The 57671-nt window shown below is 34.9% G+C and carries 45 protein-coding genes; 20 read left to right on the top strand and 25 right to left on the bottom strand.

Annotation, left to right across the window (positions count from 1 at the left end; translation table 11 throughout):
• The first annotated feature begins 113 nt into the window (after nucleotides 1–113).
• From HNS38_RS06185 to HNS38_RS06175, 3 genes are all read left to right on the top strand, one after another.
• Complete coding sequence (locus HNS38_RS06185; RefSeq protein ID WP_172277078.1) at nucleotides 114–884, top strand: glycyl-radical enzyme activating protein; 771 nt, start codon at nucleotides 114–116, stop codon at nucleotides 882–884.
• 34 nt (nucleotides 885–918) lie between these two features.
• Nucleotides 919–3285, top strand: a complete 2367-nt coding sequence (gene hypD, locus HNS38_RS06180) for a trans-4-hydroxy-L-proline dehydratase (RefSeq protein ID WP_216663649.1) — start codon at nucleotides 919–921, stop codon at nucleotides 3283–3285.
• 387 nt (nucleotides 3286–3672) lie between these two features.
• Nucleotides 3673–4353, top strand: coding sequence for a hypothetical protein (locus HNS38_RS06175; RefSeq protein WP_172277081.1), 681 nt, complete (start codon nucleotides 3673–3675; stop codon nucleotides 4351–4353).
• 3 nt (nucleotides 4354–4356) lie between these two features.
• Here the strand turns inward: HNS38_RS06175 and HNS38_RS06170 are convergent, their stop codons facing one another.
• Complete coding sequence (locus HNS38_RS06170; RefSeq protein WP_371742907.1) at nucleotides 4357–4827, bottom strand: accessory gene regulator B family protein; 471 nt, start codon at nucleotides 4825–4827, stop codon at nucleotides 4357–4359.
• A gap of 160 nt (nucleotides 4828–4987) precedes the next feature.
• On the opposite strand from HNS38_RS06170, the gene HNS38_RS06165 reads away from it, so the two are divergent.
• The 3 genes from HNS38_RS06165 (at nucleotide 4988) to HNS38_RS06155 (ending at nucleotide 7326) form a co-directional block, all read left to right on the top strand.
• Nucleotides 4988–5806: an ion transporter gene (locus HNS38_RS06165; RefSeq protein WP_172277087.1), complete on the top strand. Its 819-nt coding sequence runs from the start codon at nucleotides 4988–4990 to the stop codon at nucleotides 5804–5806.
• Nucleotides 5807–6247: 441 nt separating this feature from the next.
• A complete protein-coding gene (gene aqpZ / locus HNS38_RS06160) occupies nucleotides 6248–6943 on the top strand; it encodes an aquaporin Z (protein WP_371742908.1) in 696 nt (231 codons plus the stop codon).
• Nucleotides 6944–7068: 125 nt separating this feature from the next.
• Nucleotides 7069–7326 carry a DUF1543 domain-containing protein gene (locus HNS38_RS06155; protein ID WP_172346153.1) on the top strand — a complete coding sequence of 86 codons (258 nt, stop codon included), beginning with the start codon at nucleotides 7069–7071 and terminating at the stop codon, nucleotides 7324–7326.
• Here HNS38_RS06155 and HNS38_RS06150 read toward each other — a convergent pair.
• The 13 genes from HNS38_RS06150 to HNS38_RS06090 all read right to left on the bottom strand — a co-directional run bounded on the left by HNS38_RS06150 (nucleotide 7321) and on the right by HNS38_RS06090 (nucleotide 21911).
• Complete coding sequence (locus tag HNS38_RS06150) at nucleotides 7321–8355, bottom strand: DUF481 domain-containing protein (protein ID WP_172277096.1); 1035 nt, start codon at nucleotides 8353–8355, stop codon at nucleotides 7321–7323. The two genes, HNS38_RS06155 and HNS38_RS06150, sit on opposite strands and share 6 nt — an antisense overlap.
• An 80-nt stretch (nucleotides 8356–8435) precedes the next feature.
• Complete coding sequence (locus HNS38_RS06145; RefSeq protein ID WP_172277099.1) at nucleotides 8436–9362, bottom strand: cytochrome c; 927 nt, start codon at nucleotides 9360–9362, stop codon at nucleotides 8436–8438.
• A 4-nt stretch (nucleotides 9363–9366) separates the two neighbouring features.
• Nucleotides 9367–10713 carry an NrfD/PsrC family molybdoenzyme membrane anchor subunit gene (nrfD, locus tag HNS38_RS06140; RefSeq protein WP_172346152.1) on the bottom strand — a complete coding sequence of 449 codons (1347 nt, stop codon included), beginning with the start codon at nucleotides 10711–10713 and terminating at the stop codon, nucleotides 9367–9369.
• Between the two features lie 36 nt (nucleotides 10714–10749).
• On the bottom strand, nucleotides 10750–11736 hold the full coding sequence (locus HNS38_RS06135; RefSeq protein ID WP_172277105.1) for a 4Fe-4S dicluster domain-containing protein: 987 nt from the start codon (nucleotides 11734–11736) through the stop codon (nucleotides 10750–10752).
• Between the two features lie 329 nt (nucleotides 11737–12065).
• A complete protein-coding gene (locus HNS38_RS06130) occupies nucleotides 12066–12701 on the bottom strand; it encodes a 7-carboxy-7-deazaguanine synthase QueE (protein WP_172277108.1) in 636 nt (211 codons plus the stop codon).
• Nucleotides 12701–13936 carry a T9SS type A sorting domain-containing protein gene (locus HNS38_RS06125; protein ID WP_172346151.1) on the bottom strand — a complete coding sequence of 412 codons (1236 nt, stop codon included), beginning with the start codon at nucleotides 13934–13936 and terminating at the stop codon, nucleotides 12701–12703. The genes HNS38_RS06130 and HNS38_RS06125 overlap by 1 nt, the downstream gene beginning before the upstream one ends.
• A gap of 35 nt (nucleotides 13937–13971) precedes the next feature.
• Nucleotides 13972–14853, bottom strand: a complete 882-nt coding sequence (gene folD, locus HNS38_RS06120; protein ID WP_172277114.1) for a bifunctional methylenetetrahydrofolate dehydrogenase/methenyltetrahydrofolate cyclohydrolase FolD — start codon at nucleotides 14851–14853, stop codon at nucleotides 13972–13974.
• 2 nt (nucleotides 14854–14855) lie between these two features.
• Nucleotides 14856–16190 (bottom strand): signal recognition particle protein, encoded by a 1335-nt coding sequence (gene ffh / locus HNS38_RS06115; RefSeq protein ID WP_172277117.1) that lies wholly within the window; start codon nucleotides 16188–16190, stop codon nucleotides 14856–14858.
• 362 nt (nucleotides 16191–16552) lie between these two features.
• The gene (locus tag HNS38_RS06110; RefSeq protein ID WP_172346150.1) at nucleotides 16553–18253 is read right to left on the bottom strand and encodes a M23 family metallopeptidase; all 1701 of its coding nucleotides are present in this window, start codon (nucleotides 18251–18253) and stop codon (nucleotides 16553–16555) included.
• A 371-nt stretch (nucleotides 18254–18624) separates the two neighbouring features.
• Nucleotides 18625–19677 carry an ABC transporter permease gene (locus tag HNS38_RS06105; RefSeq protein WP_172277123.1) on the bottom strand — a complete coding sequence of 351 codons (1053 nt, stop codon included), beginning with the start codon at nucleotides 19675–19677 and terminating at the stop codon, nucleotides 18625–18627.
• Nucleotides 19677–20777 (bottom strand): BT_3928 family protein, encoded by a 1101-nt coding sequence (locus tag HNS38_RS06100; RefSeq protein ID WP_172277126.1) that lies wholly within the window; start codon nucleotides 20775–20777, stop codon nucleotides 19677–19679. Before HNS38_RS06100 ends, HNS38_RS06105 begins: the two co-directional genes overlap by 1 nt.
• A 160-nt stretch (nucleotides 20778–20937) precedes the next feature.
• Complete coding sequence (locus HNS38_RS06095) at nucleotides 20938–21342, bottom strand: hypothetical protein (protein ID WP_172277129.1); 405 nt, start codon at nucleotides 21340–21342, stop codon at nucleotides 20938–20940.
• Between the two features lie 26 nt (nucleotides 21343–21368).
• Nucleotides 21369–21911 (bottom strand): DUF1599 domain-containing protein, encoded by a 543-nt coding sequence (locus tag HNS38_RS06090; RefSeq protein ID WP_172277132.1) that lies wholly within the window; start codon nucleotides 21909–21911, stop codon nucleotides 21369–21371.
• Nucleotides 21912–21949: 38 nt separating this feature from the next.
• Between HNS38_RS06090 and folP the strand changes: the two genes are divergently transcribed.
• Nucleotides 21950–22813 (top strand): dihydropteroate synthase, encoded by an 864-nt coding sequence (folP, locus tag HNS38_RS06085; RefSeq protein ID WP_172277135.1) that lies wholly within the window; start codon nucleotides 21950–21952, stop codon nucleotides 22811–22813.
• An 89-nt stretch (nucleotides 22814–22902) separates the two neighbouring features.
• The gene (cdaA, locus tag HNS38_RS06080) at nucleotides 22903–23700 is read left to right on the top strand and encodes a diadenylate cyclase CdaA (protein ID WP_172277138.1); all 798 of its coding nucleotides are present in this window, start codon (nucleotides 22903–22905) and stop codon (nucleotides 23698–23700) included.
• A gap of 111 nt (nucleotides 23701–23811) precedes the next feature.
• Here the strand turns inward: cdaA and HNS38_RS06075 are convergent, their stop codons facing one another.
• The 7 genes from HNS38_RS06075 to HNS38_RS06045 all read right to left on the bottom strand — a co-directional run bounded on the left by HNS38_RS06075 (nucleotide 23812) and on the right by HNS38_RS06045 (nucleotide 33851).
• Nucleotides 23812–24387, bottom strand: a complete 576-nt coding sequence (locus HNS38_RS06075; RefSeq protein WP_172277141.1) for a hypothetical protein — start codon at nucleotides 24385–24387, stop codon at nucleotides 23812–23814.
• Between the two features lie 57 nt (nucleotides 24388–24444).
• The gene (gene aroA / locus HNS38_RS06070) at nucleotides 24445–25692 is read right to left on the bottom strand and encodes a 3-phosphoshikimate 1-carboxyvinyltransferase (protein WP_172277144.1); all 1248 of its coding nucleotides are present in this window, start codon (nucleotides 25690–25692) and stop codon (nucleotides 24445–24447) included.
• 1 nt (nucleotide 25693) lies between these two features.
• Entirely contained in the window at nucleotides 25694–26767 is a 1074-nt protein-coding gene (aroB, locus tag HNS38_RS06065) for a 3-dehydroquinate synthase (protein WP_172277147.1), read from the bottom strand.
• Nucleotides 26768–26770: 3 nt separating this feature from the next.
• Entirely contained in the window at nucleotides 26771–29569 is a 2799-nt protein-coding gene (locus HNS38_RS06060) for a PD-(D/E)XK nuclease family protein (protein WP_172277150.1), read from the bottom strand.
• The gene (locus tag HNS38_RS06055; protein ID WP_172277153.1) at nucleotides 29566–30288 is read right to left on the bottom strand and encodes a nucleotidyltransferase family protein; all 723 of its coding nucleotides are present in this window, start codon (nucleotides 30286–30288) and stop codon (nucleotides 29566–29568) included. Before HNS38_RS06055 ends, HNS38_RS06060 begins: the two co-directional genes overlap by 4 nt.
• Before the next feature lie 109 nt (nucleotides 30289–30397).
• Nucleotides 30398–31843 carry a chromosomal replication initiator protein DnaA gene (gene dnaA, locus HNS38_RS06050; protein ID WP_172277156.1) on the bottom strand — a complete coding sequence of 482 codons (1446 nt, stop codon included), beginning with the start codon at nucleotides 31841–31843 and terminating at the stop codon, nucleotides 30398–30400.
• Between the two features lie 628 nt (nucleotides 31844–32471).
• Nucleotides 32472–33851, bottom strand: a complete 1380-nt coding sequence (locus HNS38_RS06045; protein WP_172277159.1) for a C1 family peptidase — start codon at nucleotides 33849–33851, stop codon at nucleotides 32472–32474.
• 201 nt (nucleotides 33852–34052) lie between these two features.
• Between HNS38_RS06045 and secA the strand changes: the two genes are divergently transcribed.
• The 3 genes from secA (at nucleotide 34053) to HNS38_RS06030 (ending at nucleotide 41968) form a co-directional block, all read left to right on the top strand.
• Nucleotides 34053–37331: a preprotein translocase subunit SecA gene (gene secA, locus HNS38_RS06040; RefSeq protein WP_172277162.1), complete on the top strand. Its 3279-nt coding sequence runs from the start codon at nucleotides 34053–34055 to the stop codon at nucleotides 37329–37331.
• A gap of 105 nt (nucleotides 37332–37436) precedes the next feature.
• Complete coding sequence (locus HNS38_RS06035) at nucleotides 37437–39674, top strand: patatin-like phospholipase family protein (protein WP_172277165.1); 2238 nt, start codon at nucleotides 37437–37439, stop codon at nucleotides 39672–39674.
• Nucleotides 39675–39754: 80 nt separating this feature from the next.
• Nucleotides 39755–41968, top strand: coding sequence for a patatin-like phospholipase family protein (locus HNS38_RS06030; RefSeq protein WP_172346149.1), 2214 nt, complete (start codon nucleotides 39755–39757; stop codon nucleotides 41966–41968).
• 119 nt (nucleotides 41969–42087) lie between these two features.
• Here HNS38_RS06030 and HNS38_RS06025 read toward each other — a convergent pair whose 3' ends face one another.
• Nucleotides 42088–42369 (bottom strand): hypothetical protein, encoded by a 282-nt coding sequence (locus tag HNS38_RS06025; protein ID WP_172277171.1) that lies wholly within the window; start codon nucleotides 42367–42369, stop codon nucleotides 42088–42090.
• A gap of 204 nt (nucleotides 42370–42573) precedes the next feature.
• Here HNS38_RS06025 and HNS38_RS06020 point away from each other — a divergent pair, with 204 nt between their 5' ends.
• The 4 genes from HNS38_RS06020 to HNS38_RS06005 all read left to right on the top strand — a co-directional run bounded on the left by HNS38_RS06020 (nucleotide 42574) and on the right by HNS38_RS06005 (nucleotide 46563).
• Nucleotides 42574–43863 (top strand): sensor histidine kinase KdpD, encoded by a 1290-nt coding sequence (locus HNS38_RS06020; protein WP_172277174.1) that lies wholly within the window; start codon nucleotides 42574–42576, stop codon nucleotides 43861–43863.
• 5 nt (nucleotides 43864–43868) lie between these two features.
• Entirely contained in the window at nucleotides 43869–44570 is a 702-nt protein-coding gene (locus tag HNS38_RS06015) for a response regulator transcription factor (protein ID WP_172346148.1), read from the top strand.
• Nucleotide 44571: 1 nt separating this feature from the next.
• Nucleotides 44572–44958, top strand: a complete 387-nt coding sequence (locus HNS38_RS06010) for a DUF302 domain-containing protein (protein ID WP_172277180.1) — start codon at nucleotides 44572–44574, stop codon at nucleotides 44956–44958.
• Nucleotides 44959–45021: 63 nt separating this feature from the next.
• Nucleotides 45022–46563, top strand: coding sequence for an OstA-like protein (locus HNS38_RS06005; protein ID WP_172277183.1), 1542 nt, complete (start codon nucleotides 45022–45024; stop codon nucleotides 46561–46563).
• A 31-nt stretch (nucleotides 46564–46594) separates the two neighbouring features.
• Here HNS38_RS06005 and HNS38_RS06000 read toward each other — a convergent pair whose 3' ends face one another.
• Nucleotides 46595–47542 carry an MlaD family protein gene (locus tag HNS38_RS06000; protein ID WP_172277186.1) on the bottom strand — a complete coding sequence of 316 codons (948 nt, stop codon included), beginning with the start codon at nucleotides 47540–47542 and terminating at the stop codon, nucleotides 46595–46597.
• A gap of 83 nt (nucleotides 47543–47625) precedes the next feature.
• Complete coding sequence (locus HNS38_RS05995; RefSeq protein WP_172277189.1) at nucleotides 47626–48912, bottom strand: N-acetylmuramoyl-L-alanine amidase; 1287 nt, start codon at nucleotides 48910–48912, stop codon at nucleotides 47626–47628.
• Between the two features lie 282 nt (nucleotides 48913–49194).
• On the opposite strand from HNS38_RS05995, the gene HNS38_RS05990 reads away from it, so the two are divergent.
• The 3 genes from HNS38_RS05990 (at nucleotide 49195) to HNS38_RS05980 (ending at nucleotide 54317) form a co-directional block, all read left to right on the top strand.
• Complete coding sequence (locus HNS38_RS05990) at nucleotides 49195–51681, top strand: putative LPS assembly protein LptD (RefSeq protein ID WP_172346147.1); 2487 nt, start codon at nucleotides 49195–49197, stop codon at nucleotides 51679–51681.
• An 87-nt stretch (nucleotides 51682–51768) separates the two neighbouring features.
• Entirely contained in the window at nucleotides 51769–52146 is a 378-nt protein-coding gene (locus tag HNS38_RS05985; RefSeq protein ID WP_172346146.1) for a RidA family protein, read from the top strand.
• Between the two features lie 8 nt (nucleotides 52147–52154).
• On the top strand, nucleotides 52155–54317 hold the full coding sequence (locus tag HNS38_RS05980; protein WP_172346145.1) for a S46 family peptidase: 2163 nt from the start codon (nucleotides 52155–52157) through the stop codon (nucleotides 54315–54317).
• A 72-nt stretch (nucleotides 54318–54389) separates the two neighbouring features.
• On the opposite strand, the gene HNS38_RS05975 is transcribed toward HNS38_RS05980, so the two are convergent.
• Nucleotides 54390–55274: a YitT family protein gene (locus HNS38_RS05975; RefSeq protein ID WP_172277201.1), complete on the bottom strand. Its 885-nt coding sequence runs from the start codon at nucleotides 55272–55274 to the stop codon at nucleotides 54390–54392.
• Nucleotides 55275–55754: 480 nt separating this feature from the next.
• Between HNS38_RS05975 and HNS38_RS05970 the strand changes: the two genes are divergently transcribed.
• Nucleotides 55755–56678, top strand: coding sequence for a type IX secretion system membrane protein PorP/SprF (locus HNS38_RS05970; protein ID WP_172277204.1), 924 nt, complete (start codon nucleotides 55755–55757; stop codon nucleotides 56676–56678).
• A gap of 58 nt (nucleotides 56679–56736) precedes the next feature.
• Nucleotides 56737–57671 (top strand): SUMF1/EgtB/PvdO family nonheme iron enzyme (locus HNS38_RS05965; protein ID WP_172346144.1); only part of this gene is annotated, 935 nt, incomplete at its 3' end.

The raw sequence follows: 57671 nt of genomic DNA, 5'->3' as shown, positions 1-57671 counted from the left end.
TTACGATTTTTCTCAAATATTTTTAATTCAATATCGGCATCATACCACTACAGAGGTCACTAAAAACCTTTTGAAAATGGTATCATTTCATTAATCATTAAATTTATTTGATCATGCGAGGTATTGTTTTTGATATCAAGCGTTTTGCCATTCACGATGGCCCTGGAATTAGAACCAGTATATTTTTCAAAGGATGCCCTTTGACTTGTTGGTGGTGTCATAATCCAGAGAGCTGCGCTACAGGAGTTCAGAAATTAGACTTTGAATTCAAAGGAAGTTCAACATTAGGTTGGGAAACCACAGCAGAACAACTTCTAGTGGAGGTTGAAAAGGACAGCGCTTTCTTTGATGAATCTGGTGGAGGGGTGACTTTTACAGGTGGCGAACCCATGATACAAGCCAAGTTCTTAAATGAAACAGCTGCTTTATTTAAATCTAAAGAATTGCATTTAACATTAGACACCACAGGATATGCAGCCGAGAAAAAGTTTCAAGAATCAGCAGACTTAATGGATTTGATTTTATTCGATTTGAAGCACATGAACGAGAAAGCTCATTTTGAATTTACTGGTGTTAGTAATAAGCCCATTCTTAGAAACCTCAATTATTTAGTGGAAAGTGGCAAAGAAGTGCATATCCGGTTTCCCATGATGCCAGGCTTGAATGATGAGGAAAAGAATTTAATTGAAATGATGCAATATCTTCAAAGAAATACCGCTATCAAAAGAATCCATCTTTTGCCCTATCATAAAATAGCATCGGGAAAATATGAGAAGCTGGGAATGAAAAATAGGATGGCTGGAATTGAAGAACCAAGTAATGCTAGAGTTGATTTGGTGAAGGATTATTTTGAAATTGGTGGTTTTGAAGTCCTGATTGGTTAAAAATAAGCATTTTAAAAAAAGAAAAAACACATAGATGATAACAGATAGAATTAAAAAATTAAGAGATTTAAGTTTAAGCACTCGTCCCTCCATTTCGGAAGAAAGAGGCGTGTTGATGACCGAATTTTACCAAAGTAAAGAAGCCAAAGGATTGTCTGTTCCTATGCTCAGAGCCAAGGCTTTTCATTATTTGATGTCCAATAAAACCATTTATATTGGAGATGGTGAAATGATAGTTGGTGAGCGTGGTCCAGCGCCACAGCAAACACCCACTTATCCTGAGGTTTGTATTCATTCCATTCAAGATTTAGAAATTGTGGATGAAAGACCAAAGGTAAGTTTTAAGGTGAGCGATGAAACCAAAGAGGTTTTCAGAAAAGATTTAATTCCATTTTGGACTGGTAGAAGCCAAAGAGATAGAATCTTTTCTGTGCTTCCACAAGAATGGGTAGATGCTTATTATGCGGGCATTTATACTGAGTTTCTAGAGCAAAGAGCTCCAGGACATACCGTTCTAGGTGATGTTATCTATCGTCAAGGGTTTAAGGATATTAGAGCAAGAATAGAAAAAGAAATAGAGGGAGTTGATTATTATAATGATCCTCGTGCAGTGGAGCGATTAGAGGAGCTTAAAGCTATGAAGCTAAGCTTGGACGCGGTTTCTGTTTTTGCGCAAAGACATGTGGACAAGTTAAGGGTTTTACGAGAAGCTGAGCAAGACGAGAAACGTCAGCAAGAGTTGGACAAGATGATAAGTGTGAGCTCCAATGTGCCAGAAAACAAGCCTAATGACATTTGGGAGGCATTGCAGTATTATTGGTATGTGCACCAAGGAGTGATAACGGAGCTAAACCCTTGGGACTCCTTTAACCCAGGTCGACTCGACCAACATCTGATGCCATTTTATCAGAAAGCACTAGACCAAAACGATTATACGGATGCTGAAATGCGTGAGCTCCTCCAAGCTTTTTGGGTGAAGTTCAATAACCATCCATCACCACCAAAAACTGGAATTACGGCAAAAGAGAGCAATACTTTTACTGATTTTGCTTTAATTAATGTGGGAGGAGTTAAAGCTGATGGGAGCGATGCTGTAAATGATATGAGTTATATCATACTCGATATTATTGAAGAGATGCGAATCTTACAACCTAGTTCTATGGTTCAGTTGAGCAAGAAAAATCCGGATCGTTTTATCAAGCGAGCATTAAAAGTGGTGAAAACAGGTTTTGGACAGCCCAGTATTTTTAATACCGATGCTATTATTCAAGAACTCATGAACCAAGGTAAAAGTATAGTGGATGCCAGAAATGGCGGTGCCAGTGGTTGTGTGGAAACTGGAGCATTTGGAACCGAAGCCTATATGTTGACAGGCTATTTCAACTTGGCCAAGATTTTAGAACTAACCTTAAATAATGGTTTTGACCCAAGAACAAAGCAGCAATTAGGCCCACAAACTGGGAATGCTGCAGAATTCAAAAGCTTTGAAGCTTTAATGGAAGCATGGAAAACCCAAGTCAATTATTTTGCAGATTTAAAGATTAAAGGAAATAACATCATAGAAATCATGTGGGCAAAGCATATGCCAGCTCCATTTTTATCGGTTTTTATCGATGATTGTATTGCCAATGGAATGGATTATAATGCTGGAGGAGCCAGATATAATACCAGTTATGTTCAAGGTGTTGGAATGGCTAGTATTACAGATTCTTTGAGTGCCATCAAGCATCATGTTTTTGAGGATTCAACTTTAACAATGGGTGACTTTTTAGCCGTATTGAAAAGCGATTTTGAAGAAGCAGAAGAATTTAGGAACAAGCTAATTAATGAAACGCCTAAATACGGAAATGATGATGACCGTGCCGATGATATTATGCGCGAGGTATTTGAGGTATTCCATGGAGCCATAGATGGAAGGCCATCACCAAGAGGTGCGAAATATAGAATCAACCTCTTGCCAACCACTTCTCATGTGTACTTTGGAAGTGTGATAGGAGCGTTACCCGATGGACGAAAAGCCAATAAGCCATTATCTGAAGGCATTTCTCCATTCCAAGGAGCAGATAGAAATGGACCCACTTCGGTGATTAAGTCAGCCTCTAAAATTGATCATTTAAGAACAGGTGGAACTTTATTGAATCAGAAATTTACTCCAGCTTTCTTAGATAATGATTTGGGAATAGAACAAGTAAAAAACTTGGTGAGGACCTATTTTAAAATGGATGGGCATCATATTCAATTTAATGTGGTGACTGCTGAAACCCTTCGTAAAGCGAAAAAAGACCCAGAAGCCAATCGCGATTTAATTGTTCGGGTAGCAGGTTATAGCGACTATTTTATTGAGCTAACCGAGGAATTACAAGATGAAATTATTCGTCGTACAGAGCACGATGAGTTTTAAAGACAAATACCGTAAGTATTTAAATTGACACCTTTAAACACAGAAGGTGATTGACCTGAGCCCAAGATTTTTTTCTTGGGCTTTTTTTACAAAAAACTAACAATCAGGGCATTTCAAAATAGTTTAACTTGCACACAGTTAAAATACAAACCAAAACAATACTGTCCAAAAGAAGTTCTATATTAAAAAAGATTCTTCACCTCATTTCATTACGTTCAGAATGACAGGGTGTTAGGATTTGACAGGAAGGAAGAAGGGCTTTGCTTTTGGCATTGAAAAAAGCAAAGCCCTTCTTCCTTATGAGTTGCCAAAATACCTGTCATTCCGATGCATAGCGAGGAATCTTAATAATTATTCGGACGCTATTGAAACCAAAACTAAAGTCATATGAGATCACTATTAAATATTTTCACGCTTTTCACCATTTTACTCTTTTTAAACTCTTGTGGAAATTCAAATCTGCAAGCCCAACAAGATGTAGTAGAGGATTCTACTGAATTGGCATCCTCAGAAAATATAGAAGTAGAAGTTATTGAAGAGAGTATATTTATTGAAGATATAGGAGAACGAGAACCAACAGATGACGAGATTAGAGAATTTGGTATCATCTCAAATATTGAAGATGGAATTTACCCCATGTTTATAGTAACCATTGAATTTCCAGAGCGAGAATTTCAAATGGATTTTAATCTAAACATGGAATATGCCAATATTGATCCAAAATCTATAGATCTGCTTATTGGTAAATATGCTAGTTTCTATTATACAAGTGAATTAGAGAATCGCCTGATAGATATGCATTTTCAAGGCAAATCCTTAATGGGAGACTATGCTCCAGAGGTGAGTGATAATTGGAAAAAAGTAAATGGAGTTTTGAGTGGAGCTGAAAGTCCTACCATAAGTGATTTGCCTGGAAGTATAAGCATCACCGATAAATCAGGTGAGGTTTTTGAGTTTGAATATTATGTAGATGAAATGATGGTGAAAGCCAATGGCCAAGAGGTAAATGCATTTTATACCTTACGAGGTGTGGAAGATATCACTTATTTGCGAGTGTCTGAGTATTAGGTCTTAGTGATTGAAAAATGGATGTTCCCATATTACTACGTCCGGATTGATAGTTCTTACACTTCGATGAAATTCGCCATCAAAAGAAGAGAAAAACCAGCAAGATTTTACTTTTTCTTCTTCGTTTTTGTATTTTAAAATCCAATATCTACTACCGTTAACTTTTGATCTACTCTTTTTTATGCTGATGATATTAGTGAAGTGAATGGCTTTTTCCTTTTTATCATGAATAATAAAAAAATACTCATCATCGTGTTTTAGTTTTCTCGCTCTCTTAAATAATAGAAAAAAGCCAATAGAACTGAAGAGAAGAACAAAGGTCCAGCCATCTTTAAAATCTCCAACAAGAATTCCAAATATAAATACCAATATGAAAGGGATGAAAAGATATCTCATCCAGGTATAGCCATAGCTGATGATTTTTTTCTCATTCATAAAATACGTTTTTACAATATTAGGGTTTTTGTAGAAAATTTGCTTTCATTGTTTTGTTAATGAACTTGTAATCAGCCGCTATTTTTATTAAATGATAAGTTGTTAAGTTGGTTAATAAATTGAATATTCCTGAAATAAAATAAACGGTTATAACTTCTATATTCGTTGGAGCTATTGGAAATACAAAAAATTCCTATTTATGAAACATAAGCTTTATAAAATTCTTGAAAAAGGCGCCCATGGAAAGCGTCTTAATTTGTTTTTCGATTATTTTATCATGTCACTGATAATATTGAGTGTCATATCTATAGTTCTAGAATCGATTTCTGAAGTAAACATGGAATACGGGAATTATCTAAGGGCTTTTAACCTTTTCTCTATAGTTGTATTTACCATAGAATATTTATTGAGGCTTTATGTTTCTGATTTAATGTATCCTTCAAATAGTAGACTAAAATCGGCTCTTAAATTCATATTCTCTCCCTACGGACTCATTGACTTATTATCCATTTTACCATTTTACCTTCCCTTGATTTTCAAAATTGATTTGAGATTTTTACGGACTTTAAGGCTAATGCGATTTTTAAGAATCCTCAAAATAAATAGATACGATCATTCTTTTAAACTGATCTGGGATGTGATTAAAGAAAAGAAATCAGAACTTGGCGTTACAGGTTTTGTTACCTTTTTAACCCTTCTTGTGGCTTCTTTTCTAATGTATTATGTGGAGGGCGAAAAGCAACCAGAACTATTTCCAAATGTTTTAGAATCGTTTTGGTGGGCCATAAGTACATTGACAACTGTTGGGTATGGTGACGTGTACCCTATAACTGCCATGGGGAAGGTGATTAGTGGAGTAATTGCTTTAATGGGTATTGGGATAGTTGCCCTTCCTACTGGTATTGTAAGTGCTGGTTTTATTAGTAAAGTTCAAGAGAGAAAAAGACCTGCAAATTACAATACTTATCATTGCCCTCATTGTGGAGAAGAGCTTCCTCATAGCCATTTTAAGAATTAATTCTTTAGTTTGTCGATTAATTTGAGGTATCTATAAGCATATTCTATGCTTCAATTGCTTGTGTATTTTTTGCTTTTATTCGACCTCGAATAGTACTATATTTTCAGATAATTAGTATTCTAGAGGTTTGTATTGTTCTAGGTTAACATACTCTTTAGGTTTAAGCATAAAAATGACATGTACTTTAATAAAGAGAAAATCCATCTACGGATTCCGTTAATTTCCACAAATTTTTATTATAAACCATGGTTAGCTTTGTTATCCATGGTTTATCATCCGTGTTAATTACTATCAGTGAGCTCTCTGTGCTTCAGTTCGTGATAATGCGCGGACAAAATAAAAGTATGCTTTTATCCAGTGTGTATTGTAAGGTTGGTTTTTAATGTTCTAATAATTCTCTTATATTTGGATTCTTTAAATCAATGTTATTCATCTAAAATAATTTTTATGAAAAAATTAGTAGCAGAATTTATAGGAACCCTTTGGTTGGTTCTTGGTGGTTGTGGAAGCGCTGTATTGGCAGCAGGTTTTCCTGAATTAGGAATTGGTTTTGCTGGTGTTGCACTAGCTTTTGGACTTACGGTAGTGACAATGGCTTACGCGATTGGTCATATTTCAGGATGTCATTTGAATCCTGCAGTTTCTATTGGTTTATGGGCCGGAGGACGATTCGATAAGAAAGAATTATTACCTTATATTGCAGCTCAAGTTTTAGGTGGGATCGCAGGTGCTGGAATACTCTATTTAATTGTGAGTGGAAAACCTGGTTTTGAGTTAGGTGGCTTTGCCGCAAATGGATATGGTGAGCATTCTCCAGGTGGATTTTCAATGGCATCAGCTTTAATTACTGAAATTGTAATGACCTTTATGTTCTTGATTATCATTTTAGGAGCTACACATTCTAAAGCACCTAAATATTTAGCGGGACTCGCTATTGGCTTGGGTTTAACATTGATTCACTTGATCAGTATTCCGGTTACTAATACTTCCGTAAACCCTGCACGTTCAACTAGTCAAGCTATTTTTGTAGGCGATTGGGCTATAGATCAACTATGGCTATTTTGGCTTGCGCCTATCATAGGAGCCCTATTGGCTGGATTGGTTTATAAATTCCTTTCTCCTGAAGAAAAAGCATAATACGAGAATACAATTAATAATATGAAGCTTGAGAAATTCTCAGGCTTTTTTTATACACCTTTTTTATAAAAGATATTTATTAGGAATATTTAATTTAGCATTACTAATTGACTAAAATTAACATCATGGAAAAGCATTTATATGCCATATTATTAGGCGGGAAATTAAGAGCAAATCATTTAATGGAAGATCACCATTTGGTATTTGTTATTGCTGAAAATGAACCTAAAGCTAGAAAGTTAGCTAAGCATAAATGGCAAGCGGAGGAGGTTCATGTGGATGGAACTCAAAGAATAGATCAGGTAGATGGTTTCAAAATAAAATTGGAAAAGCAAGAGGGTGAAACGAGTAAATTGAGCACCAACTCTAAGTATTCTTTATAATTCCCAACCTAGGCCAACAGTATAAACATAGTCTTCTGGAGTAGCATCTGAAATAGGTTTATTGTCTATATTATAATCAAAAGTTCCTCTGATATAAAAGTCTCGAGGTAATTCGTATTTGGCACTGACCTTGCTGATCATTCTTACTCGTCCTCTTTCTGAAAAACTTGGATAAACAGTAATGTTGGTAAACATGCTTAAATCCCCCATATCAAACATGTTATATTCTAATTTCAAGGTTCCTTCTATACTATTTAAATCAGCAGGGTTATCTGGATTATCAACAAAGTTCTCTAGCGTATATGCGATACCAAATGAATAGTTGAAATAAACTTTATTCGTATGAATAAGATATTGACCAATGCTTAAATTATAGGTGCTTCTCAGATCAAGCTGTTGTTCAGTATTACTATAATAATTGGCTATTGCAGAAGAAAAGAAATCGTTTTTCATGAAGTATTTGAAGTCTAACATACCTGTTGTTCTTTTCGTACTTGGTGCATTATCTTGAACATTTCGAATCACGTTAAAGCTACTAGCAATACCCCATTTAATTCTATAATAGTCAGCATGAATATTACTGTTCAACTGATGTAGATTATTGGTTTTGGTGAAGGAGTATCCAAAATCCAATGACAGGTTCATGATATCAAATATTTTTCCATCGTCTACTTGTTTTAAATAAACAACATCCTCGATTTCTGTGCTTATCATTCCATTCACATAGTCCGTAATTCTAATACTATGATTGGTGGTGTCTTTTTGTATTTTACCAAATAGTCGTTCGCCAGAATTTAAGGTGACTCTAAAATTTCTAGTAGAAATAACTTGGCTAATCTCCAGCCATTCTATTTGGAAATCCTTTTCGCTATAGCTGGTTTTAAATATTAAGACTCCGCGCTCCATTTGCTTTATCTCGCCATATAATCTAGTTTGGTCCTTAGTGATTAAGGTGTCGCTTTGTGCATAAGAGAGTAATGGTAAAATTAGGCATAGGAGTAGAAGAATATAAATTATGTGATGTTTCATTTTAAATGTTTTGTATAGCAAAAATATAAAAACCGAGTCAATAAATCGACTCGGTTTTATCTATTGTCAGAACAGAAATTTTAGTTTCCGATTTTCTTTATTTTAAATAGATTCATAACTACTTTTCCCATTACTCCCCATGCAATTAAAACCATAGAAAGATAGGTGACCAATAACCAAATTGGGAAATTTCCTCGATTGGCCCATAGGGCACGAGTTTCACTAAAGTGACTTGGATGAGTAGCAATAAGTTTTAATTCAGCAGATTGATTTAATTCACCAAATTTTTCTTGGTCTACTACATAGACTACTAGTTCTCCTATACCTTTTTCACCACTTGGTAAATCGGCAGGATAAATAGCTTTAATAACACCCTCCTCATTGGTTATAGCACCAGCTTCCATAATCGGAAGATTATTGAAATAACGCTTGATTCCTATGAAGATTTCAGCATCGACGACTGGAGCTTTTGCGCCATTGAAGGTACCCATTAAAATGGCGCTTACTTCGCTATTGGCCTCGTCTACTTTTACTTCAAGGAAATATGGAGCACCTACTTCTGTATCATTAGATTTTGGAGTTTCAACTACTTGAGCACTTGCTGTAGGCTTAAAGTTAGCATCAAAAGAGCGGATATAATTGACCACATCACCTCTTTGTTGCTCAGAAAGAATAGCACCATAGGCTGGCATTGTAGCACGACCATCAGTTATTTTATGGAAAATGCTACCTTCAGTATTGGCATCATGGAAAGCTTGTTCACCAAAATCAGTAGGTTTAGGAATCAATGGCAAACCATTGTTTTTACCCACATCGCCGTGGCAAGATTTACAATTAGCTAAAAATACTACTTTCCCAGCTTTAACGCTTTTGTCAGAATAAGCAATTGGATTGCTGTCTTTTCGCTTGGCATCGCTTACTTTCCAATCGCTTTGAGCCATTAGGCTAAATGGCATCATTAGGACTAAAACAGCCAAAATATTTATTGTTATCGTTTTTGTCTTCATAGCACTAATCATATTTTTCAAATTCTTCAGTAATTCCTTTTTCTTCGGCTAATTCCCACATTGGAATGACAGGGAAAATCTTAAGAAGAATGGTAATGATCATTAGAGCCATTGCAAAAGCTCCAGCTGTAACTGCCACTTCAATCCAAGTAGGCATGTATTTATGGAATTCATCAGGCACATTTTGGATAGGCAAATGTGGATGAAGTAAAGTAGGAACAACAATGATAATTCTTTTTAGAAATGCTCCAATAAGAACAATGACTGCAATAAATGTTAAGTTATTTGGCTTTCTCCAATGTTTAAATATCATAAAGAAAATGGGTAATCCCATTCCAATGATTTGAACCACCCAAAATAAGCCAGCATAGGCTCCTTGGAAAAGAGTATGCAAATGAACGGCTTCACCAGTCTTCATTTTATAAGCAGGAACTAAGAATTCATTAATATTGAAATAAGCATACAATAAAGAAACCAATACTAATAATCTACCCATCATATCAAAATGATGATCCGTAAAATAGTCTTGAAGTTTGTAATTAGAACGAAGAATATACATCACAATAATGACGGCTGCTGTTCCTGCTACAAAAGCTCCAGCTACGAAATAAGGACCAAAAACAGTAGTGTCCCAGCCAATTCGCAAAGTAGATGCAAATAGCCAAGATGTTACCGTATGAATAGCCATAGCTACTGGTATGATGATGATACTTAGCATTCTAATACTCTTATGAAGAATTTTATATTGCTCTGGAGTACCAATCCAACCTAAACTAAGGATATTATACAATTGATATTGCCAAACAGGCATATCCTTCATTTTCTTTTTGATAAAAGCTAAATCAGGAATTAAAGGTAAAATAAAGAGGAGGGTGCTAATAGCTACATAAGTTGTAATTACTGTAACATCCCAAACAATAGGAGATTGTAGTCTTCCGTGAAGGAATAGATTTAAAAACCTATCCGGACGACCCATATCTGTGATAATAACCAAACCGGCTACCATTACAAATCCTAAAGCAATAATTTCGGAAACTCTAGTGATAGGCTTTACCCATTTTTGCCCTGCTAATCCTAAAACTGCACTCACTAGCATTCCAACCAAACTCACAGCAACAAAGAATACAAAATTGGAAATGTACAATCCCCAACTCACATAATCGCGCATGGCTGTTACACCTAATCCTTCAGTAAGCTGAATATAATAGGCATAGCCAAAGACCACCATTACCAATCCCAAGAATCCCATCCAAGGTAAAAATCCCTTATGGTTCTTCATGGGTCTGATAGCATCTTCAGCATACTTATCAACCAATTTCTTGGCTTGTTCTTTTGATAAAGATTCAGACATATCTTTTATTTTTTTATTGATTTTTCAAATGATTTTTTAAACGTGATGTTCGTCTTCCAAAGTGGTTTTACCATTATATTCGAATGGAAACATTCTGTTTTTTGGTGGTAAATAATACACGTTTGGTTTAGTTCCTAATTCTGGGAGTAGCGTATATCCTGCATTTTTACGAATCAATTCGCTAAAACGAGTGGTTTCTCCTGAGGTACCATTGGTAACAGCATCCTCATTTAAATCACCAAAATAATAAACTCCATTGGGACATGCGGAAACACAATAAGGAAGTTTTCCTTCTCTTAAGCGGTCGGCACTAAATAAACATTTTGAAATAGTTCCTTTTTTTTGTGGAACATTAAGCTCGACATTATAAAGCAAATCTTCATCCTCTTCGTGATTCTTAGGCTCAAACCAGTTGAAAACCCTTGCAGAATAAGGACAAGCTGCTATACAGAAACGGCAACCTATACATCTTTCATTATCAATTAAAACAATTCCATCTTGGCGTTTAAAAGTAGCATCAACAGGACAAACCTTAGTGCATGGAGGGTTGTCACAATGGAAACAAGGCTTGGGCATGAAATATGGCTCTGTATGCTCCGATTCTTGCATACGCAATACATTGATGTGATGTTGCTCTTCACGCAAATGGTGTGCATTTTGGCAAGAAGCCATACATGCTCTTACGTTTCTACAACGAGCTAAGTCTATCACCATCACCCAATGCTTACCTGGGATTCCTTCGCGACCTTGTTCTTGTAAAGCTGATGTATATTGATCCTTTTGAACAGGACTTAGTTCACTGGCTTTAATTTCTGCCAACTGACCATCTTCAGTCAGCACTTTAATCTTTTTTTCGGAATCCGATAAAGCAGACTCAGCTTCGCCACCATGTCCTTCTTTACCATCTTGAGCGGCAAAGCCAGCATATCCCGCTGCTCCGGCTGCCACCGCACCAATCCCAATTAAAGAGCCGATTTTCAGGAAATCTCTCCTTGATTTGGGGTTTGAATTATTATCTGACATATGTTATAATTTGATTTTGTTTTTCTTCTGTGAAAATAGGAAAAAAATTAACAAAAATTTTAAATTTCCCATAATTACTGTAAAATGAATTTTCTAAACTCCTAAAAGCCTTGTGATTATTTCTTTTTCTTGAACAGTTTTACAACTCTAAATGACATAAAAACCAACGATTAGGAATAAAGATATAACTTAAAGAAATTTGTTGGCCAAAAGTACTAAGTCCTATCCTAATTTCAAAAGAAATAGGTAATAAAATACCGAAATTCAGTAGCTTATTACCTATTTTTTAATGTATAGCAATATGTTGTTTGCTAGGTATTTACATCGGATTATGGAATTTTCATGTATTTGTGGCTTTGAATAGAGATATTCCATTGAGGATTCTTCATTACATATTCTGTTATCGCATGCATCATTTGATCTGCTTTACTCCATTCTGGTTGAAGGAATAAAAGGCAATCTGAGTTTACGAGTTTAGCATTGGCTTCGGCCCAAGCAAAGTCTTCTTCGGTTTCAATAACTACTTTTAATTCACTGGCTCTGGAGTAAACAGACTCCACCGGTGGTGATTTTTTCTTTGGTGAAACGCATATCCATTCCCATTCACCAGAATAGGGGTGAGCGCCACTACTTTCTAAATAGCGTGTCACATTATTTTTTTTCAATTCTGCACATAGGTAGTCCAAGTTGTTCATTAACGGTTCACCACCAGTAACCACAACTGCCTTTGCGGGCTGAGCAGCAGCATTTTTTACAATATCATCAGTAAGGGTAGGAGGATGCATCTTTCGATTCCAACTCTCTTTCACATCACACCATTTACAGCCCACGTCACAACCTCCAATTCTGATAAAGTAAGCGGCTTGTCCTGTATTGGCTCCCTCTCCTTGTATGGTATAAAATTCTTCCATTAATGGAAGCATTTTTCCCTCATCTAACAATATATCCTCTTGTTCTTTTGTCATTATTCTGTAATCATTAGTTTTTGGAAACCAATGTTTTTTCCTTCTTTCACTCGGACAAAGAAAATCCCTTGTCCCAACTCAGAAGTATTAATTTTAACACTGACTCCTTTTTGAAATTGGTTTTCTACGAAACTAAATTGGCTTACTTTCTGCCAGCTTAAATTATAGATTTCCACATCGAAATTAGGTTTCTTTAATCCTTTGATACTGACTATAACTTTTCCTTCTGAAGGATTGGGCTTTAGGATGATTTCAAAGGGTTTAAATAATGGTGAGTTTATACGAGATGCGTTTATGATTTGTATTAAGTCGAGTTGATAAAGTCGTGGAGGAATAAATGAATCCTCACAAGTCATTAATAAATGGTCTTTATCTTTAAAGCAAATAGATTCTGTTTGAGCTCCTTGTATATGAGCAAAGTCCACTCGTTTCTTGTTTCCACCAAAAAACTCATCATTCTTAAAGTCCCAAATCACCCAAACAAAAGGAACGAAATTCTCATAACCTACGAGGGCCAAAATATTTTCCTCTTCAAAATAGTCGGCACCTGTTAATAATCCTCTCACATTAAACTGGTCGTGGATTTCTAGTAAATAGTGACCAGCTTGTTTAGGGATTTTATAGCAACTGGTTTGTTGGTTTACCCAGTTTTTTGTAAAAATATAGAGAAAGTTACCCATTGAGGCTACTGATTCACAATCGTAATTATTGCTTCTGTTTTGCTTATTAAAGTTGATCTGATCTTGATAGGCAAATGTAATTTTTTCAGTATTAACTTCAGTATTACCCTCCTCAGGGATTTCTGATTTTAAAATTTTATAGATGGTAAGATCGTCTCTGGTGCCATAGTTATTTCCAAAATCACCAATATAAATAAAATTTTCATCCTGAGTGATATCTTCATAATCGAAATTAATAGCTCCTCTGAGCAATATTTTTTGCGTGACTTCACCCGTAGATTCATCTAAACGATAAATAGCAGGTTCTCCTCCAGAGTCATTATGGGTCCAGGGAGCATTTCTGAACCAAATTAATCCGCTGGTTTCTGATACTTCCGAAGCCAATTCTTCGATGATTATTTCTGGCTCCATGAGCACAGGATCATATAAACACGATCCATCATTTTCTTGCGCCATGGAGTTATAATTATTGGCATTGGGATCCGTACAACCTAATTGAGCCCAAGAATAACTTATTGGGAAGATAAACGCAATAATCAAAAGAAGATTCTTCATAAGTGTGGGATTTATGATAAGAACGGAAGTAAAAACTATCTGTAAACTTCTTTCTTAGAAGCTTTAAGAGTGTTTTCTAAAAGTGCAGCAATGGTCATGAGACCAACACCACCAGGAACAGGAGTAATTAGGCTTGCTTTTTTGCTCACCTCATCAAATTTCACATCCCCCACTATTTTATATCCTTTTTCTGAATTGTCATTTTTTCTGTGAATCCCAACATCAATAATTACGGCATCTTTTTTTACCATATCCTCTGTTAAGAATTCTGGTTGGCCAATAGCGGCAATAATGATATCCGCTTGGGCAGTTATTTCTTTCAGGTTTTTGGTTCTGCTATGGCATAGGGTAACAGTGGCATCGCCAGGATTACTTTTTCTACTTAACATGATAGAAATAGGAGTTCCTACGATATTAGATCTACCTAAAACAACTACATTTTTACCAGATGTTTCGATTTTATATTCTTCAATCATCATCATGATACCATAGGGAGTAGCAGGTAGATAAGTTGGTGCACCAGTCACCATTTTGCCAATATTGATAGGATGAAAACCATCTACATCTTTTGAGGGATCTATTTTGTTGATGACTCTATCCACGTCAATATGATCTGGAAGCGGAAGTTGAACAATAAATCCATCCACATCAGGATCATTATTCAAAAAGTCGATGATTTCGATCAGCTCAGCTTCAGTAGTTTTCTCAGAATATTTATAAAGTGAAGAAGTGATACCAACCGAACGACAAGCTTTTTCCTTACTTTTTACATAAAACTCGCTTGCTGGATCTGCACCCACTAAAACGGCTGCTAAATGAGGAGCTTTCTCATCGTTATCAATCATTTTAGCTACCTGAGCAGCTATTTTATCTTTAATTTTCTTAGAGGTGACTTTTCCGTCGATTAACTTGCTCATGATTATCTTCTTCTCATTTTATTCATCATATTCATCATGTTTTTGCCACCACCACCGCTCATCATTTTCATCATTTTGCTGGTTTCGGCAAATTGTTTAAGAAGTTGATTTACTTCTCTCACTTCTGTACCTGCTCCCAATGCAATCCTTCTTCTGCGACTTCCATCTATGATTTTCGGATTCTCTCTTTCTGCAGGGGTCATGGAATATATAATAGCTTCTATGCCTTTGAAAGCATCATCGTCAATATCTACATTCTTTAAGGCTTTTCCCATACCTGGAATCATACCCATCAAGTCTTTTACATTACCCATTTTCTTAATTTGCTTGATTTGATTCAAGAAATCATTGAAATTGAATTGATTTTTAGCAATTTTCTTTTGAAGTTTTTTAGCTTCTTCTTCATCAAATTGCTCTTGGGCTCTTTCTACAAGAGAAACAATATCACCCATACCTAAAATCCTATCGGCCATTCGGCTAGGATGGAATACATCAAGAGCGTCCATTTTTTCTCCAATACCCACAAACTTGATGGGCTTAGTAACTACCGAACGGATAGTTAGCGCAGCACCACCACGAGTATCACCATCTAATTTGGTAAGGATAACCCCATCAAAGTTTAATTGATCGTTAAAGGCTTTGGCGGTGTTTACAGCATCTTGACCAGTCATGGAATCTACCACAAACAAAGTATCGTGAGGTTTAATGGCTTTTTTGATTTCGGAAATTTCCTTCATCATTTGCTCATCTATAGCCAAACGACCAGCAGTATCCACAAGAACCACATTATAGCTACTCTCGTGCGCTCGTTTTACCGCGTTACGCGCAATATCTACGGGGTTTTTATTGTCTTCTTCAGTATAAACATCAACTCCAATTTCGCCACCAAGTACTTTTAATTGCTCAATCGCAGCAGGACGATAAACATCACATGCCACCATTAAAGGTTTCTTTCCTTTTTTGGTTTTAAGGTAATGAGCTAATTTAGCAGTATGTGTTGTTTTACCAGAGCCTTGAAGTCCGGCCATTAAAATTACAGCAGGATTATTATCTATATTTAGTTCTGTTGCAGTACCGCCCATTAATTCGGCCAACTCATCGTGTACTATTTTTACCATTAATTGCTTAGGAGATACGGCATTTAGAACATCGAGTCCTAAGGCTTTATCCTTTACATTAGCAGTAAAAGTTTTAGCGATTTTATAGCTCACATCGGCCTCTAATAAGGCTTTTCTGATTTCTTTAATAGTCTCGGCCACATTAATCTCAGAGATTTTGCCTTGGCCTTTAAGTATTTTGAACGAACGTTCTAGTCTATCATTTAATCCTTCAAACATATTCTTTTGGAATTTTAGGGCTGCAAAAATAGTAATTTTCTATGAAAATTCCTTGTTAAAATGATGCTTGGTTTTTGTTATTGAAATTAAACGATATGCCTTTATGATATTGGTATAAAAGGGACTTTTGATTGGATTTAGAAAAGTGAAAGTATAAAAAAAAGGTGCGATAACCAGTCGCACCTCAAACACAAACCATAATTAACCAAAGAAATATTATTCACTAATATTTCTTATGCAAATATAAGTGCTCTTTTAGAACTAATATTAAACGATTATTAAATGTTGGAGAAAAATGTGCAAATGGAATGATTCAATGACTAAGCGCAGTGGTTTTACTTAACAAAAGGGTGGGTATGAAACTAAAAATGAAGTATTTTTTCAGAAATATTACCTACGCCATCCTTGATAATGATTTTGAAGACATTTTTTTCTTGAATATTATTCAGATGGCAAGTCAAACGAGACTTCTTTGGATCATAACTCATCAAAATCCAGGAACCGTTGAACCAAGCATTATAATCAGAAATTCCACTTTCTTGATCTGTAATAGTAAAAGAAAGGCTTTTGGGTGTTTTGTTATTTTCTAATTTTGTTCTCACTTTTATAGAGGGCGCAATGGTGTCAACTAAAATGAGGTATTCGCCAAAATCTCTGGTTTTATAACTCAAGTCATTAGTGTTTTCCCATGAAGAAGAATAAGCGCTGATACTTTTTTTATAATATTCACCAATATAAATATTATTTTTTAGGTCCTCTTCGATTTCAATATTCTTCAACTTCACGTGAATATGCTCTTGTAAACCAGCACCTACTTTACCAATATGATATTTCTTTCCATTGATCGATTTGTCGCTTTCTTCAATGGAGGAGCTAAAGCTCAAAGTATCATATAAACTTCTACTCGGGAAATAGACCTTTATATTTTCGTCCTCATAATTATTTTCACCCAAAGGATAGTATAAATTGCCACTGCTTAATGACTCATTATTCTCAATAGTCTTTGAAAAAACGGTGAAATTGAGGATGGCTTTATTGTCATGTATGTCTTTTACAATGTATTTTATCTGATGGTATTGATTATCGTTAAAAGAGAAAACCCCCTTATTTACAATCTTGTCATAAATAGGAAGTTTGTTATTGGGGCTCTGATAAGTTCTTTGATAACTCCTTCCTTTCTTTTTATAGAAATCAAAATCAATGAGTGTGTTGATATATCTGGTGCTAGCAAAATTTAGTCTTTCCACATTGTGTGAATATACGAGATTAGAATCCACGAAAATTTCTATCTCATAAACTCCATTTTTATTTTGAGTATCATTTTGTTTGTCAATGGTGTTGATACCTAGATAAAAGTCTCCAGCAATTTCTAAGGTATCCTTTTCTTTCAGTAAATAATCACTTCCCCAACCTTTTAGAGTGAAAGTTTGAGCATTTTGTTTTCCCTCGATTTTAGCCTGTTCTTCTGCTGGGTATATTCTTATCGAACTTATGGTAGGGGTAATGAAGTCTTTAACTTTGAATCCGAAAAGTAATGGGTTGATGATTTCTTGATTGGCCGTTTCACGAATTTCAAAATGAAGATGAGGTCCTCCAGAACCACCTGTATTTCCACTTAAGGCAATAATGTCTCCTTTTTTAACTGGAAATTGCCCAGCTTTTACATATAAGTCTACACTAAAACTTTGGTTTTTGTATTGTTGCTGTTCAACGTATTTGGCAGCATCTCCTTTGAGTTCTTTCAGGTGACCATAAACGGTGGTGTATCCGTTTGGATGATCGATATAAACAGCATTTCCATAACCCCAAGGCGAAATTTTAATACGACTTACCCAGCCATCAGCTGCTGCGTAAATATTCTTTCCTTCTACTCCTCCAGTTTTAATGTCTATTCCGCCATGAAAGTGATTGGAGCGTAATTCCCCAAATGTTCCAGAAAGATAAATTCTACCTTCTACAGGTGAACGAAAATAATCTTGTGGATATTTTGACTTAGTTTGAGCATTTAAATGTTGAAAAAGGACGCTAGAAAGAAAAATCAGTAGGATATATTTGAATTTCATAAAACTTGTTCATTTATTTTGGGGTTTGCAAAAATAGGAAATTTCGTTTGATAGTTAAAAGTTAATATTTAACAGTTAATAGTTAAAAATCAAAACTGTCCAAATGAAGTTCCATATCAAAAAAGATTCTTCACTTCATTGCATTACGTTCTGAATGACAAGGTGTTCGGATTTTATAAGGAGGAAGAAGGGCTTTGCTTTTGGCATTGAAAAAAGCAAAGCCTTTCTTCCTTATGAGTTGCCAAAACACCTGTCATTCCGATGCGTAGCGAGGAATCTTTAATAATTATTAGGATGCTATTGGTTAAAACGAAAAATCATGGCTAGAATTCAACAGATAAAGGCCAAAAGCTAATTACCAAAAGCCAGCATTAAGTTTCCAGTTCCACTCTAGGATCGATTACTCGATAAAGGATATCTACTACTATGTTCACAAGAATGAGGAGAACGGCCACAAAAAGTACTGAGCCCATGAGAACAGGAAAATCGTATTTCTCAAGCGAATTAACGATAACAAGTCCCATTCCTTTCCAATCGAAAACGTATTCTACAAAAACAGCACCTGCCAAAAGTGAGGCAAACCATCCGGAAATGGTTGTGATAATAGGATTTAGCGCATTTTTTAGGGCGTGTTTTCTAAGGATTTGCCATTCTGTAAGACCTTTAGCTCGTGCAGTTCGGATATAGTCTTTTGCTAAAACTTCTTTCAAGCTAGAGGAAGTTAATTCTGTAATAATGGCTAGTGGTCGAATGCCTAGGGTGATTGCTGGAAGAATCAGGTTTTTGAGTGCCAGATGTTTGCCATTGCCCAAATCGTCAACTTCATAAAGGGAGCCGAACAAGTTTAAACCGGTATAATCGGCCAATACAAAAGCAAAAAGCCAAGCCATTAAGATACTGGCAAAAAAGCTGGGTAACGACATACCGAATACGCTCAAACCAAATATGAAGGAATTTAAAAATTTATTTGGATATACAATGTTGACCATCCCTAGGAACACCCCAACAACTAAGGCAAACCCCATGGATACGGCTGCTAGTAATAAGGTTTTCGGAAAAGCTTCTGTTAAAATACTCGTTACCTCTCTGTTGCTCTGAAAGCTTTTTCGCAAGTAGGGTGGTTTTATTTGAAGATGATGGTTCTTGATGTTTGGTGAAATTTGAAATCCTGCAGACTCCTCCGTTTTTTCTTTTATTCCGATAGGCGATAAGTCGTGTAAGAAATTGAGATATTGAATATAGATGGATTTGTCCCTCCCTAGTTCTTTGTTGATAGCTTCTACCGATGCGATATCTGCTCTTTGCCCCAACATCATTCTAGCAGGATCACCAGGTAAAATATTAAATAAGAAGAACACCAAAGTAGCTACGCCAAGTAGTACCCAAAATCCATAGAGGAGTCTTTTGAGAATAAAAGGCAGCACTATTTCAGTTTTATTATTTCCTCATATTGAGGAAGGTGACCTTGTGCCCATTTGCCCATGATTACACCATTTTTCAAAACTACTAATCCTGGATTAGAGCGGATAATTGTTTTTAAATCTATATCATCGCTTTGATATAAATCTGAGTAGAATCTTTTTTCTTTTTGAAACTGGTCGATGATTTCTTCACTACTTGCTGTGATTAAGCTAAAGGAGTAGGCGTTTTCTGTGGCTCGCCTTTTTAATTCTTTCATCTGTTCCAGGTGTTCCCAATCACCTTCGTTTAAATCATAAGAGATTAATAAAAAGTGATACATAGGATCGTCAACAATATTATCTGTAATATCTTGTCCAGCTAAATCGAAGAAGCGGATATCAGAAACTCTTTCATTTGGATCTACCACTCGCATATCAGAATATTCCCATTGACTCATCCAAATACTATCGTTATATGGATAATTGGGTGAAAGATATTCTTCTGTTTCACCTGTGTTTTTATTTTTATAGATAAGATAGTACTCTAAGGGTTTTGGGTTTTCTACTTTGAGGTTGGTGCCCACTTTCCATGATCTGAAATCAAGAAGAGGTAGACGATTGATATTATATGAGTTGAATAAGGTGAAACCAATCACAATCAAAATTGCAATTGACCATTCCGTAGTTTTCTTGTAAACATTGTCGAATGAGTTTCTGGTAAAGAAAATAAATATCAAGAAGAAGTCAATCACCAAGTTCTTATAAAATGTTTCCCAATTGGTGAGGATGATAAAATCTCCAAAGCACCCACAATCAGGAACTGGATTGTAAATAGCATCATTGAGGGTGAGGAATGTAAAGAGTATCATCATTAAGGCTACCAACCATGCTGTAGTCTTCTTAAAAATATTGAAGACTAAAAATACTCCAAGAGAAAACTCAGCCACGCAAAGTAAAACAGCTAATGGTAAAGCGAAAGGAATAGCCCAGTCGGTACCAAAGGCAATAAAATAATCTTCTATTTTATAAGCTGTTCCTAGGGGATCAACTCCTTTTACAAATCCTGAAAATATAAAAACTAGTCCTACAAATAACCTGCTGATTATTCTTGCAATTCGTATCATTGGGTAAATATTTTAATAAAAATGCTAATGCATGCAAATTTGCACAATTTTGCAGATATAAGACACTTTAATCCCTAAAATTTAGTGAATGAAATGTAAATATTACAGAAAAATCAAAAAATAATTCAAAATTATAAACTTTGAATGTTGTGAGAGGCTATTAATCTATATTAATATCATAGACATAGGAAAAGTAATGCATTCCTCTTTTTTTACTTATTTGGCCTCCTGTATATGAGTCAAGGCTAAAAGGAGATTTTCCTGAACTGCCCTTATAATATGTTGTATGTATGGTGTCTTGGACAATTAAAAATATGGTGTCGATACCATTGCTATAAAAAGGGGGTGGAGGTGAATCCTGATCTTCATAAGAGTGTTTAAACATATGAAAAGATTCAGTTTCAATTCTAATAGTATCTTTCTTTATTATATAAGAATAGTTTAAAATCAATGATATATGGGTGCTAGACTTGTTCGTGAAGGTATAATCAACACTAGCCATTGGTTCGTATCCACAGGACCCAAATACAATGATGGATAATAGAAATAATAATGAATTTTTCATATAATAATAACTTAATGAAAATGATTTTATTTCTTTTCAGATAAAAGAATCAAAGCAAACAGCGCATAGTTAATCATATCTTGATAATTGGCATCTAAACCTTCAGAGACAATCGTCTTGCCTTCATTATCTTCTATTGATTTAATTCTAAGCAGCTTCATAAGTATAATATCATCTAAAGAAGAAATACGCATATTTCTCCAGGCTTCATCGTAATCATGGTTTTTGTCTTCCATTAACGACATAGAACCAGTGACATGAGTATCATAGAGTTTTTCAAGTTCAATTGGTTCGATATCACCACTTTCTCCATGGCCTCTTTCCAATTGAATAAGAGCCATTACAGAATAGTTTACAATGCCAATAAATTCAGGTTCGATTCCTTCGTTTACTTTGCTGCTTCCTTTTTCTTGAATGGAACGAATTCTACTAGCTTTTATATAGATTTGGTCTGTTAATGAGCTTGGCCTTAGTATTCTCCATGCGCTACCATAATCAATCATCTTATTCATGAATACACTTTTACATAATGCGATGGCTTCTTTGAATTGTTGGCTAGTATTTGACATTGATTATATCTTCTTAATTTAGCCACAAAATTAATTAAATGAGTGAAAACAACAGCTCTTTTTCAAAATTTCAATGTGGAGATTTGGAAATAGACTTGGAAGTCCCTCAGCTGATGGGGATTCTGAACTTGACTGATGACAGTTTTTTTGATGGAGGAAGATATAATAAAGGGGATGGATTTTTATCGAGAGCTGAGAAATTAGTGGTGGAAGGTTGTACTATTATTGACATTGGAGCGGCTTCAACTCGTCCAGGAGCAGAATTGATAGACGAACAAGAGGAATGGAGGATTTTAGAGAAGCCCTTGCAAGTTTTGAGGAAGAAATATCCAAGTATTCTATTATCGGTTGATACTTATAATGCTGGGCAAGTAAAAAAGTGCAACCATCTTGGGGTTAATATTATTAACGATATTTCTGGTGGTACTTGGGATTCACAAATGTACGCTGAAGTGGCCCAATACCAAATGGCCTATGTGATGATGCATATTAAAGGAGAGCCTAAAACCATGCAGAATCAAACAACATATTCTTCAGTAATTGATGAAGTGAAGAATTATTTTGAGGAGGGTATCAAGAAGCTTAATGAGCTTGATTTTAAAAATATCATTTTGGATCCGGGTTTTGGTTTTGCAAAGACTTTGGAACAGAATTATGAGTTGTTGGGCAAAATGAGTCAATTGGAAGCCTTTGGATATCCAATTTTAGCTGGATTGAGTAGGAAGTCTATGATTTTTAGAGCCCTAGGGATAAGCCCACAGGAAGCTTTGAATGGAACAACTGCATTAAATATATTGGCATTACTAAATGGGGCTAAAGTTCTCCGTGTTCATGATGCTAAAGAAGCTCGTGAAACCATTCAACTATTTTCACTGTATAAAAGAGGTGAAAAAGAAAGCTAGGTTATCAATATTTGGGTGAATTCGTATAAATAGCATCCTCAGATTAGATTTTTAAAATACCTTTGCCGCCTTAATATAAGTACTACTAAATGCTAACATTTGTAACAGGTTTTATTGAGCTGAGATTCCTCGATGTATTAGATATCGCCCTAGTGGCGGTGCTTTTGTATATGCTTTATGCTTTGCTTAAAGGAACTGTTGCCATTAATATTTTTGCAGGTATCGCTGCTATCTATTTTATTTGGAGATTGGTAGTAGCCTTGCAAATGGAAATGTTGAGTCAGATATTGGGAGCCTTTATTGGAGTGGGTTTCATCGCTTTAATCATAGTTTTTCAGCCTGAATTGCGTCAGTTTTTACTTGTATTTGGTACTCCCAAAGTCTTAGAAATCCTTCCTGAACGGTTGAAATTTATGTTTCGAAATTTCCAGCCTGAACAAGCTAATTTAGATACCGATAAAATTGTTAAAGCTTGTCATAGTATGAGTGATGACAAAACGGGAGCCCTAATTGTGGTTACTCATCAACATGAATTAAATGATATTATTGAGACCGGGGAGGTTATGAATGCTAGAGTTTCAGATCAATTAATAGAGAATATCTTCTTTAAAAACAGTCCACTTCACGATGGAGCCATGGTGATTAGTGACAATATTATTCAAGCTGCGGGGTGTATTTTGCCGGTTTCTAAAAATAGAAGCATAGATGTTTCATTGGGATTAAGACATAGAGCAGCAATAGGTATTACAGAAGCTACTGATTGTATTTCTCTAATTGTATCAGAAGAAACAGGTCATATTTCCTATTGTAAAAATGGGGTGGTGGTTCAAAATGTTCAAGCGCATCAGCTTAAAAATTTCTTGGATAAGGAGTTTAATCCGGTTTAGTGAGAATTTGGTGTGGGAGTTGCAATATAAAATACTTTTTGTAAAGTATCCCTATTTACTTTTATTGTTAATTACGAATCAGCTAGCCTATATGTTATCTGAAAAATAGGTTTAACTTGTGGATTCTTGTGAGTGAAAACCTTTACTAGTTATCTCTGTAATTAAATGTCTAACTTCTGCCTCATCTATACCTATTCCAAATTTAATAGTTTTCATTCCGTAATCAAATCTAAGCTTTCCACCAGTTAATCCCCAGAAATCCCCAATATTCTTTTGGGCAAATAAGCTCGCTATGTTTTGGGCAGGATTTAATTCAAGGTTTTTGATTGATTTCGTTTCATATTTCTTGCTTCTAATAATGATGCTAAAGATACTTTTGTCAATCTGAAATATTCCTTTGTCTATATAAATTGTTTCCTTCCCTGCTAGATTCCAAAGTAATATAATAATTGAAAATACTCCTCCAAAAGTCCAACCTGCAAGCCAAACCATCATAAATAAAACTATACCAGTGTTATTAGAATCTAAAAGGTCGATAATGGCTGATTTCTCACCTAAAAACCATCCCACTAACCAAATACTTAGAAATAATATAATAAACCAGTTTTTCTTTGACGGAATTAGAATTTTCAGATTGAATTTATCCGATTCAATCTTCGTTCTACTAGCGTAGGGTTGTTCAATCATGAATTTAATGAAATTGAGTCTTATGTAATAGGTAAATTGGGTTTTGGAATTAGAAAATTAAACCTCCTCCATAACAAATCCAACTTTCTTTAAATCATTCCAGAAATCAGGATAAGATTTATTAACCACATTGGGGCTTTCTATGGTGATTTCACCAAAAGGTATAGCCAGAGGAGCAAAGGACATGGCCATTCGATGATCAGCAAATGTTCTAATAGCACGAGTCACTTTTGCATTAGACGCCTCCATTTTGATACTATCTTCAGAAGTATCTAATTTTAGTCCCATGTCTTTTAATTCTGTATGCAAGGCATGAATTCTATCTGTTTCTTTAAATCGGAGGTTGTGTAATCCATGAAATTCCCCACTAATACCTAAGCCTGCAGAAGTACAAACTAAGGTTTGAACCATGTCGGGGTAATCTAAGAAATCGTGCTTGAAGTGCTGACAATGGTTATTGGTTTTGGTTAAGCGAACACCGTTCTCTAAAAACTCACTATGAACTCCAAACTGTTCGTAAACTTCTGCAATCATGGCATCACCTTGTATGCTGTCTTTCTTTAAGCCATGTAGAAATAAATCAACATCCTCAGAAAAGGCTGCCATTTCGTACCAATAAGAGGCCGCACTCCAGTCACTCTCCACAAAATATTCCCTTCTACTTGAATATTGTTGTTTCTTAATGGCGATAGCATTTTCGTGCATCAATATTTCGATTCCAAAATGCTCCATTACTCGGGCAGTCATTTTGATATAAGGCATAGAGGCTACTTCGCCTTTTAAATACATGATAAGGCCATTTGTCATCTTTGGCGCCATCAACATTAGGGCAGAAATATACTGGGAACTTACTGTAGCATCAATATCGATAACACCACCTTTGATTCTCTTTCCTTCAACTAAAATAGGAGGAAAGCCTGGGTTTTCAACATATCTAATGTTCGCGCCAATTTGTTTCAAAGTATCTACTAGTATCTCTAGTGGACGCTCTTTCATTCTCTCAGAACCGGTGATTAAAGATTTTACATTAATGGCAGAAGCATAAGCGGTAATAAATCGCATAGCGGTACCAGAATCTTGCATATCTAGAGTAACAGATATATTGGTGCCTTTCAAACGCAATAGAGTTTCTAAAGCATTATGAAGTACTTTGGTGTCATTACTTTTAGAAAGATTTTCTATTTGTAAATCATCAGAGCCTAATATGGCATCTATAACTAGCAGTCTATTGCTTTCGCTTTTTGATGCAGGCAAATAAATATCGCCCTTCAATTCTTTGTTGGCCTTTCTAACGATATAACTCATCTTAGTTCGCTTTATAAAATTTGATTGATTCTTTGATATCTTCCAAACTTGAGTTTTGGTTGATGATTGATTCCCCAATGGATGATACAAAGGTAAGATTTAATTCATTCCCACTCTTCTTTTTATCTTGCCATAATAAGGTTTCTACTTGTTCAATAAAGTCTTCTGTGATTTCGTAAGGATTGTAGTAACTAGATATTTCATTTCTGATGATGCTAAATTCATCTTGGCTGAGAAGGCCTTTTTTAACAGATAAATAGGATTCTAGTATCATTCCTATGGCTACAGCCTCGCCATGTAGCAAAGGAATTTTATCGTTTTTCATGGAATAGCTTTCCAAAGCATGGCCTAAGGTATGGCCAAAATTCAGTGTTTTTCTGATGTTTTTTTCTGTGAAATCTTGTTCTACAACTTCTTTTTTAATCTGAATACTATTTTCGATGAAACCTAGAATGGTATCCACCTTCAAATCTTTAACCTGAGTGAGCGCTTCCCAATGCTTTTTATCCGTGATCAAGCCATGTTTCAACATTTCTGCCCATCCGCTTAGAATTTGGCGGTCGTCTAGAGTATTTAAAAAAGAGTATTGTATAAATAGTGACTTAGGTTCGCTAAACAATCCTACTTGGTTTTTAAAATGTCCCAGATTAACGGCTGTTTTTCCTCCAATACTGGCGTCTACCATAGATAAAAGGCTGGTGGGGATATTGACAAAATCCATTCCTCTTTTAAATGTGGAAGCGATAAAGCCACCCAGGTCAGAAATCATTCCACCTCCAAAATTGACCAATAAACTTGAGCGATCGGCTTCATATTCACCCAAAGCATGCCATAATTGAGCTGCTATTTCTATATCCTTCGATGATTCTCCAGCTTCTATTACTAATACTTCGGCTTTTTTAATTTCCTCCGATTCGTGTTGTAAGATTGGCCAGCAATGGTCCATTATATTTTCATCCATTAAAATAAATATTTTGCAATATTCATTTTTGGAGATATAGGAATCTAATTGCTCACCTGCCGATTCGCAGATGTAGATGGGATAGTTTTGGGTTACTATTTTGGTTTCCTTCATCAATTATACTTTTTTATCGCAAATTTGCTTATAAATACAAAACCTGCAAGTTTTTTCTTCATTTGTTTGTGTGAATGGAACCTCGGGATTGAAAATCTCAGTGATTAAGGCTGTGAAATCTTCATCAAGCTGTTCCAAGTCTACTTTTCCTGTTTTTAACATCAAGTAAGGTGTTTGGATTTTTCGGAAAGAGATGATCCCAGATATGGTCGATTGATATAACTGATTGTCATACATCCAATAATAGATATAAAGCTGTAGTGCTTTGTCGTATTCAGGATTTGTAAAAATTTTATTCAAGTCATCCTCCCTTTTATAATCGGGGATTTTGACATTCTTTTCCTCTACCTTTCCTGTTTTATAATCCAGGATTCTCAACTGATTTTCATAAAAGTCTATTCGGTCTGCAATTCCTTTAATGAGAACTTTCTGTTTGCTGCCCTTCAACTCCAATTCTCGTTCCAACTGATCTTCTACTGCAATTATTTTTAATGCTGATTTTTGGCTTTTGGCTACTTTTATTTCATGCTTAATGAAGTGTTGAAGATAGTGTAAAGTATCTTTATAACTTAAATAATTAGCGCCCTCTTCCAATTGTCCTTTGAAATCGTTTTTAGCAAAATACTCTTTCAGCAGCTCAGGCAAATCCTTTTGTAAATTTTCTAGTTTCTCAAATGGAAAGTCAATTCCGATAAATGGCTTGTAAAAATCTTCTAATAAATGATGAATCACATTTCCTATCATTCGTTCATCAATAGTTTCAACAAATTCATCAGGTTCTTTGATTTTGGCTATTTTCTTGAAATAAAACTGCAATGGGCAACGAACATAGCTAATAATGTGAGTTGGAGATAACCCAAGCTTAGCAATGGTTTCCAGCTTATCTATGCAATTTTCATCTTTTTCTATGGTAATTTCCTCTATTTCTGAAAGCTTTAAATCTTCAAAACTTAATAATTTCTCATGCATAGAAACTTCTCTATTGTATCGAGGAAGTTCAAACTGTAATTGTTTGATGAATCTGCTTTTTTCACCACCACTCATTTTTCTTTTGGTGGTGGAATATATGATTTCAATATTTTTTGCTCTTTGAATCAGGCGATAGAAGTGATAGGCAAAAACGGCGGTTCGCTCTTGTACTCCTGGTAATTCGTATTCGTAACGAATATCAGCAGGAATAAAGGAATTGATATGAGTAGAAGCTGGTAAAATATCCTCATTAGTACTTAAAAGAATGATATTTTTAAAATCCATTAATCTGGTTTCTAATAATCCCATAAGCTGTAAGCCTTCATCAAACTTGCCTAAAAACGATTGTTTTATAGTTTTGATGAGTTGCTTATAAAAAGTATGATAAGTTTGGAAACTTTTAGGTTGCCCGTTCTTCTTTATCAAATGCGATAAACGAACAATAATGGATTTGATTTGCATTAAAGCATCAATTTCTTGTTCTGAAGTATTCCCAATCTCCAAACTTTTTGTTTCTAGAATAAAATCAATTAGTAAGGAAATAGAATCATTTAAATGCTGAGCATTATTTTCATGGTTATTGAATATGTTAGAGAGTTTGTATACGCCTGCTTCTTGTAAAATAGCCGATACCATCTCTGTTCCAACGAAGTGTAAGGGTATGGTGTGAGAAAGTTTTGAGGAGTCTTTATGATCCTGTTTCAGGAGTTCATTATTCAGAACTTCTATTAAATTAGTTTTGTGAATGCGAAATTGTGGTGAATCGAGAGCATTGAGTTTATGAGCATGCAAGTGTAATCGGATAAATGATTCTATCAGCCTATAGGCGTGGCTGTGTGTAATGGGAAAACCCATGGTAATATTGAGTTTCTCTAATAGCTCTTTGGAGAGGCTATTTAATAAAGGTAATAATAAGTTTTCATCAGCCGGAATAACTACTGTTTGAGATAATTCCTGTGCGTTTTTAGCCTCCAAAATCTGATTGGTCAGTCGTGCTTGTCCCAATACTCCAGGGCTACCAATAATGTTGATATGTTTGTCGTTTTGCATGAAAAAACTAGAAGCTTGTTCTTCCACTTCTGCACTCCATGTTCTATGCTTTCGCATATAAAAACCGGCTTCCATTAATCCATCATCCAAATAATAATGATCCACATCCCAAAGCACTTGAGTAATAGGCATTCTCACTAGTTTTTTAATAATGATTTCTTCACTTGTGGTTAATGCATTAAATCCGGCAACCGTAATGTTAGCCCATTCCAGGTGAAGCAATAAATCATCGCAATTCTCTGCAAAATGACGGTAGGCCATTCCTTGATAGCAAGCTTGCTCTTTATAGAGCCGTGCTCTAAAATCTTCATAAACAAAAGCCATTTGATTATAAAAGCTCAAATATTCTTTTTGAGAAGCACTCAAAGGGCTACCATCCGGATTCCATTGTTGTATGGCTTTGGCTTCACTAAGGTAGGAGAATATGGATTTCCCATTGGCCATATTCATGTCAATCTCATTAAAATCGTGGATTAAAGTAGACGAATAATTTAAGAATACCTCGAACTCAATTTCTGTGGAAGGATCTTGTTGTTGCATCGTCTCAAAAAGGTGAAAGGTGAGGTCCACTTCATCCAGCTTAATCAGCTGTAGGTGATGGAAGATAAACTCATCAATGGAAAATATTTGGGGTAGAAATCCTCCTTTAGGATTTCTTTCCATAATCCCTTTTTTTATAAACCTGCTGGCTCTTCTATTGGGAGTAATGATACATCTTTTTAGTGCAGAAATATCATTTTTACTCACAAAAGCGTCCGCTATCTCATCTATAAACTTTCTCATGAGCTCAGCCATTTATTAGCTTTGTCAATGGCTTCAGGCTTTCCTAAATCCATCCAAAAGCTTTCGTCAATTTCTAGGGCACTTATTTCTTCACTTTGACTCATCTGAATATATACTGGAATGATTGGGAAAGCATTATCTACATTGAAATAGGGGAGGGTGCTTTTATTAATCACATGAACTCCATTAAAGGCAAATGGTTTATAGTTTTCGACTTTTATGTTTTCGGGCTTGGTTTTTCTAGTTTTTATATTCGTCCAACCTTTTAACTTGTTGTGCTCATCAAACAATAGATACCTTGATGTCCTTCTGTTCTGCACTAATAGTGTGACTTTGGAATTGGAGTTTTGATGATGATTAATCAGTTTGTTTAAATCAAAGTCAGTTAGGATATCCACGTTATGAACCAATAAGTCTTCTTCATTTTCAAGCAAATTTAATGCCTTTTTTAGGCCTCCTCCGGTATCTAATAATTCCTCTCTTTCATTGGAAATGATGATATTACACCCGAAGTTTTTATTCTCTTTTAAATAAGAAATAATCTGTTCCCCATAATGATGAATATTGATAATGATATCTGTCATGCCAAAAGATTTAAGCTTCAATATCAAATGACCAAGCATAGGTCTTCCTTGCAAGGGAACCAAAGCTTTGGGAGTGGATTTAGTATAGGGATAAAGTCTGGTGCCAAGACCAGCAGCGAAAATAAATGCTTTCAAATTTGTTTTTTTTCAAAGTTAGAAAAATTATCAAAATTGCTTCAAAAAAAACCTCAAAAAAAAACTGCCCTTTATAAAAGAGCAGTTTCTATCTTGGAATTGCAAAATGCTATTGCAATTTGATTTTCTTTTCCAATTCTGCTACATAAACTCTAAACTTCTTATCGGTTTCCGATAGGTTGTTGATAGTTTTTACAGCGTGAAGAACAGTAGCATGATCTTTATTTCCACATTGTTTGCCAATATGAGCCAAAGATGATTTAGTATGTCTTTTACTAAAGAACATGGCCAACTGTCGGGCTTGTACCACTTCGCGCTTACGAGTTTTACTATTGATAACATCCAATGGTAATTGGAAATATTCGCAAACCACTTTTTGTATGTATTCTATACTGATTTCTCTATTGGTAGATTTTACGTATTTGTCGATAATCTGCTTAGCTAAATCAATAGTAATTTCTTTTCTGTTTAACGAAGATTGAGCTAGGATAGAAATTAAAGCGCCTTCCAGTTCTCTCACATTATTGGTGATGCTATAAGCTAAATACTCAATCACATCTCTTGGCATTTCGATACCTTCATTATAAAGTTTCTTACCAATGATGGCAATTCTAGTTTCTAAATCAGGAGTTTGTAAATCGGCTGCTAACCCCCATTTAAATCTAGAGAGAAGTCTGTTATTGAAACCACTCAATTCTACTGGAGGAATATCAGAAGTAATAATGATTTGCTTGTCTTTTTGATGTAAATAGTTGAATACTTGGAAGAATACATCTAAAGTCTTTTCTTTTCCAGCTAGGTGGTGAACATCATCAACAATTAAAACATCTACCATTTGATAAAAATGGATAAAATCATTTTGATTATTATTCCTAATGGATTCGATAAACTGCTGCATGAACTGATTACTATGCACATATAATACAGTTTTTTCTGGGAAATTATTTTTCACCTGAATTCCAATGGCCTGAGAAAGGTGTGTTTTTCCTAGTCCAGTTGGGCTGTATAAAAATAAAGGATTAAAAGATGTTTTACCAGGGTTTTCAGCAACTGCATAACCAGCAGAACGAGCCAATCTGTTACAGTCACCTTCTACATAGTTTTCAAAAGAATTGCTTTCTACCAAATTTGAATTCACTTTCACCTTTTTAATTCCAGGAATGATAAAAGGATTAGGAATGTCTTTATTATTATCTTTTTGCATATCATAAGGTGGAGTTACCGATGGGTTTCTGGTAGCTCTTGCATTCGAAGTAGGGAGTTTAATAGTGTAAGGAGCCTCATTCTTATCACTAGTAGTATTGTCCATTACAATACTATATTCTAGGCTACCATTGGGTCCGAGTTCCTTTTTAACCACCATCTTAAGTAATTTAATATAGTGCTCCTCTAACCATTCATAAAAGAATTGGCTAGGTACTTCAATAGTCAATACGTCGTTTTGGAGTTGAATAGGTTTGATGGGCTCAAACCAAGTTTTATAGGCTTGGATACTTACGTTATCCCTAACGAATTCCAAACATCTATCCCATATTGTATTCTGATTTCTCTCCATTAAATGGTAAATTATATCCTATTCCACAACAAATAGGAAAGTGTAATTAATTAGTTTCTTAAATATCTTAGAAATGTTTTGTATGCACAACAAAAAGGAATATTTTTACAAAATCTACTCCCTAACAACACAATTTTTCATTTCTTTTTGGCTGACACAAATATCAACTCAAACAAGTCGAAAAATATTTTTATTTTTTGTTGACTTTGTTGATTTAAATAACTAAAATAAGGCGCTTAGCCTATTTGTTGATATTATATGATATTGTATGATATTGGGGTTGTAGCTTCTTAATAGATTGGTAATTAGATGTTATGGAGTCTGTTGCGGTGGAGGTTTCTTTTTTTAAAAATTAGAACATTCCTGAGTATCTTATCTAAAAATCCTTTGTTAACAAAGTGTTGACGAAAATGTTGATAAAATCGGCTAGAAATACTTGGATTATATTATTACAGGATGAAAATCGTTTTTCATCCGTTGGCCATAAAATCCAAAAAAAATCGCCGTTAAAAAATGATTTTAACGACGACTTTTGAACACTTTTTTGAACACTGTGTTAATGATTACTTAACTTAGACCATATTATTTCCCTTTGAAAAATAGTTCATGAATCATTTGTTTTGTATAACTATTTGTCCATCATAAACATGGGGTCCCATGGTGGGAGTAGCTCGGCTTCTGTCTCTAGTATCTTCAGTACTTTCGGGTCGATGTATTTTTTGTGAATAACTAATCTAAACATAAACTCATCGAACCATTCATCGGTCATAATAAGGTGTCCATCATGACCTTTTTTACCCCAGCTGTTCTCTAATAACCACTTGTCTGAGCTGCCATCTTCTAGAATATTTACGCCCATCAAAGCCATTCCATGTGAGCTTCCACTTTCAAAAGTTTGAATTCTCTGTTTTTTATCCATATTGAAATCTACACCAAAAAGATTAGCATAATCGTAAGTATTTATATCAAGATATCCTTTTTCAGCTTCTAATTGTTTTCCAACATCACAACTAAAATACATTCCTTCATTATCTTTAATAGATGCAATGGCAAACTTTTTAATCTGGTCGGCTTCTAAATTGATATATTTCCAGTTTCCACCTTCTTGCATATGTCTATCATACCTGATTTCATAAAGTTGATTCATTTCTTTGCCTGGGTCATTCATCAACATCACATAATCATCGAAATTGATATCAATGACTTCTTCAAAGAATTCCATTGGAGTGAAAGTTTTAGCTTCGCTAATTTTCCCATCTTTTCCTTTGTACTGCCACTGGAAGTCAAGAGGAGGTTCACCGAGGCTAAATGCAAGAATTTGATAAATCTCTGCTAATTTCTCGTTCTTCATCTCCATTAGCATTTCACGAGACATTTTAGTTTTTCCCAGCTCTCTTAGTTTTAAACCATCCTCTCTTAGCTTTCTTCTAATAAGTTTGCTCATCATGGCTGTGTTTTCACTCTGATAAGTCTCAGGCATTGCACTTGTTGGCACTAAGCCATATTTACTTACTAAATCCACAACTCCTGTCCATTGTCCACCATCACCAATAGGATTTTTTAGTAGCCATTCCACTTCTCTATCTGTAAGAGGAAGAAATGCTGTTTCAATCATTCCATTATAAAACAGGTTGGCTTTTTCTAATTGATCGTAGAAAAACAAATAAGTATGAGAAAAAGTGAAAGATTCCAATTCATATTTAGTAATCACTTTTGCTCTAAGAACATTTAATCCTGTGAACATCCAACACCTTCCGCTGCTTTTCTGATTGGTGATGCCTTTTGTTTCCACTTTATTATTGATAAAGAAATTTACTTTGCCTTTATTCTCTTGGTCAAGGGCTAATTTTTTAATGCTATTATTGCTAATGGCGTTGGTTAAGGCTGTTTTTGCAGGATTATTATTCAGTTCTAAAGCCATTTTCTTTAGGTCCTCATGATTCAATTCCTGTCCGAAACTTAAACTATAAGCCAAAAGACCTATAATAATGAAGCTAATTTTTTTCATGCCGTTGGTGTTTTTTTTATTTCATGCAAAAATAATAATTGATTGCAAAGGTTAAGAATTTATTGATTTTTAGATTGGTATTATTAAACGGTGTTTTTTTTTACTTTTGCAAACTTGAATTGGGTGTCAATTAGTCATATTTTAAAATAGAGTATGATAATTGATTAACAATATCATATTTACAGCAAAAAAAAGAGTAATATGCTAGGTATTTTTAAGAAAATTCTCGGAAGTAAATCCGATCGTGATATAAAAGACATAAAACCTTATTCTGATAAGGCTATTAAGGCTTATGAGCAAATTTCAAAACTAAGTGCTGATGAGCTTCGTGCTAAAACATTAGGATTCAAAAAACAAATAGCTGATGCTACAAAGGCTGATGAGGATCAGATGGCTGCTATCTTACAGCAGATAAATGACCAAGTTGATATAGATATCCATGAAAAGGAAAAGCTTTATGAACAAATGGATAAGCTGAAGGACAGTATTTATGAAACTACTCAAACTGTGCTTGATAATATTCTTCCTGAGGTTTTTGCTGTAGTAAAAGCAACAGCCAAATTGTTCATGGATAATGAAAAACTGGAAGTTACTGCCAGTGAGCATGATAGGGACCTTGCTGCTCGAATGGAGAATGTGAATATTAAAGGCGATAAAGCCTTTTATAATAATGAATGGATTGCCGGTGGTAGCATGATCAAATGGGAAATGGTTCATTATGATGTTCAGCTTATTGGTGGTACCGTTTTACATCAAGGCAAGGTTGCTGAGATGGCAACTGGGGAGGGTAAGACTTTAGTAGCAACATTGCCTGTGTTCCTTAATGCGCTTTCAGGTAAAGGAGTTCATGTTGTTACAGTGAACGATTACTTAGCAAAACGAGATGCAGAGTGGATGGGGATGTTATACGAGTTTCATGGTTTAACAATTGATTGTATTGATAAACACCAGCCTAATTCTGAAGAAAGAAGACAAGCTTATAATGCAGATATTACTTATGGAACTAATAATGAATTTGGTTTTGATTATCTGAGAGATAATATGACTTCAAATCCAGATGAATTAGTACAGCGAGAACCAAACTATGCGATTGTGGATGAGGTCGATTCAGTATTGATTGATGATGCTCGTACACCATTGATTATTTCTGGTCCAACTCCAAGAGGTGACCATCAGGAGTATGATAACCTGAAGCCTAATGTGGAGCGCTTGTATCAGGCCCAAAGGAAATTAGTAACCAGCTTATTAGCAGAAGCCAAAAAGATATTAGGCTCTAATCCTAACTCAGAACAAGAGAAAAAAGGTGGAGAGTTATTGTTTCGTGCTTTTAGAGGATTGCCAAAGAATAAAGCAATTATCAAATATTTAAGTGAAGAAGGTAAGAGAACACTCATGCAAAAGACTGAGAATTTCTATCTTGCTGAACAAGCTAAGCATATGCATATCATCGATGATGAATTGTATTTTGTGATTGAAGAAAAAACCAACTCTATTGAGCTAACAGATAAGGGTATTGATATCCTTACCGATTCTTATGAGGAGGCTGAGTTTTATATCCTACCAGATATTGCCGCGGAGTTAGCTATGCTTGATAAAGATGCTGGTGATGAAAAAGAAAAAATAGAGAAAAAATCGGAGATATTAAGAAATTTCTCTATTAAATCTGAAAGAGTACATACCGTTAATCAATTACTAAAAGCATATGCACTTTTCGAAAAGGATGTGGAATATGTGTTAATGGACAATAAGATTAAAATTGTTGACGAGCAAACGGGTCGTATTATGGAAGGACGTCGTTATTCTGATGGACTCCACCAAGCTATTGAGGCAAAGGAAAATGTAAAAGTAGAAGCAGCCACTCAAACCTATGCTACTATTACCCTTCAGAATTACTTTAGAATGTATCGCAAGTTAGCAGGTATGACTGGTACTGCGGAAACAGAAGCGGGAGAATTATGGGATATCTATAAATTGGATGTGGTTGTAATACCTACTAATAGACCAATCGTTAGAGATGATAGAGAAGATTTAGTATTTAAAACTACTCGTGAGAAATTTAATGCAGTTGCCAATGAAATTGAGGAGTTAGTAAAAGCTGGACGTCCTGTTTTGGTGGGTACCACTTCTGTTGAAACTTCAGAGTTGTTGAGTAGAATGTTGACTCGTCAAAAAATTAAACATAATGTCTTGAATGCGAAATTGCATCAACGAGAGGCTGATATTGTAGCTGAAGCTGGACAAGAAGGTACGGTAACTATAGCTACCAATATGGCTGGTCGTGGTACCGATATTAAATTGAGTAAGAAGGTAATTGCAGCTGGTGGTTTAGCCATTTTAGGTACAGAACGTCACGATTCTCGTCGTGTCGACAGACAGTTAAGAGGTCGTGCTGGTCGTCAGGGAGATTCCGGTAGCTCTCAATTCTATGTTTCTCTCGAGGATAACTTGATGAGGATGTTTGGTTCTGATAGGATTTCTAAAATAATGGATCGCCTTGGCCTTCAAGAGGGAGAGGTGATTCAGCATGGTATGATTACCAAAAGTATTGAGAGAGCGCAAAAGAAAGTGGAAGAGAATAACTTTGGTATTCGTAAAAGATTATTGGAATACGATGATGTAATGAACTCTCAAAGAGAAGTGATTTATAAGAAACGTCATCATGCTTTATTTGGCGAGCGTTTAGCAGTAGATGTGAGCAATATGATGTTTGACTATGTAGAGCAAATGGTAAGTGAGTACATAGAGAATAAAGATTTCGATGCATTTAATATGGAGTTGCTTTCATCATTAACAATGGAAAGCCCTGTGGGAAGAGAAGAGTTTATGAATGTTAATGCTTCAGAGCTCACAGAGAAGATTTATAATAAAGCTTATTCAAATTATAAGGAAAAGAATATTAGGATTTCAGAAAATGTATATCCAGTGATAAAGGATGTTTATGAAAAGCAGAATCATTACGAAAATATCGCTATTCCAATTACTGACGGAATTAAGACCATAAATGTAGTGGCCAATTTGGAGAAATCATTTAATGATGGCGGAAAAGAAATTCCTTTATCAGTGGAAAAAGGGATTACATTAAGTATTATCGATAACAGCTGGAAAGAGCATTTAAGAGAAATGGATGACTTAAAACAGTCTGTCCAGAATGCTACCTATGAGCAAAAAGATCCTTTATTGATTTATAAATTTGAATCTTTCAATTTATTTAAGGATATGATTCAAAGAAATAATAAAGAAATTACCACTTTTCTAGTTAAGGGAGACTTACCAAAAGCTGAAGCTAAATTAGAGGAGGCTAAGTTACCAAGTAGTCAAAAGAATTTAACCGAAGGTAGAGATGACTTGCTTTCTCAGTCACATAGTGATACACAAACCAAGCAAAAATCGCAACCAATTATTGCTGAAAAACAAATTGGTAGAAACGAACCTTGTCCCTGTGGGAGTGGGAAGAAGTACAAGCAATGTCATGGTAGATAATTGGATATAGATTATTTAAAAATATAAAATCTGCTTTATTAATATATGAAGCAGATTTTTTTTATTTTTATACTTTGAAAATCAATTCATATCATTGAAAAATTTATGCATAATAAGTTTGTCAAAAAAAATCTATATTTTATTCTAATTCTATTGATTGGGGTTTCTCAAGTCTATGGTCAGAATTCTGATGTGGAAAACCCTCGAATTGGTTTGGTTTTGAGTGGTGGCGGAGCTAGGGGCTTTGCACATATTGGGGTGATAAAAGTATTAGAAGAGGAGGGGATCGACGTAGAACTCATTGGTGGAACGAGTATGGGGGCTGTTGTTGGAGGTTTATACTCTATGGGTTATTCCATATCTGAAATTGAGAAGATGGCCTTAACTCAAGATTGGGATTTGGTTTTGAATGATAAGGTAAGTCGTAGAGATTTAGGTATATATGAGAAGCTGGACAGTGAACGGTATGTTTTTTCTCTAGGTTTAAAGGGACGTAAGCTGAGTATTCCTCCAGGTCTGGTTTATGGACAGAATGTCATGTTAATGCTCACCACTTTGTCAAACCCCGTATATCATGTCGAAAGTTTTTCAGATTTAGATAAGCCATTTTTTTGTATGGCTACAGATTTATTGAGTGGGCAAGCCATCAAGCTCGATACCGGAAATATCGCATTAGCTATTCGTGCTTCTATGTCGGTTCCATCAGCTTTCGCTCCAGTTAAATGGGGTCCTTATTATTTGGTTGATGGAGGAATTATAGATAATTTCCCTGCTAAGGAGGTTAAAAAACTTGGTGCAGACTATTTAATAGGTGTAGATATACAGACTCCTTTATACCCACAAGAAGACATTACTAATTTAGTTCAAGTATTATCTCAATCTATTTTTCTGAGCGGAGAAGATAATTATGAGAAGAACCTTGAGCTTATTGACCTCTTCATCAAACCTGAAATTGATCCCTTCACAGCAATGGATTTTAATAGGGCCGATTCTTTAATAGCAAGAGGTGAAAGAAAAGCCCGACAAATGGTTCCCCAAATAAGGGCTTTCCTTGATTCTATTTCATTTAAAAGAGAAAAAGTTAGAGGGGATCAAGATGCTTTCCCATCTATGGATGTGTTATATGTTGATCATGTGAAGTTTATTGGAAATAAGAGGGTGTCCGATTCTTATTTGAAAAGTAAATTAGATGTATTTTCAGGTGATTTGATTTCTGTATTTGAGCTCAATGATAGAATTAATGAATTGTATGGGACCAAATTGTTTCATACAGTAGACTATCAGTTAAGTAGAACTGGGAATGGAGAAACAATAATCAAAATTACAGTGGAGGAGGCCAGCTTATTTGATTTAAATGTAGGAGCACATTATAATGAATTTACTAAAGCAGCTTTGTTACTCAATTTGACAGCGCGAAATTTCGGCGCGCAAAATGGACGTTTATCTGTTGATCTAGTATTAGGTACAGTGGCAAGGTTTGCTGCTGAATATGTTGTTGATAATGGATTTAAACCCGGTTATGGAGTCGATTTAATTGCTTTTTCTCAACCGGGGTTTCGGTATAAGAATGGCAAGTCAAATGTTAGTTTTAATAATGGTGTTTTTCAGACTAATGGTTTTGGACTTTTGACCTATAAGAACTTACTGCGATTTAAATTAGGTTATAACCTGAGGCAAAATACTGTGAGTCAGGACGTCTCAGTTTATGATTTTGATAATGCTGATAATGTAAGTGTTGGATTATTTGCTGACATTTTAGTGGATACATATGATAAGTTATACTTTCCAAATACAGGCATGCGCTTTAGGGGTAAGATGGAATTTGGAGCTGGTGAAAATACTGATATTGATACAGATGATGCTGGCCTTGTAGTATATGATACTTATGATTATGACTATACATCTTTATTTGTAGAGTTTAATGGTATCATAACTCTTCGTAAAGCTTGGGTTATAATACCTGATGCTTATTTTTATAAGATTTTGGCTGAGAAAGTACCCATTTCAAAGCAGGCTAAGTTTGGTGGCTTTCAACCATCGTATTTTGTAAATTACACTGTTTTCCCTGGATATGATTTTATGGAACTTGGAGGGCATACTGCTTTTAACCCTAGATTAAGTTTGAGATATAATTTCTGGAAGAAACATTATTTAACGGCCAAAGGAAATTTATTATCGCTGAATTTTGATTTTGATAAGTCATTTGAAGATAATAAATTTTATAGTGGTTGGCAATTATCTTACAGTTACTATAGTCCTTTAGGGCCTGTAAGTTTTTCAGTGGCTAAAGCATATCCAAAAGGAAAACTGGTTCTAGATTTAAATTTAGGTTTTAGATTTTAATAATAACAATGAAAAAAGTGATGACATATCGTTCATGGAGCAATTTTTTGTTTAGTTCTCAAATCATTATATTGTGTTTTTTGAAAAGAACAATACTGCTTTTGATGCTAATATTGTTTTCATTAAATTTAATTGCAGAACCTGTAAAACTCGATACAACTCGTAAAACGAGGCCAAAAGTAGGTCTTGTGCTCAGTGGAGGGGGAGCTAAGGGGTTTGCACATATTGGTGCGTTAAAGGTGATTAGAGATGCTGGAATCGAAGTGGATTATGTAGCTGGAACGAGTATGGGTAGTATCGTAGGTGGATTATATGCCATTGGTTATAGCCCCGAATTTATTGAGAATTTAGTTAGAAGTCAGAATTGGACTGATCTTCTTTTAGATAAAATAAGTAGAAGGCAATTAAGTCTTGATGAGAAAAATTATAATGAACAGCAATTTATTAGTTTTCCTGTCACAAAAGAAAAGATAAGTCTTCCATTTGGAATAAAATATGGTCAGAATATATCATTATTGTTATCCACTCTAACAACTCCAGTATACCAACATCATAGTTTTAAAGATTTTCAAACTCCATTTTTGTGTATTGGAACAGCCATTGCAAATGGAGAGTCGGTGATAATTGAAGATGGGAGTTTGGCAGAAGCTATGAGAGCAAGTATGGCTATTCCAACAGTATTTACCCCTGTTGTGGTTAAAGGGAAGCTTGTGGTTGATGGAGGTTTGGTAAATAATTTTCCTGCAAAGGAATTAGCTGAGCGAGGATGCGATATTATTATTGGAGTGGATGTGCAGAGCCATATCGATTATAAAGTGGAGGATCTGAATACAATTACTTCAATACTTGATAGAAGTGCAGGGTTTTATCGAAAAGCATTGAACGATACAGCCATGAAATATGTAGATTACTATATTCAACCTGATATTACAGGATATGGAGTAGGCTCATTTGCTGATTATGATAGTATCATGCTGCGTGGAGAAAGGGCTGGTCTGAAGAATAAGTCACGGTTGGATAGTTTAGCATCATATCTTAAAAAGTTTCCCGATTATGAATTAAAGATAAGAGACCTTCAGCCCATCTCGCACTTTGTTTTAGATTCTGTTGTTGTAGTTGGAAACGAGATTGTTTCTACCCAAACCTTAAAAAAGCTTTTTAATGAGAAAAAGGGGGATGTGGTAGAAATTGAAGATTTGGAGGGGGCGATAGAGCAGGTTTATGGAAGTTTGTTTTTCAAAACGGCAAAGTACAGTTTGATTCCAGGCAAACAAGGTGCAATCCTAAAGATAGAAGTGGAGGAAGATGAGTTAGGGAGTATTGGTTTGGGTCTTCATTACGATTCTGATTATAAGGCAGGTATATTGGTCACCAGTCGGTTTAGGAATTTGCTTTTCAAAAATACACTTCTTGAAACTACTCTTGGCTTAAGTGAGAATCCTCATTTAGGTTTGAAATATTATCAGAATAGAAGTTTGTTACCTAGTTTCGGATTTGCTACCAAATGGTTTAGCTTTTCTTTTATCGATTATTTAAATGGTAAAGATAAAGTGGGTGAATATCAGATGTCAAATTTATTGGTGGAATTGTATTTACAGTCAATAAGTCGAAGAAATGTATCATTAGGTGGTGGGGTGCAAATGGAAGTTTCCAGTTTGCGAAATAATATTGGAATTGATTTTGGTGTGAATAATTCACAGTTTTCACAGTCTTTCTTCAATTTCTTTGCATTTTTAAAAGTAGACAGATGGGATCATAGCTTCTTTCCTACTAGAGGGGGTAAAGTTGATGTGAATGCAGTTTTTATTACGGAATTTTTACAAGGTGGAAATTTAAATTTTGGTGAGAAAGCTACCATATTGTCTGGAACCTATGATAAGGCCATTCCACTTAGTTCAAAATGGACTTTTCGTCCTAGAGTGAGCCTAGGTTTGACTTTTGGAACAGGAATCTATGTTAGTCATATGTTTATGTTAGGTGGTCAAGGGGCTCATTATTTACCAGGCATGACTTCTTTTAGTGGGTTAAATGTGTTTCAATTGTATGGGACTCAGATGCTAGCAGGTAGGTTACGCTTGCAGTATAATATTCATAAACGCCACTATTTAATGGCTACGGTGGACGTCGGAAATACTACTTTCATTAAATCAGATTTGTTTTATGTAGATAATAGCGCTATCGGATATGGTTTGACCTGGGGATATGACAGTGTGATTGGTCCAGTAGAATTATCAGTAATGGGTTCTAATTATAGAACTATTTCAGGATTCTTAAATATTGGATTCTGGTTTTAATGAGATGTTATTATATAAAGAAACCCCCATCTCTAACGATCAGGGGGCAAAACTAAATGAAAAGTAAATTGATTTTATAAAAAAGCAATCCTTAGATTGCCCTTAATATAAAGCTTCAATTATTTTTTTTCTGGTTTAGCAGCTTTTTCTTTTGTGGCTTTGCCATCAGAACAGCAGCTTTTCTTCTTTAATACATCGTTACTTTTACAGTCGCTTTTAGCTTTCTTGTCGCAACCTTCTTTCTTAGCATCTTTAGTTGTTGAAGTGGCTTTTTTCTTACCATCTTGAATCATCTCAACCATGTTGGCGTTTTGATCTGTACTATTTGTTGTACCTGCAATAGCAAGTGAACTTCCACCAATAAAAGCTGCAAGAGCTAAACTTAAAATTAATTTTTTCATGTTCTTTGAGTTTAATTATTTTTTTATGTCAACAAATGTATGTCTGACTTCCATTGACTCGTGTTAATCCCCTGTTAACTTCTGTTAAGGAGCTGTTAATTAAACAACAATAGGCCTTTCTTTTCGATTTTCCTAAGACATTGCCTAGAATATTTGTAATTTTGTTAAATTCTAAATATTAATCTTCAGTTCATTTATGTTTTTATGAAGAAAAGCACAGGAATTCTAATTATTATTTTGTCGGGTCTATCTATTTTTGGCGTTGTTATAACTCAGTTTATTTGGATTGATAATGCAATCAATTTAAAAAAGGAACAGTTTGTAGACCAAGTACAGGTTACATTAAAAACGGTTGTAAATAACCTGTATACCATTCAAAATACTTATGAGAATGTTAATATGTTTAACCCAAGCTGTAATCACATTCTTGATGATGCAAAACATCATGTAGAGTATCCAGTTTTGGATAGTATATTGGCTGCAGAATTAGCTAGTATTCGTATTAAAAAGAATTATTATTACGCTGTTTATAGAGAAGAACAAAATCATAGAAGCTTATCAGGAGGTCATATTGGTGACTATGGGGATGAATTATTATCAAGTTCATACTGCGTTTCGTTGTCGTGTTTATATAATCATCGAGAAACTTATTATTTGTCAATATATTTCCCTAATCAAGGTCATATCATATTTGAACAAATGATTACAGGAATTCTTATTTCTGCAATTTTCGTTTTAATTATTGGCTTTAGTTTTATCTATATTATCTATGTGTCTTTCCGGCAGAAAAGAATTTCACTTATTAAAAATGACTTTGTTAATAACATGACTCACGAGTTTAAAACTCCTATAGCTACGGTTTCGTTAACTTCAGAAATGCTTTTACGTGATGAAATACTTAGTGATCTTCCGAAAGCAAGAAGATACGCTAAGGTGATTTATGATGAAAATCAAAGACTTAAACATCAGGTGGAACAGGTGTTACAGATTGCGGTGATTGATAAAGGTGAATTGAAGATTAGAAAAAAAGATGTAGATACCCACAAGGTGCTCAATGACTTGATTAATAAAATGGAGATTTCCGTTTCAAGTAAAGGAGGAGTTATAAAAACTTATTTTGCTGCCAACTATCCCAAGATATGGGCTGATAAAATGCATTTTGTTAATGTAATTAGTAATTTGCTTGATAATGCAATAAAATATACCCCAAGTACACCTGTTATCATTATTCGAACTAGAAATAATAAAAAAGGTCTTATTATCAGCATAGAAGACAATGGGATTGGAATAAAATCGGAGGACCAAAAAGATATTTTTAAACAATTTCACCGTGTTCATACAGGGAATATTCATGACGTAAAAGGTTTTGGATTAGGACTTTATTATGTGAGTCTGATTACCGATGCTCATGGAGGAAATATTAAATTGACCAGTGAATGGGGAAAAGGCAGTATATTTGAAGTGTTTTTCCCTTTTAACATAGAAGTAAAATAGTAATTATGGAAGATAAAACAAGAATCCTTTTAGTGGAAGATGATGCCAACCTAAGTATGGTCCTTAAAGATTATTTGGAAATGTTGGGATACGAAACCGTATTGCGTAACGACGGTGAAGAAGGCCTCGAAGCGTTTAAAGAAAATGAATTTAGCCTGTGTATTTTAGATGTAATGATGCCAAAGAAAGATGGTTTCAGATTGGCAAAAGACATTAGGGCAATAAATGCTGATATTCCTCTTATTTTCCTCACCGCAAAGTCGCTGAAAGAAGATAGGATTGCTGGGTTTAAAGCGGGATGTGACGATTATATTACAAAGCCATTTAGTACCGAAGAATTAAGTCTTCGTATTGGTGCCATCCTCAAGAGAAGCGAAATTCAATACCGTCAGAAGAAGATTCCAGATATTTTTGAATTGGGTACTATTCAATTCGATCATAAGAATATGATTCTTATTCATGGAGGTAAGGATTATTCTTTAACAAGAAAAGAAGCGGCCCTTCTTAAATTATTGGCTGAAAATAAAAACCAATTGGTTGAAAGAGAATATGCGCTTGAAAAGATTTGGGGTTCTAGTGATTATTTCATTGGTAGAAGTATGGATGTGTTTATTGCCAAGCTTCGTAAGATGTTGAAAATTGATCCGAATATTACCATTACCAATGTTCACGGAACAGGGTTTAAGTTAGAGGTAAGCGATAATTAATATGGAATATTCTATTGGAAGAAAGTTGGATTGCGATTTCGATACCGCAGTTCAGCGCTTAACTGACTCCCTACAAAATGAAGGTTTTGGTATATTAACGGAAATTGATCTTGATCAGGTTTTTAAAAATAAACTTGGAAAAGATTTTCGCAGATATAAGGTTATTGGAGCTTGTAATCCTCAATATGCCTACGATGCCATCACTAAAGAGGAGGATCTAGGATTAATACTTCCTTGCAAACTCGCTGTGCAATTTGTTTCAGAAACAGAAACTAGAATTGTAGCCATAGAGAGTAAAGTCTTGTTCGACTTCATTGGAAATCCTGCTTTAAATTGTGTTCGCGATGATATTAGAACAAAAATGGAATTGGCTATTAAATTTGCTTAAAATATTCTTGATTTCTAATCTAAGTGCTAACTTTGCGCTTTATGTTTTTGCTATAAATTTCTAATGAAACTAAAACTATATTTTCTTGTATTTCTTACTATTTATGCAATATCCTTGATGGCGCAAGTTAGCAAATCCCCAGAGGAGGTTAAACAGATAAATCTTCTCCATGCTGATGTAGGTCGTTTCGATAATGTGTCAGGACAAAGTGCCCAAAAACTAATTGGAAAAGTTAGAGCAGAACACGAGGGCTCCCTTTTCTTTTGCGATAGTGCATACCTCTACGATAATAATAGTATCGATGCTTTTGGTCAAGTTCATATTATTGTGAATGATACTCTTGACATGTATGGTGATCAGCTGTTTTATGATGGTAATATCAAAGTGGCTGAGTTTTATAATAATGTTCGATTAGTTGACAAGAAAGCCACATTATACACAGATGAGCTAATCTATGATAGGAATTCAGGTATAGGGAGGTATTTTGTTTGGGGAAGAATCGAAGATTCTACCAATGTTTTAACCAGTAAAAAAGGATATTATTATAATCAAATAGAAACTGTTTACTTCAAGGATAGTGTGGTGGTAATAAACCCTGATTTTGTGATGAAGTCAGACACCTTGAAATATGAAACCAATACAGAGCGTGTATATTTTATGGGTCCTAGTACTATTGTAGGGGATAGTTCCTATATGTATGCAGAGAGTGGGTTTTATGATACTCAAAATCAAGAAGCTCGCTTAAGTGAGAATGCTTTTGTTCAAAATAAGACCAATACCATTAGTGGCGATAGTATCTTTTATAGCAAAGAAAGAGGCCTTTCTAAGGTCTTTAGAAATGTGGTGATGACCGATACAGCCAATGACGTTTTGGTGACTGGAGAATTTGGAGTTTATAATAAAGCTAAGTTTTTTGCTTTTATGGTAGATAGCGCACAAGCTATTTTTGTTGATAATGGGGATTCCTCCTTTCTGCATGCCGATACCTTGATGATTCGTTTCGATAGCATTGAAAAGCCAGAGTTTTTATTTGCATACAATCACATGAAATTCTTTTCTAAAGATATGCAAGGTATGGCTGATAGTTTGGTTTATTTTTTTAATGATTCTACCTTGCAATTTCACTCTAACCCATTCCTCTGGTTTGAAGACAATCAAATTAGCTGCCAAAGAATAGATTTAATCTCGAAAAACGGCGAATTAGATTCTGCTTCTTTCCAATCCGATGTGTTTTTGGTGAGCCAGGATACTGTTGAACCACGATTTTATAATCAGGTGAGCGGGAAAAATATGCATGCTTGGTTTAGAGAGGGAGATATGAGAAAAATCCTGATGCTTGGAAAATCAGAAACACTCTATTTTATGTGGGAAGAAGATGGAACTCCAGTAGGTATGAACAAAATAGAATCGAAAGACATGTTGATTTTTCTAAAAGATCAGCAATTAGAAACCATTACCTATATCGATAAGCCAACAGCAACCTTAACTCCAACTCAATTCGTTAAAGCTTCACAAGAAAAATTGAGAGGATTCATTTGGAAAGACGATTATCGACCAAGAAAAAGGGCAGATATCTTCAGAAAAGAAGGTGAAATAGAAGAATAAGTTGAAAAAAAGTAAATCGAGAAGATAGAGTTTAGAATAAACTAAATTTCACATATCTTCCAGGATTTGCTTTAATATCTTCTAATAATAAATTCAAATCTCTTGCTGATTTTTCCATTTCAATATAAAGTGTGTCATTATTCATTAAGGCACCCATAGAGCCTTCTCCATTATTAATCTTATTCATAACCATAGAGAAATCAGCTAAGGATTTATTGGCATACCTTAATGTGGAAGCCATATCAGCCGCCGCCAAGCTATCACTAATCTCATGGAAATTGGTAAGAATAGCCGTTAAATGCTCATTATTATCCCTTAAATTACTTGTAATGGACTCAGCATTGTCTAAAATCCTCTTTATACTACTAGTTTCCTGACTTAATAAAGAATCTAAGTTTCCTGTAACTGATTCCACATTGACTAGGGATTTCTCTAGATGACCCAAGCTGCTTTTAATATTCTCAGAGGTTTCGCTGTTAAGTATGGTTTGTAAGTTTCCAATAATTTCATCTACCGAAGATAGAAGCTCTTCTGCTTTATGCTTTAATGGCCCAATAGTTTGTTCCATTTGTTCTTGTAAAGTGCTTTCTATACTGGTTTTCATGGTGTCGCCATCCATCAATAAATGAGGAGTGTCTCCAATGTGTAAACTAATGGCCTTAGTGCCCATTAGGTCAGTGCTTATAATTTTTGCTATGGTATTGGAGGGTAGTGGAAAGTCTTGGGTCAGCTGTAACTCTACCATGATTCGTCCGCTATTATCAGGCTCAAAATATAGGGTTTTTACATTTCCAGCTCTAAGACCATTAATAAAAACAGGGTCTGATTTAGATAGTCCGCTTACATCGTAGTACCTGGCATAGAAGGTTCTCTCTTTAATAAAAACATCTTTTCCCTTCAGGAAATTATAACCCCAGTATAATAATCCTGCAGCTACTATAAATATAATTCCAATTTTTGTCTCTCTATTGATCTTCATCTTAGAATTTTTTTCAAATATCTGAATAATTTGCCGAAGCTAAGTGTTAATTTGTCTTATTTCCTGAAAACAGAAGCCGAAAATCACTCTCTATTCTTAGCTCTAGCTTCTTTAATGCTGATTCTTACGCCATTTAAAAAAGCCACTAAAAAAGCATCATTAAAACCGGCTTTGCGCACTTTTGCCTGTAATACTAAGGCTTCCTCATAATTATCAGACTCCCCAGAAGTGTATCTATACATTCCTTTATGTGGATAAGATGAGATGGTGGGTAGGCTAGAATATTTTCCACCTTCTAATTTTTTTTGCGTAGAGAGGCTTAAGAATTGAACCTTATAAATAACCTTTTCTGAAGCAATAACTGGTTTCTCTTCTTCAATAGGCTTAGCCTCCGTTTTTGTTTTTTCCTCCTCAATTAGAGTTGGTACAATAACATTTTCCTCTGGCTTGATAGTTGTCATTTCATTTTTCTTTTCGTCATCAGAAGGAGAAGAGGTGATATCATGATTTTTGTGTTTCGCCTTATCTTTTTCTATGGCATCATGACTTTTTTTATAATCACTGACAGCCACAGCAATAGCATCACTTAATTTCTTCTGTCCATTTGTGCTATTTAAAAACTTTTCATCATTGGTATTACTTAAAAATCCAAGCTCCAAAAGCACACCAGGCATTGTAGTTTTATATAATACCCAAAATCCAGCTTGTTTTACTCCTCTGTCTTTTAGAGGGGTTTTGTTGGTAAATTGATATTGCATTTTTGTAGCTAAGTCTAGATTGTGAGAACTAAAACTATTTTGAAAAAAGTTAAAAATTATATGACTTTCTTCAGAGGTTGGATCAAAACCATCATAATTAGTTTCGTAATCATCCTCAAAAAGTATGGCCGCATTTTCAGCTTTTGCTACGTTTAAATTGGCTTCGCTTTTATGTAATCCCATCACGTAAGTTTCGCTGCCATGTGGTTGTGATGATTTGTTGGAATTACAATGGATAGAGATGAATAGATCAGCATTTGATTTATTTGCGATTTCTGCTCTTTCCTTTAAGGGAATAAAAACATCAGTTTTTCTGGTGTATATAATTTCAACTTCTGGATGTTTTTGTTTAATTAATTGGCCAGTTTTTAGTGCAATCGAAAGCACTACATCTTTTTCACGGCTGTATTTTCCGGAAGCTCCGGGGTCTTTTCCTCCATGACCGGCGTCAATTACGATTTTGTTTAAGGTGTTTTGAGCGGTTATTTTTTCGTGTGGAAGAAAAATGAATAATATCAATAAGAAAAAAAGGATGTTTTGGGTAAAATATCGGGTTTTAGTGTTAACCAAAGTTAAAAACACTAAGCTATTTGATTTTGTGTTTGTAGTCATACTTGTTTTATGGCAAATTTATTTAGTTTTGGCTTTAAAATTATTGAATAAGACTATTTGTCTAATAACATCATATACAAATTGTTAACGAATTTATCAACAGGAAATTGCTTTCGCTTTCTGTCAACAGTTCTATTGTTTAGCCTCATACTCAATGTAAGTGGGCAAAATAATAGCACGGTTGATGCAGGAAAAGACAGCCTGTTAAATCCCATATTGGTGGATTCTTCTTCAATTTTGATGCCAGATTCAATAAAAATTGTTGATTCGTTGCTCATAAAAATGGATACAATTGCTAATGATTCTGTAGCGATGGATTCAATTCCCCCCATGCAATCCTCCACTTTGGATGCGCAAGTAGATTATCAGGCCAAAGATTCCCTTCGTTTTGATTTAAGAACTCGAAAGGTCTTTTTGTATAAAGAAGATAACATCACTTATGGTAGTATTAATCTGCAAGGTGATTATATGGAAATAGATTTTACTAAAAATGAGATTTATTCACGAGGAATGGAAGACAGTACTGGAAAAGTGATGGGGGAGCCTATCTTTAAAGAATCTGATGATGAATTTGCTAGTGTGGAGATGAAATATAATTTCGATACTAAAAAAGGATTAATATCTGGAGTTTCCACAGAAGAAAGTGGTGGATTTTTACATGGTGAGAAAATTAAGAAAATGCCAGATAATACTGCTTATATACAGGGAGGTAGGTTTACCACTTGTGATCTCGACCATCCACATTATGCCTTCCGTTTTCGTAAATCGAAAGTAATACCTGGTGATAAAATTATCACAGGTCCAGCTTATTTTGAGATTGCTGATGTGCCGACTCCTCTGCTGGTTCCTTTTGGGTTATTTCCTAACCAAAGTGGAAAACAAAGCGGTATCATTATACCTTCTTATGGAGAATCTGCTTCACAGGGTTTTTATTTTAGGGATGGGGGATATTATTGGGCGGTAAGCGATTATATGGACCTAGAATTTTTAGGAAGTATTTATACAAGAGGTTCGTGGGCTCTTAATACCAAAGCTTCTTATAAGAAAAGATATAGGTATACAGGTAATCTAAATTTAAAATATGCCATAAATATTGTGGGAAGCGAAGGTTCTCCAGATTATAATAAAAGTAATGACTTTGCCATTCAATGGAGTCACTCCCAAGACCCTAAATCCAGACCGAAAAGTAAATTTTCAGCCAATGTGAATATGCGTTCAAGTTCTTATAATCAATATGAGCTTAGCAATACCTATGAAGATAAAGTATCTAGTACTTTTCAGTCAAGTGTAAACTATTCTACTCGTTTTGGCGAGAATTGGAACTTTAATGCCAACTTGTCGCATAGTCAGAATACTCAAACAAAAATAGTAACCATGACCTTGCCGCAAATCTCATTGAGCGGAACTCGTTTTTATCCTTTTAGAAAAAAAGACAAGGCAGGTGCATTAAAATGGTACGATAATATTTACTTGACTTATACCATGGATGCTAAGAATACAGTGTCTGTTGCCGATTCTATGATGTTTGCCCCAGGTTGGGAACAGTATTTTAATAATGGGATGCAGCACAAAATCCCTATCAGTAGTAGTGTTAAGATTTTGAAGTATTTAAACTGGACCAATTCTATTAATTTAACATCAAGGTGGTATTCACAGCATATTGATAGGTATTGGATCGACGCTACTAATATTGATAATGATACTCTAGGTTCAATGGGACAAGATACAATTAGTGGATTTATTACGGCCAATGATTTTAGCTTGAGTTCCAATGTATCTACAAAGTTATATGGGATGTATTCTTTTGGGAAGAATTCACCAGTAAAAGCCATTAGGCATGTGGTAACTCCAACTGTAGGTTTCTCTTATCGCCCTGATTTTAGTGAATCTCAATATGGTTATTATGATTCTTATATTAATGCCTACACAGAGGAGGTTGTGGAGTATTCTCTATTTGCTAACGGAATTTATGGCAGTCCAGGAAGTGGCAAAAGTGGGAATCTTAACTTTTCATTAGCCAATAATATTGAAATGAAAGTTAGAGATAGAAATGATACGGTGACTGGAGATCGCAAAATCGTTTTGATTGATAACCTAACTTTTACAACTTCCTATAATATGGCCGTAGATTCTTTAAATTGGCAACCATTGAGGATTAGTGGTAGGACTAAATTATTTAAGAATATCGATATCAGATATAATAGTCTTTGGGATCCATATATTCTTGACTCAGCAGGAACCAAGAATTTGAACCAAACAGAGTGGAGTGTGAATCGTAGGCTTTATAGAATGGAGAATATGAGTTGGTCCACGGGTTTAAACTTGACATTAAATAATAATACCCTAAAAGATGGGTTGTTTAAAAAAGAAGACAAACCAAAGTCAATAGATAAAAAGAAGGAAGAAACCAAGTCAGGAACTATACCTTGGTCTATAAATTTATCTTATAATTTAAGTTATAATATGAGGCATGATTATCTTAATTATGAATTAATCAGAGATAATGATGTCACCCAAACTTTGGGATTTACAGCGAATCTGCAACTCACTCCAAATTGGAAGATGAATTTTCGATCGGGTTATGATTTCAAAAACGAAAAATTGACTACTACCATGATTGATATTGTTAGAGACCTCCATTGCTGGGAAATGCGTTTCAACTGGACCCCATTCGGAACTTGGAAAAGTTGGAACTTCAGTATCAATATTAAATCTTCCATGTTTAAGGACCTAAAAGTGGAGAAGAAAAAGAGTCACCTCGATTATTAATTACCTTCTTTTACTTCTTTGGTGAAATTATAAATTCAGTCTATCTTTGGGCTGATTTTTTAATGTTACACAATTAAATACACTCAAATGAAAAAAGTTATATTTACCGAAAAGGCTCCTAAGGCTATCGGCCCTTACAGTCAGGCCATTGAGAAAAATGGACAATTATTTGTTTCTGGTCAAGTTCCAGTTGATCCTGCAACTTCTAAAGTCGTAGAAGGTGGAATTACGGAACAAACAGAGCAGGTCATGAAGAATATTGAATCCATTTTACAATCCGCGGGTTATTCTTTTTCTGATGTAGTAAAATCTACATGTTTGCTTTCTGATATGTCAAACTTTGCCGCAATGAATGAAGTTTACGGTAAATATTATCCAGAGAATCCTCCAGCACGTGCTGCTTTTGCTGTAAAAGAATTACCATTAGGTGTTTTAGTAGAAATTGAAACTTTAGCTATTAAATAGTATCAAATATGAAAAGAATTAGTATCATTTTTCTTCTGTTTCTCACTGTTTTTACCTCGCAACTTTCTGCAAAAGAAGGCATGTGGATTCCTTTATTTCTTGGAGAATTGAACGAGGCACAGATGAAAGAAATGGGTATGAATATTACGGCAGAAGATATTTATAGTATAAATAATGCCAGCTTAAAAGATGCCATCGTGATTTTTGGTAGAGGATGCACAGGTGAATTGATCAGTGATCAAGGATTACTTTTAACCAATCACCATTGTGGTTATGGACAAATCCAATCTCATAGTAGTATTGAGCATGATTATTTAACCGATGGTTTTTGGGCCATGGATAAAGGTGAGGAGTTAGTTAACCCTGGCCTGACTGCTACTTTTCTTGTGGAAATGAGAGAAGTAACTGAGGAGGTTTTAAAAGGAATAGATGAGCAGTTGGACGAGAAAAAACGAGATGAATTAGTAAAGGACAATATCAAGAAGCTAAAAGAAGCCAATGCTATGGATAATGGCATTGATATTGTCATTAAACCATTCTTCTCTGGAAACAGATATTTCATGTTCTTCTACGAAGTTTATAAGGACATTCGATTGGTTGGTGCACCTCCAAGCAATATTGGCAAGTTCGGTGGTGATACAGATAACTGGATGTGGCCGCGTCATACTGGTGACTTTAGCCTTTTCAGAATTTATGCTGATGAGAACAATCGTCCAGCTAAATATGCTAAAGATAATGTTCCATACAATCCAAAGAAACATTTAAAGATTTCCCTGCAAGGTGTTGAAAAAGGAGACTTCACTTTCGTTTATGGATATCCCGGAACTACTAGAGAATATTTGGTTTCAGATGCAGTGAAATTAATTACCGAAGAAGAAAATCCGATCAAGATAAAAATGCGTACCATTCGCTTAGATATCATGAAAGCGGCACAAAACTTAGATCCAAAAGTTAGAATTCAATATGCAGGTAAAGTGGCCTCGTTGGCTAATGGCTGGAAAAAATGGCAAGGTGAAAATAAAGGTATTAAAAGAATGAATGCCATTGAAAACAAGTTTATTAAAGAAAATGAGATGATAAAGTGGATGGATGAAAATCCTGAAATGAAAGCCAAGTATTCTGATGTTATACCTGAATATAGGAAACTATATGCAGAACTTAGCCCATGGACGAAGCAATATCAGTATTATCGTGAAGCGGGGATGGGTATAGAATTAGTTTCGTTTGCTTCTAGATTTCAAAATATCATAGAGGAATTGGAAAAAGAGGAGCTTGATGAAACTAAAATCGAGGAGATGGCAGTAAAGTTGGACAAGAGTATTGCAAGTTTCTTCAAAAACTATTATCAGCCTATTGATGAAGCTATTGCTGTGCGTTTGTTGGATGAGTATTATGTAGGAGTAGATACTGAAGACCTTCCAGATTATTTTACTTTTATTGAGAAGAAATATAAAAATGATTTTAAAAAGTATGTTTCTTACTTATTTGAAAAGTCTATCTTTACCCAACAAGATGATTTAACCAGTCTTTTGGCTAAGCATGATAAGAAGTTTCTGAAAACCATAAAAAAAGATCCTGCCTTTCAATTTTCTCAAAGTTTAACAAATAAAAGTGAAGAGATTAAGGAGGCTTCAGAAGATTTAACAAGTGGTTTACAAGGCTTGGATAGAGCGTATATGCAAATGCAGATGGATTATCAACCCACAGAGGTTTTCTATCCTGATGCAAATTTCACTATGCGTATTGCTTATGGTCAGGTGGATGGGTACTTTCCTAGAGATGGAGTCTATTATGAGCACTTTACCACCTTAGATGGAATCATGCAAAAAGAAAATCCAGATATTTACGACTATGTGGTGAAAGATCAATTGAAAAAGCTTTATCAAGAGAAGGATTTTGGAGCTTATGCCAATAAAGAAGGTCAGATGAATGTGTGTTTTGCAGCTTCTAATCATACTACTGGAGGTAACTCAGGCAGTCCAGTGTTTAATGCCGATGGCCATTTAATCGGAATAAATTTTGATAGAAACTGGGAAGGAACCATGAGCGATATCGTTTATGATCCTGACCAATGTAGAAATATTACATTAGATATTAGATATTGTCTATTTATCATAGATAAGTTTGCTGGTGCTGGCCATTTGGTTGAAGAAATGTCTTTGATTAAATAAAGCTGATGATGCCATAAAAACAAAGGGCTACGAAATTTCGTAGCCCTTTGTTTTTATATTCGAATAGTATTATTAATCGTCATTAAGAGATTTAAAACCATCTCCCATGATTTCATTTGCATCAGAAACCATAATGAAAGCTTTGTTATCAATACTTCCGATGAAATGTTTTAATAGCACCAATTCTCTTCTAGTAACCACAGTCATGATGATTTTTTTCTCAGCACCTTGATACATGCCTGTGCCATTTAAATAAGTTCCTCCACGTCTCATATCATTAATAATCTTATCTCTTATTAATTCATGCTTTTCAGAAATAATCATCACCGATTTTTCGTAGCCAACTCCTTCTACCATGGCATCAATAATTTTACCAGTTAGGAAGATAACCAGCCAACTTAAAAGAGGGATCATCCAGTCTCCAAAGGCAACTAATCCTCCCAATACAATAACTGAATCAATAATAATTAATGCTTGACCAACGGGTAGTTTGGTATACTTAGAGACTATCATTGCAATAATATCTGTACCGCCACTTGTAGCTTTGGCTTTAAATACCATCCCTAGGCCAACTCCAATCAAGGCACCACCATAAATTGAAGAAAGGAGAGGAGCGTTGTCCACTAAAGCCTCATAACCCCAAAGATTCTCCAGTAGGGTGATCCAAAGTGAAGTACTTACAAACCCAACTACAGTTTTAATGCCGAAGCGTGGTCCTAGTATTTTAATACCAATTAAGGTGAGTGGAATGTCTAATGCTAATCCGACCATCCCTATGGGTAATCCAAGCATGTGGTGTAGAATGATGGCTACCCCATAAACGCCTCCAGGAGCCATTTTATAAGGGCTTATAAAGAATACAAAGCCAGCAGACATAATAAATGTTCCTAGTAAAATTAGGCTGTAGACTTTGAACCAGTCTAGACTAAAAAGCTTTTCTTTTGTTACAAATGACATAGTTGTGATACTTAAAAAAACGGTGGCAAAAGTAATATATTATCAATACCTAAAGCCACTTATACTAAAATTAATTTCATTGCGTTATAGGTTCAGTATTCTACGGCTAAGTATGTAACTGTAGTCACTAAAAATCAAATCATTAATGCAATCAAAAAAGACCACGATAAAATGATGGATATGGACAGTTTAGGATTTATTTAGTCGATTTGTTTTAAGTGAAACGATTCAGATTTAATAAGATATTTTTTTTCTTGAAACTTTATAATTGAAACTGAGTATAATAGCATGAATCAGACTGTTGAAATCATTATTGAAATGTCTTATTTGTTTGTTTTAATTTTTAGAAAAAACTTTATACTTTTACGGCCTTGTTTTGCAAGTTTGTAGGGATGAGAAATGAAAACTGAGAAAAGCTTTAAATAAACGATATTACACAAGTATTTAAAGGCCATAATCAGAAAACCAAAACAAATGAATATGTTTAAAAAAGCCTTAGCTTTTTTTATTATAATATTAGTAATAGTTAATGATTCGGTGGCCCAGCAGGAGCAAACATTCACTCAGTATATGTTTGTCCCTTCGGTTTATAATCCAGGTTTTACGGGCAGTAGAAATGCCATTTGCGCCACTGGAATTATGAAACAACAGTGGGTAGGCCTCGAAGGAGCCCCAACTGTGTATGCCGTTAGCTTGGAGTCCCCGGTGAAAATGCTAAAAGGAGGTTTGGGTGGTGTTATTTCATCAGATCAGATTGGAGGATTTAGTACCACAAAAGTTAAACTAAACTATGCGTACCATCGTAAAGTTGGTAATGCTTTGTTGGGAATAGGAGTTGGGATAGGTTTGGCTAATAAGAAAGTCGATTTTTCTTACTTCAATGTGCAAGGAGAAGATCCTTTACTAACCTCTACCGAAGAAGAATCGGGAATGATCTTTGACATAGATGCTGGATTGTATTATCAAAAATCCGATAAATGGTATTTAGGCTTATCTTCTACACAGATAAATCAAGGAACCATGGAGGTGGCAGGAGGTAAAACACAACTAAAAAGAAGGTATTATTTTACTGGCGGTTATAATTTGAAGTTTGTAAGAATGCCGAAAATTGAAGTAAGACCTTCTGTGTTTTTAGCATACACTCAAAATTCACCAATCCTATTAAATGTCGGTGTGATCGGCGAGTACAATAAATCCTTTTGGGGAGGCGTTGTTTATAAGCATCAAGAAGGAGTTGCTCTAATGGCAGGAGTGAATTATAAGAATATTAAAGTTGGATATGCATACGATATAAATATGAATGCTCTAAAAAACGGAGGGTCGCATGAAATCAGGCTTGGATATTGTTTTAAATTAGAGATTGAGAAACCTAATAGAAGTTATAAAAATACTAGATTTTTATAGCATAATTGAATATTTTATTATAGATTTGCTATGTTTTCTGGTAATAATATTGAGATCAATGACAGGAGTTAATATGAAAAAACTGTTTTTTTATTTACTGATTGCGGTTATTGCTACAAGCTGTAGTAATAGTGGTAATGGTGAATTAATAGGTGTACAGGATCGCCCTGCCTTTTATCAGGCAGCTCCTTATGGTATGGTTTTCATACCATTAGGTAGCTTTACGATGGGTGCAAGTGATCAAGATGTACCCTACGCTCATGTTCACGAGCCCAAGACTGTTTCTACTCAGTCCTTTTATATGGACGAAACTGAAATTACTAACAATGAGTACCGACAGTTTGTAAATTGGGTGCGAGATTCAATAGCTCGTGGCTATTTAGGTCAAATAAATGAGGAAGAATTTTTAATCACCGAGAATGAAGAAACCGGTGAGTTATATGATCCTCCATTTTTAAACTGGGAAACCGAGATAGATTGGAAAAGTGAAGATGAGGAAGTTAGAGATGCATTAGAAGTTATGTACCTTCCTACTCACGAAAGGTTTTATCGTAAAAAGCAAATTGATTCTCGTAAATTGATTTATCAATACTACTGGATTGATCTTCATGCTGCGGCTAAAAAGGAGTATTCCAGAGATACTCGGGGTTATGTAGTTTCCGATGGTGATTATCCTTCCGATAGAGGAGGTTTTGCAAATAGGCCAGAAGGTTACGAAGACAGAAGTATTTATATTAGAACAGAAAATATCAATATTTATCCTGATACACTATGTTGGATTCATGATTTTACCTATAGTTATAATGATCCAATGGCTAAAAATTATTTTTGGCATCCAACTTATGATAATTATCCTGTTGTTGGTGTAAACTGGAAACAAGCAAAAGCTTTTAGTTATTGGAGAACAGATTTGATGAACAGGTGGTTACATCAGAAAGGTGAAGTGGCTGTGAACGAATTCAGACTCCCTACTGAGGTTGAATGGGAATGGGG

Origin of the sequence: Lentimicrobium sp. L6 (assembly GCF_013166655.1) — a bacterium.
Classification (GTDB): Bacteria; Bacteroidota; Bacteroidia; order Bacteroidales; family UBA12170; genus UBA12170.
Note: the sequence above shows the minus strand (reverse complement) of the source record. Positions and strands in the feature narration are given on the sequence as shown.

What these genes read in the sequence shown, in the direction of transcription:
- HNS38_RS06185 (WP_172277078.1), top strand. Translation starts at nt 114, where the DNA reads ATGCGAGGTATTGTTTTTGATATCAAGCGTTTTGCCATTCACGATGGC.
- hypD (WP_216663649.1), top strand. Translation starts at nt 919, where the DNA reads ATGATAACAGATAGAATTAAAAAATTAAGAGATTTAAGTTTAAGCACT.
- HNS38_RS06175 (WP_172277081.1), top strand. Translation starts at nt 3,673, where the DNA reads ATGAGATCACTATTAAATATTTTCACGCTTTTCACCATTTTACTCTTT.
- HNS38_RS06165 (WP_172277087.1), top strand. Translation starts at nt 4,988, where the DNA reads ATGAAACATAAGCTTTATAAAATTCTTGAAAAAGGCGCCCATGGAAAG.
- HNS38_RS06155 (WP_172346153.1), top strand. Translation starts at nt 7,069, where the DNA reads ATGGAAAAGCATTTATATGCCATATTATTAGGCGGGAAATTAAGAGCA.
- HNS38_RS06150 (WP_172277096.1), bottom strand. Translation starts at nt 8,355, where the DNA reads ATGAAACATCACATAATTTATATTCTTCTACTCCTATGCCTAATTTTA.
- HNS38_RS06145 (WP_172277099.1), bottom strand. Translation starts at nt 9,362, where the DNA reads ATGAAGACAAAAACGATAACAATAAATATTTTGGCTGTTTTAGTCCTA.
- nrfD (WP_172346152.1), bottom strand. Translation starts at nt 10,713, where the DNA reads ATGTCTGAATCTTTATCAAAAGAACAAGCCAAGAAATTGGTTGATAAG.
- HNS38_RS06135 (WP_172277105.1), bottom strand. Translation starts at nt 11,736, where the DNA reads ATGTCAGATAATAATTCAAACCCCAAATCAAGGAGAGATTTCCTGAAA.
- HNS38_RS06130 (WP_172277108.1), bottom strand. Translation starts at nt 12,701, where the DNA reads ATGACAAAAGAACAAGAGGATATATTGTTAGATGAGGGAAAAATGCTT.
- HNS38_RS06125 (WP_172346151.1), bottom strand. Translation starts at nt 13,936, where the DNA reads ATGAAGAATCTTCTTTTGATTATTGCGTTTATCTTCCCAATAAGTTAT.
- folD (WP_172277114.1), bottom strand. Translation starts at nt 14,853, where the DNA reads ATGAGCAAGTTAATCGACGGAAAAGTCACCTCTAAGAAAATTAAAGAT.
- ffh (WP_172277117.1), bottom strand. Translation starts at nt 16,190, where the DNA reads ATGTTTGAAGGATTAAATGATAGACTAGAACGTTCGTTCAAAATACTT.
- HNS38_RS06110 (WP_172346150.1), bottom strand. Translation starts at nt 18,253, where the DNA reads ATGAAATTCAAATATATCCTACTGATTTTTCTTTCTAGCGTCCTTTTT.
- HNS38_RS06100 (WP_172277126.1), bottom strand. Translation starts at nt 20,777, where the DNA reads ATGATACGAATTGCAAGAATAATCAGCAGGTTATTTGTAGGACTAGTT.
- HNS38_RS06095 (WP_172277129.1), bottom strand. Translation starts at nt 21,342, where the DNA reads ATGAAAAATTCATTATTATTTCTATTATCCATCATTGTATTTGGGTCC.
- HNS38_RS06090 (WP_172277132.1), bottom strand. Translation starts at nt 21,911, where the DNA reads ATGTCAAATACTAGCCAACAATTCAAAGAAGCCATCGCATTATGTAAA.
- folP (WP_172277135.1), top strand. Translation starts at nt 21,950, where the DNA reads ATGAGTGAAAACAACAGCTCTTTTTCAAAATTTCAATGTGGAGATTTG.
- cdaA (WP_172277138.1), top strand. Translation starts at nt 22,903, where the DNA reads ATGCTAACATTTGTAACAGGTTTTATTGAGCTGAGATTCCTCGATGTA.
- HNS38_RS06075 (WP_172277141.1), bottom strand. Translation starts at nt 24,387, where the DNA reads ATGATTGAACAACCCTACGCTAGTAGAACGAAGATTGAATCGGATAAA.
- aroA (WP_172277144.1), bottom strand. Translation starts at nt 25,692, where the DNA reads ATGAGTTATATCGTTAGAAAGGCCAACAAAGAATTGAAGGGCGATATT.
- aroB (WP_172277147.1), bottom strand. Translation starts at nt 26,767, where the DNA reads ATGAAGGAAACCAAAATAGTAACCCAAAACTATCCCATCTACATCTGC.
- HNS38_RS06060 (WP_172277150.1), bottom strand. Translation starts at nt 29,569, where the DNA reads ATGAGAAAGTTTATAGATGAGATAGCGGACGCTTTTGTGAGTAAAAAT.
- dnaA (WP_172277156.1), bottom strand. Translation starts at nt 31,843, where the DNA reads ATGGAGAGAAATCAGAATACAATATGGGATAGATGTTTGGAATTCGTT.
- HNS38_RS06045 (WP_172277159.1), bottom strand. Translation starts at nt 33,851, where the DNA reads ATGAAAAAAATTAGCTTCATTATTATAGGTCTTTTGGCTTATAGTTTA.
- secA (WP_172277162.1), top strand. Translation starts at nt 34,053, where the DNA reads ATGCTAGGTATTTTTAAGAAAATTCTCGGAAGTAAATCCGATCGTGAT.
- HNS38_RS06035 (WP_172277165.1), top strand. Translation starts at nt 37,437, where the DNA reads ATGCATAATAAGTTTGTCAAAAAAAATCTATATTTTATTCTAATTCTA.
- HNS38_RS06025 (WP_172277171.1), bottom strand. Translation starts at nt 42,369, where the DNA reads ATGAAAAAATTAATTTTAAGTTTAGCTCTTGCAGCTTTTATTGGTGGA.
- HNS38_RS06020 (WP_172277174.1), top strand. Translation starts at nt 42,574, where the DNA reads ATGAAGAAAAGCACAGGAATTCTAATTATTATTTTGTCGGGTCTATCT.
- HNS38_RS06015 (WP_172346148.1), top strand. Translation starts at nt 43,869, where the DNA reads ATGGAAGATAAAACAAGAATCCTTTTAGTGGAAGATGATGCCAACCTA.
- HNS38_RS06010 (WP_172277180.1), top strand. Translation starts at nt 44,572, where the DNA reads ATGGAATATTCTATTGGAAGAAAGTTGGATTGCGATTTCGATACCGCA.
- HNS38_RS06005 (WP_172277183.1), top strand. Translation starts at nt 45,022, where the DNA reads ATGAAACTAAAACTATATTTTCTTGTATTTCTTACTATTTATGCAATA.
- HNS38_RS06000 (WP_172277186.1), bottom strand. Translation starts at nt 47,542, where the DNA reads ATGAAGATCAATAGAGAGACAAAAATTGGAATTATATTTATAGTAGCT.
- HNS38_RS05995 (WP_172277189.1), bottom strand. Translation starts at nt 48,912, where the DNA reads ATGACTACAAACACAAAATCAAATAGCTTAGTGTTTTTAACTTTGGTT.
- HNS38_RS05990 (WP_172346147.1), top strand. Translation starts at nt 49,195, where the DNA reads ATGGATACAATTGCTAATGATTCTGTAGCGATGGATTCAATTCCCCCC.
- HNS38_RS05985 (WP_172346146.1), top strand. Translation starts at nt 51,769, where the DNA reads ATGAAAAAAGTTATATTTACCGAAAAGGCTCCTAAGGCTATCGGCCCT.
- HNS38_RS05980 (WP_172346145.1), top strand. Translation starts at nt 52,155, where the DNA reads ATGAAAAGAATTAGTATCATTTTTCTTCTGTTTCTCACTGTTTTTACC.
- HNS38_RS05975 (WP_172277201.1), bottom strand. Translation starts at nt 55,274, where the DNA reads ATGTCATTTGTAACAAAAGAAAAGCTTTTTAGTCTAGACTGGTTCAAA.
- HNS38_RS05970 (WP_172277204.1), top strand. Translation starts at nt 55,755, where the DNA reads ATGTTTAAAAAAGCCTTAGCTTTTTTTATTATAATATTAGTAATAGTT.